We start from the raw sequence: 54,066 nt of genomic DNA, 5'->3' as shown, positions 1-54,066 counted from the left end.
TACCCGATCGGAGCATAGTTCCGTTAGCGCAGTTGGTGAAAGTACGTTAGCGGGGTCGGCGAAAGCGCGTTAGCGCATTCGGCGAGATGCGTTTGCGAAAGTGGTCAATTTTAGATTAGCGCTAACAACGTCGGTCAAGCGCGTGAAGGCGGTGTTCTGGTGGTGCCACGCGCACTCGGGGGACGCGAGGACGGCGCGCGAGAAGCTCGCCACGATGCCGACCGACGCGGACATCGACTTCCTGTTCAGCGTCTACTCCGCCTCGCCGTCGCGCGAGGACGGAGGGCCGGAATGGGGCGACAGGGCCGTGTGGGAGGACCTCCACCACAGGGACCCGTACCCGTTCTGGCTGGATTAATGGATGGAAACGGATGTTCTATCGGGACACACATTTTGTCCTATAGGCCAAAATCGCTCATGTTTGTTCTAGAATGTTCGTATAGTCACATTTACGAACAGGAGTGAACATGCATATCTACTCTGTCAACGATCTCGAGTTCAAGTCCTATGGCCGCGTGTGGGACGACGTCCCGTCCGGCCTGACCGCTCCACTCGTCGAGGCACTCTCCGCTACGCCCATCCCCGAGGGCAGTAAGTACGTAGCGAGCGCGCCGGAGCTCGAGGGTGTCATGGATGCCGATAAACTGGGCTTTCTCATGTTTGGTGGCCGTCCCTTCCAGCTCGGCTGGTGCAACGGGCACAACACGCGTCTCAACTGCCTGGAGTACCACCGTGCCAGCGAGTTCAACCTGGGTGCACGCGACTTTATCCTGCTCGTGGCGCATCGCTGGGAGATCGAGGGCGGCAAGCTCGATACCGCGTGCGTCAAGGCGTTCCGCGTGCCGGCGGGCAAGGTTGTCGAGGTTTTCAACACCACGCTCCACTACACGCCGTGCATGGTCGACGACGGTGGCTTCCAGGTGATGGTGGCGCTGCCCGCCGGCACCAACGGTCCGCGTCCCGAGGCTGCGGCCGATATGCCTGCTGCCGGCGACAGCTACTGCTACTGGAAGGCCGACAAGTGGGTTCTCTGCCATGCTGACAGCCCCAAGGCAGCCGAAGGCGGCTACGTAGGTCTCATCGGCAAAAACCTCGACATCGCCTGCGACTAGAATCTTCTGTCTCGATCTGTAACATCTAGCGGGCTAAATCGTCTCTACCTGTTACAGATCGAGACATACCGCCCCCCAGCCACCACAAAGGTGCCTGTCCCCATTGTGGTGGCTGTCTAGAGCTGGCTGCGCAGATAGTCAGCCATATATGGAACAGCGAAACGCACGTAACCGCGGCGTGCCTGTTCGATAACGCCGGCGTCGATGAGGCGTCGGCGATACTTTTGCGCATAGTCGGGTGTGACTGACATGCGCTCGGCCACATTGGAGATGCGCGACACGCCGTCTTTGTCATCAGTCATTGCGTCGAGAAACGCGACGTCTTGGTCCGACAGCGCGGCGAGTGTCGTTTCACAAACATCGTTTTCGAAATCGGCCTTTGACGCTTCGATAGCTCCGTCGACTTGCTCTGGCGTTACGTATTCTCCTGCCTGGCAGCGATTGGCGATGTTGTAGCCGATGAGCTGCAGCATATAGGGCGATCCTTGGGTTGCACGAGCGGCACGGAGGCGAAGATCGCCTGGAATATCAAGGTCGAGCTCTTCGAAAGCCCGCTGATAATAGGCGTCGACATCTCCGACTGAAAGCGGTTCGAGCGTGACTTTGCGTGCGCGGTTGAGAAATGTCAGTACGCGGTCGTTGAGTGTCGCGGAGACTGCTCCCGGGAGGCCCGCCATGACGAGCGCGACGTTGAGTCCCTCGCCGACCAGCTCTTGATAGGCGGTGACGAGCTGTCTGATCTCGGGTGAATTTGCCTGGAGCTCGTCGATGAGGATGAGGATGCCGTGTCCCTGCTCGGTTAACTTGCGTGCCAACTGCGTGAGTTTGAACTGGAAACTCTTAGTTTCCTGTACGTCGCGCGTAAACTCGAGGCCGGCTGAGAAACCGAAGACGCTCAAACTGCCACCTGTAAGTTTGGGGAGACGATGCTTGTTGGCGTAAGGCTCGCCCGCTTCCTGGATTTTCTCAACAATGCGCTCGAGCATATCCTCGGAGGCTACGGTGGGCGTGGCGACAACAAAGCCGAGCTTGCGGGCGCGATCGGCAAGTTCCCACAACAGAACCGTTTTGCCGCTGCCTCGCTGGCCGAGTATGAGCATGGCTCGGTCTCGATTGCCCGGCTCCCGCTCAAGGCCGGAGATGAATGTCGAAATCACGCTCCCGCGTCCCACCAGATAGGACGGGCGATTTCCAAATGAGGGGGAGAAGATGGTTTCAGTCATAAGTCTCCTTTCCTATTTTTCCTATTTTTTCCTTTTTTCCTATTCAGTCAAATGAGTTGCTGAGCGAAGGCGGCTACGTAGGTCTCATCGGCAAAAACCTCGACATCGCCTGCGACTAGAATCTTCTGTCTCGATCTGTAACATCTAGCGGGCTAAATCGTCTCTACCTGTTACAGATTTAGACAAACTGCAAGGGACTGGCCGAACAATCTCAATCTGTAACACCTGGCCCGGTTTTGGCGGCCTACTTGTTACAGATCGAGACAAATCGCCCCAAACCGCCACAAAGGTGCCTGTCCCCTTTGTGGCGGCTTGGGCAGGTGGGTATCAAAAAGTGTCAGGTGGGGTGACTGCCGGGCGCCTGCACGCGAAAAGAAGTATCGGCCTGTGCCGTTGCCGTTGAGCGGTACCCCGTTTGCAGGGATACTGAGCCTATGACAACAGCGTGCGAAAGGATTGATACATGGCTTTCCGTAATGACTTCCTGTGGGGCGGCGCAACGGCTGCCAACCAGTGCGAGGGTGCCTACGACGTGGACGGCCGCGGCCTGGCCAAGCTGCATGCTCGCCGCGGGTAGCTACTACCCCTGCCGTCCGGGCGACGTGCGCCAGGCGCAGCTCGATAACCAGGACAACTACTTCTTCGTCGACGTCCAGAGCCGCGGCTACTACCCGGCATATGCCGTCAAGAAGCTCGAGCGTCTAGGCATCGATGTGGGCATGACGGAGGAGGACCGCGAGATCCTGGCCGCTAACACCGTCGACTTCATCAGCTTTAGCTATTACAGCACCCGCTGCTCTGCCGGTGCCGATAACCCCGATGTCGAGCGCACCCAGGGTAACGCCTTCGCCGGCGCCAAGAACCCCTATCTGCAGGAGAGCCAGTGGGGCTGGGCCATCGATCCGCTGGGCTTCCGCATCACCCTCAACGACCTGTACGACCGTTATCAGAAGCCGCTGTTTGTGGTCGAGAACGGTCTGGGCGCCAAGGATGTTGTCGAGGAGGATGGCTCCATCAACGACGACTACCGTATCGACTACCTGCGCCAGCATATCGCCGCGATGCGCGATGCGGTGACCGAGGACGGCGTTGACCTGCTGGGCTACACCACCTGGGGCCCGATCGACCTGGTGTCTGCCGGCACGGGTGAGATGTCCAAGCGCTACGGCTTTATCTATGTGGACCGCGACGATGCAGGCAACGGTACCCTCAAGCGTTCCAAAAAGAAGAGCTTCGACTGGTACAAGAAGGTCATTGCTTCTAATGGCGAGGACCTGTCCTAAGGAAGCTGAGACACTCAATTTCATAGCCTTCTAACCAAGGCGCCCGGCGAGTAGTTATTGCTCGCCGGGCGTCTTGCCGTCTGCGGATTTTGGGACATGCGGCCCGCTTTTGGGCCCGCCTGTCGGTACACTAAAGGGACTATGAGTACCCGCGAGCGACATATCGGCCACGTGGCCGCCCGGACCGCTCCGGTTGCGGATCCCAGGGGCGGCAGGCTCTTCGCCATGCCGCGATTTCTTGTTGGCATAACACATCAGGTGTACCGTCACCGCGTCTTTGCTATCGCCGGCGCCATCACCGTGCTGTTCCTCATGCTTTTTGCAATCTTGCCGGTGCTGTTCGCCTTCGACCCCAAACTTTCTAACGCCGTGCCCGCCTATAGCGAGGTGTCCGAAGAGGTCGTGGATGGGCTCACCCATTCGAGCCCTCTCCCGCTGCTTGTCGCCGCAATTGTATTTTCGATTTGGGGCGTGTTGGTCTATCTGCGTTGTTTGGACTATGTGTTGCGCCGCCGCCTTGTTGCCATCGCCACCATCTGTGCCCTGTGGATGATCGAGGTCATTCTCAAGTACAAGTCGTTCACGCCGTTCTATGCCACCGTGCTGTGGTACCTGTACTACGTGCCCATGACGCTCATTCCGCTGCTCTACCAGCTCTGCGGCCTGCGCCTTGCGGGCCTGGAGCAACGCCGCCTGGGTCGCCGCTACCGTGCTGCGCTGTGGATTGTGGCCATCCTGCTTATCGGATTTGTGCTCACCAACGATTTTCACCAGCAGGTCTTCCGCTTTGACCGTACAAGCGACACCTGGAGCAACGATTACACGTACGGCCGGGGTTATTTCGCCGTCCCCGTGTGGACGGTCTTTAACTTCGTGGCCTTTTTTATCCTGATTGGTCGGTCCTCGTCCTTTCGCATCCAACGTTTCTCGGGCATGGCGGCGCTCGTGCTGCTTGGCGGCGCATTCTTTGCCATCTCATATGTTCTGCGCGTGCCCTGGGCATGGAGGCTCAACTTTTCGCTCGTCTATTGCATCCTGTGCGTGGTGGCGATGGAAATCTGTCTCGATTGCGGTGTCATTCCGTCGTACCACGATATCGCCGGCATCTTCGACACCTTGCCGCTTGACCTCAAAGTTCTAACGCGCGACCTGCAGGAGGTCTATGCCACGCCGGTGTCAAAGCCAATGCCGGTAGGCGTGCGCGAGGAGTTGCGGAACCAGGAGCACGGCCGCGCCCATGCCTTTACCGTGGCGTCCGATCCCGATGTGATGTATCGTGCTTTTCCGCTGCTGGGGGGATCGGCCCTGCTTGCCCAAGACGTATCGGAGCTCAACGAGCTCAATCGCGAACTGGCACATCGTCGCATGGAGCTGCAACGCCAAAACGAGCTGCTTGCCGCCGACTACGACCTTAAGACACATTTGGCAGATCAAGAGGCCGAGACCTTGCTAGTCCAAGACGTGGACCAGGCGCTTGCCCGCGCGCTCGAAGAGATGTACGACTTGTTGAGCTCGCTGCCGCCGTTGACTGACGAGGAATCTTCGCGCGAGCGTTACCGCATGCTGCAGCGCGCCAAGATGCTCGTTGCCTATTGCAAACGGAAGGGGTCGCTCACGTTGGCACAGCACGGGGAGAGCGGTTTTGACCGCGATCGCATTCAGCTCATTGCCAACGAGCTCGCAAGCGACCTGCGCACGATCGATGTCGATTGTGCCTCGATTATTGCCATACGGCGCCCGATGCACGCCAGTACGGTAAGCGCGCTGTACGACTGCGTGTATGACTTTGCGTTTTTTGCCTACACCACCGATCATCCGGCACTTATGTATCACTTGGGCGACCATGACCGATGCAGCGTCGAGCTGCGCGCCACACTTTTTTCCAACGATGATGAAGATCTTTCGCAGACGCCCGCTGCGCAAGGGCTCGAAAGCGCTTTGCAAGGGCGCAACGTGGCATACCGCCTTGAGGGCGAGCCCGGTCAGCTGCGCATGATCGTCTTGATGCCGAGGGCGGGTGAGTGACGATGCAGATTTCGCTCATACTTCCCCAAATCGTTGCGCTCGATGTTGTCTTTGCCCTGGCTGCGTGTCTGCAGACGATTCACGTCCCGCTCATCGCATCGCGCCGCTCGTCCTATAACCGTAAGGTGATTTGCGCCTACGAGGCGAGTCTTGTGCTTCACCTGATGATTTCGGCGCTCATCTTGTTCACGTCGTCTGGCTCGTATCTGGTGGCGCCGCTTGACGTTTGCGCCAGGGCAATGGGCGGAGCGTTGTGGCTCAATGCCGCAATCTTTGCCTATGGCGTGGTACTTATGGTGCACTATCGTCGTCCCGTCATGCTGGTCGAGCTGTTGCTTGTTGTCGCCGTTACACCACCGGTGGTTTTTGCCATGGGCTCGGCGTGGACCGTTGTCCTTATCGCAGAGGGAGCGTTCTTCCTGTTCCGTTCCATCGCGGCGCTCTTGATGGACGTCCGTAACCGCCAAGAGGATATCACCATGTTCTCGACGATCGAGACCATCAACGTGATTCCCGTGGGCATCCTGTATCTAGACCCGAGGGGCCGTCCGCTGCTCATGAACCACTGCATGCGCAAAAACCTCGTAGAGCTCCATATGCCCACCGACCTGGGCGACATGAGCAGCACATGGAACGACCTGCGCAAACTGAGCATGCAAATGCCCGAAAGCAGCGCCAATCGCGCCCATATCGACCTTGATCGCTTTGGTAGGGATCGCGCCGTGGTCGAGATCTCTCCTTCCGAGATTCGTCTGTTCGTGCGTGACGCCGTTACGGTCTCGAGCCGTCCGTTCGAGCGCGTCGTCGGCCTGGACGTGACGGAATACGCACACGCCTACGACCGTCTGGCGCAAGCCAACCACCTGCTTGAGCGTGCTGGCCAAGAGCTCCAGGCCCAGATCGAAGAAGTCAAAAAGGTTGCCGAAAATGCGGCCTACCTACGTATGCGTGCCCGCGTGCACGATGTGATCGGCCAGCGCCTGTCCATTCTTCATCGCTATTTGGAGGAGGGACGTCTGGATGATGAGTCGCTCGAGCAGATTGACCCGTTGCTGCGCTCAATCGCCGCCGATTTGCGCAGTGGCGGTGCCAGCGAGCCTGCAGAGCAGCTGAGCGATATCGTCCACGCCTTTGGCTTGGTGAGTGTGCAGATCGATGTTGAGGGTGCGCTGCCTGAGGACGCGCGTGTCGCCGCCGCATTTTTGCAGATTATCCGCGAGGCCTCGACCAATGCCACCAGGCATGCGCAGGCGCATCGGGTCCACGTGCTCCTGTGGCAGGAGGGGACGAATGCTAGCGCCGTCGCGCACATGACGATTTCTAACGACGGGTCCCCGGCCCCCGTATCGTATCGCGAGGGAACGGGTATCCCAGGTATGAGGCATGTCGCGCAAGATTTGGGCGGCGGCCTGGAAGTCCACGCCGCCCAGCCCTTTACGCTTGCGGTGTCCATCCCGCTGAGCCCCAACGCCACGGTCCAAAGGAGAAGTTCATGATCCGCGTGTTAATTGTCGAAGATCAGGCCATTCTGCGCGAAAGCCTGGCGCGCTCCGTTGGCGACCAGCCCGATATGACCGTCGTCGCCGCGATCGCCGATGCCTCCGAGGCCTTGGGTATCGCGCTCAGGGAGCGCCCGGACATGATACTGATGGACGTGTGCACCGAACACGATTCAAACGGCATCGTGGCGGCGGCGCGCATCAAGGAGCAGCTGCCCGAGTGCCGCGTCATCATCATGACAGGCATGCCCGAGATCACCTTTGTCGACCAGGCTCGCGAGGCGGGCGTCGATAGCTTTGTGTACAAGAACGTCGGTATCGACGAGCTGTTCGCCGTGATGCGCTCCACGCTGGCTGGCTACTGCACGTTTCCCAAGCCGCCCGAGAGCATTTTTTCGGGTACGGCGGCACTCGACGATGTCGAGCTGTCGATTTTGCGCCTTGCCTGCGAGGGCAAAAGCCGCCGCGAGATCGCGGCCGAGCTGTTTATGAGTGAGGGTACCATCAAGCGCCGCATCTCGGAGATTCTGAGCAAGACCGGCTACGACAACATCATGCGCCTGGCCGTGCGCGCGGTAACGGAGGGCAGCATCGTTCCCAACATGGAGCGCCCGTAATCGACGCGCCCGCCGTGTTCCGGCGCCGTAAAGATAGGCCGCCCGCCGTTTTGCATCAGAAAACGTCGGGCGGCCTGCTTGTGCGGCTGTGCTGTCGGCATAAAAACGACGGGGCCGCAGGATCAACTCCTGCGGCCCCGCCTGGCAAGTGCGCGGATGTGTCCGCCAATCCGCGGCTGATGTTACGTGCCGCTACGCGATGGTTGCGGTGTAGGAGGCGACGTCCTCGTAGGAATCGGTCAGGTAGGCGTCGATGCCGATGGTCGTGTTGACCAAGTCGTCAAGGCTGTCAAGCTCGCCGCTCGAGAACGTGAATTCCTCGGTGGCGTTGGTGCCGGGCATCAGGTTAGCCGAGAACCAGGGTTCCTTCATGGTGCCGTTGACGTTGGTCTTGCCGGAGGGAGCGTAGAAGGTCAGGTCCTTGTCGCTCTTGTTGGTGATGTTGACGACAAAGCCGATGTCGCCCCATTCGTCCTTGAACTTCTCGGTGATGGTGATGGTGCACAGATCGTCATCGGCGACGGTGACCGCGGGGGAGATTTCGACGCTCTGGACATCGTCGTCTTCGACGGCCTCATCGATCTCCTCTTCCTTCTCGGCCGCCTCGCGATCCTTTTTTACCGTACCGGACAGATCCTTGTCGGACTTCGTAAAGATAAGCTTGTCGCCTTCCACCTCGAGGACGAGCTTGCCGTCCTTGAGTTTCATGTCCTGCGAATCGCCGTCGGCGGTGATGGTTGCAGTGGTGGCGTCCTTGGCCTCCCATTTCAGGTCGGCGACCTCAAGGAACATGTCGAGGACGCCCGTGCCGTCTTCGTCGAGGATCAGGATACAGTTGAGGCCCCACTCCTTGAGCATATCCATGTACTCATCGGTGAGCTCTTCGCCCTCCAGGGTTCCACCCGAGAGTTCCCAGGTGCCGACGAAGTTGGCCTTGGGGTCCTTGCCGCCGCTGCTGCAGCCCGTCAGGGCAAAGGCGAGCGCCAGGACGCATGTCAGGAATGCGAGTACGGACTTTTTGAACGTTGTCTTCATGGTGTCCTCCTTTATCGAACGAAACCCATAGAAGCAAATGCGGGGGTGGCGGACCCCCCGCCAATTACCAGATAGAGGGGTTAGGGCCTAGGCGTTCCGCAGTTGCTGCAGAACTTGCCGCCATTTTCGCTACCGCAGTTGGGGCAGAACCACTTGGCCGGTGCCGGGGCGGGTGCGGGACTGCCGCACTCGGGGCAGAACTTGCCGGTGTTGGTGGCACCGCAACTGCAGGTCCATGTGCCGGCCGCGGGGGTAGCGGCAGGAGCCGGCGCGGGGGCGGGTGTCGGAGCCGGCTGTGGGGCAGCCTGCTGCTGTGCCTGGCCGGCGGCGAACAGCTGGCTGGCGTTCATGCCGCCCATGCCGCCCGCCATACCCATGCCCATAAAGCCGGCCATCGCGCCGTTGGGGTTGGCGGCTGCCGCGCGCATCGCATCGCTCTGGGCGCTGGCGATGTTGGCGGCTGCCATGGTGGGATCGCGCATGACCGCGGCCTTCTGCAGGTCCTTGATCATCTGCTCGTCTTCTTGCGAGGCGGCGATGGAGTTGACGCCAAAGCTCACGATCTCGACGCCGCGCAGGTCACGCCAGTCGGCGGAGAGAACCTCGTTGAGCGCACGGGCGAGCTCGGTGGTGTGGCCGGGGATAGCGCTGTAGCGGATGCCCATCTCCGAGATCTTGGCAAAGGCGGGTTGCAGAGCGGTGAGCAGCTCGGACTTAAGCTGGCTATCGATCTTATCGCGCGTGTAGCTATCGGTCACGTTGCCGCACACGTTGGTGTAGAACAGCAGCGGGTTGGTGATGCGGTACGAATACTCGCCGTTGCAGCGAACGGAGATGTCGACATCCAGGCCAATGTTGTTATCGACCACGCGGAAGGGCACAGGCGAGGCGGTGCCGTACTTGTTGCCGATGATCTCCTTGGTGTTGATGAAGTAGACGCGCTGGTCTTTGCCCGCGTCGCCGCCAAAGGTAAAACGGCTGCCGATATTGGCGAACGTCTCCTTGATGGAGTCGCCCAGGTTGCCGCTAAAGACGCTCGGCTCGCTGCCGGTGTCAAAGACAAACTCGCCGGGCTCCAGCGCGACCTCGATGATCTTGCCGTTTTGCACCACGAGCATGCCCTGGCCGTCGTTGACGGCGATGACGGAGCCGTTGGAGATGACGTTGTCCTCGCCGCGCGTGTTGGAGCTGCGGCCGCCGGTGCGCTTGCTGCCCTTGCAGGCCAAGACGTCGGCGGGCATCGATTCGCAATAGATATATTCCTTCCACTGGTCGGCCATGACGCCGCCGGCAGCACCCAATCCAGCTTTCAAGAGTCCCATGGTGATCTTCCTTTCTCGTCAAAGGCCGGGTGGTATTGGTCAGAATGGCTAATCGTCCTTGTTGTCCTTCATGACAACGGTGGTCTCGGTGTGGCTGAAGGTGTCGTGCTTCTCGGTCAAGTCGAGCTCGCCGCAGTAGCAATCGGCGTGGGTGGCCTCGTTGGCCGTCTTGAGCTGGCCTATCAGCAGCACGTCTGCGATGATTACGATAATCAGCGGTGCGACGATGTTGATGAGGATGCCCTCGATATCAAAGGTGAGGTAGTCCGGATTGAAGGCGTTCTCGCCCATAAAGAGAATCTGGGAGAGGACAAACCCGATCACAAAGAACAGCACCGAGGCGATGGCGAGCTTGGGCTTGGAGCAGGGAAGCTCGCCGACCATGCGGCCGGTTTGGCCGTTCATGGCAAACAGGTAGCTCTTGCCGTTCCACGAGGTGGAAAGCATCCACACGGGGAACAGAGCGTAGTTGCTGTCTTCCCAGGTGTAGTCGAGCTGCTTGCTTTCGACCGTGGCATCGTCATATTCGTCGACGACGGTCTCGCGCAGGGCCGAAATCGTACTTTCTTCCATACGACGCTCGGCGCGCGCCTTGCAGGTCTCGCAATCCTCATCGTAGCGGTTGGCGATGTAGCCGGGCATATACGCGACCGAGAACGGGCGCAGCGCGTCGTAGTCAAACGGCTCGATGGCATCCATATGGCCGTCGGGCATCTTGGACGATCCGTCGACGGGCACGCGCTCAAACGAGATTTTGCCCTTACGGTAGGCGTCGTAGTGGTCGGTGGTCGTGACGGTGCGGTCGGATTCCTCGGTCACGGTCTCGTTGGTCGCATCAAAGTACACTTCGCCATCCACGCGGGCGCCGTAGAGCCAAAACGGCACGTAAACGCCTTGGACCTCGTCGATGTGGTTGCCGGTGACAAAGCTCTTGGGCAGCAGGATTTTGCCCTTGTAGTGCTCTTTGAGTGCTGCCATAACATCATCGCGCCCGAGCTTAAACGGAATCACCAGGTCGGGTGAGAAGTCGCCCGAGAGCTGGCCAGGCGCCACGGCGGAGTTGCCGCAGTATGGGCAGGTGGTAACGGCGACGGTGCCGTCCGAGACCAGCTCGGCGCCGCACGACGAGCAGATGTAGCCGGCGTTTTGGGCCAGCTCCTGCACGGCATCGTCGACAGCAGGTTTGGGGGCCGCGGCTGCGGCATCGGCTTTGGCATCTGCCTTGTCCTGGCGCTCGCGATAGAGGGCCTCGACTTCTTCGACTTCAAAACGCGAATCGCAGTAGTCGCAGACAAGCTTTTGTTCGGCACTGGCAAAGTGAAGGGGGCCGCCACACGCAGGGCACTGATAGTTGACGCTCTCGAAGGCCATGATCGGTCCTTTCCGTGCCGGAGGCTATGCGCCGATGGCGCCGCCGCAGTATTCGCAGCGCCCGCTGGCATCGGGAATGGTGGTTGCACCGCAGAAGGGGCAGGTGACCGCGGTCTTGGGGGCCTTGGCGGCTACGACGCTGTCGCGCGTTTCCTGACGAAGCTGCACCAGTGCATCGCGGACCTCGGTTGCCTGGCGCTTGGCCTCGCGGTACTCGATGGACCCGCGCTGATCGATGGTGGAGTCGTTCACGCGCAGGTTGATCTCGGTAAAGTACGGCGTGTTGACGTGAATGGTCAGGTTAAAGTCGTAATCCAGGTCGTAGCGCGGCGGGTTGTAGCTCTCGCGCTCGCCGTCCTTGGTCTCGCGATAGATCTCGGTGCGATGCTCGTCGATATCCATATCGCAGCCGAGTACCTGTGAGAACTCGATGATGTCGGGATTGGCGTCGCGCCAGCGGCTCTGCGAAGTGATGATCAGCAGGCCCGCGTCCTCATCGAGCATGATGTTGGTGCGCCCGGCAGAGAGCGTGCGCGTGGGGTTGAACGAGGCCAGGCGCTCGGCGTTGGCCTCGCGGTAGGCGAGTTGCTCGCGGATATCGTCCGCGGTGCTGGAGCGCCAACCACTAAAGAAGGGGGAGAGCTTGCCTGCGCACTCTTTGCACAGGTAGCCTTCGTTGATTTTGGTCTTTCCCAAAATCCCCAGTTCGGTACCGCAAATCGCGCACTCTTTCTTCTCGAACATCTTGTCAAAGAAGCCCATGGCTGCCTCCCATCAACAGGTAGCGTGTGTCACTTTTGATGATGGGTGAGCGCGCGATCTTTCACGATACCCAGACGGCTCAACGAGTCTCCACAACTGGGACACATGGCCCATTTTCGGCCACTCATTGGGGACGTACTTAAATGAGTACAGTTGAGCGTTCAGGACATTGCCGCAACGCTTTTCCTTTCGCGCTCTACGCTCTACCGCCACATTTCCTCGATCAACAGAAAGACCGGTACCGCCTCGCGTGTGGCCCTTATCAACTTCTTCTGGTCCTGGGCACCCAAGGACTAGCGTATGAGCCGCCGCCCAGTTCCTTACTCTAACGGGGGGGATGTGGCTCCAAAGCGCACCCGCATCGACGCTTCGCCTGCGCTAAACTGGAGGGCACGTACGCGATTACGAGAGGAGCCCGCATGGAGGCTTACAAGCAAGAGTTCATCAAGTTTATGGTTGAGTCCGACGTTCTTAAGTTCGGCAGCTTTACGCTCAAGAGCGGCCGTCAGTCTCCGTTTTTTATGAACGCCGGCGCTTACGTGACGGGCTATCAGCTCAAGAAGCTGGGCGAGTATTACGCTCAGGCCATCCACGATAACTTTGGCGACGACTTTGATGTGCTGTTTGGACCGGCCTACAAGGGTATTCCGCTGGCCGTCGTGACCGCAATTGCCTACCACGAGCTGTACGGCAAGGAGGTCAAGTACTGCTGCGACCGCAAGGAGGCCAAGGACCACGGTGCCGATAAGGGCAACCTGCTGGGTTATGAGCCCCAGGACGGCGACCGCGTGGTCATGGTCGAGGACGTTACCACCAGCGGCAAGTCCATCGACGAGACCTATCCTAAGGTCAAGGCCGCCGCCGACGTCGAAATCAAGGGCCTGATCGTGTCTCTCAACCGCATGGAGGTCGGCAAGGGTGGCGTGACCACCGCTCAGAAGGAGATCGAGGCAAAGTACGGTTTCCCCGTCGCGAGCATCGTCTCCATGGCCGAGGTCGTCGAGACCCTCTACAACCACGAGATCGATGGCAAGGTCGTCATCGATGACGAACTTAAGACCGCCATCGACGCCTACTACGAGCAGTACGGAGCACAGGAGTAGGTAGTTACGTGGGTTTACCAACCCTATCGGTTCCGCCGTTCTGCCGAACGACGGACCCGCCGACGCTGCGCGCTGCCAAGGGCGACAATTTGTCATTCAAAAGGCGAGGCATGACCAGAAGGTCAATGCCTCGCCTTTTTCATGCCAACTTGTTCGCCCTGGACGTCGCTCGCTGTCCGTCCTCTACTTGCGGCGTTGTCTTGCTCCGAATGCGGCCCGCTCGCTGCCGTTGCCAGATTAGTCATTGGGGACGTTCTTAAACGACTAGTCGTTGGGGACATTCTTGTTTGACTAGTCGTTTAAGAACGTCCCCACCGACTGGGGCTGGCAGATCGATCCGCTGGGCCTGCGCATCGCCCTCAACGAGATTTACGCCCGCTACGAGATTCCGCTGATGGTGGTCGAGAACGGCATGGGCGCCTACGACGAGGTCGAGGAGGACGGCTCCATCCATGACCCGTATCGCATCGCCTACCTGCAGAGCCACATCAAGGCCATGGGCGAGGCCATTGCCGATGGCGTTGACCTGATAGCCTACACCTGGTGGGGTCCCATCGACCTGGTTTCCGCCGGCACTGGCGAGATGCGCAAGCGCTACGGCTTCATCCACGTCGATAAGTACGACGACGGGACCGGTACCTATGAGCGCCGCCGCAAGGACAGCTTCTTCGCATACCAGAAGATCATCAAGTCCAACGGCACCGAGGGCTTGGAATAATTGAGCCCCGGCGTTCCTCCGAACGCCGGATCGGCCGCCGACTACGTGACCACCGACGTCGACGACGACGGCATCTGGAACGCTTTTGTTCACCTGGGGCTTATCGAGGCTTAATCGACAATATGAGTGCCCATGGGAAAAGGTTTTGGAAGGGCTTGGAAGGGCTTGTGATTCGGGCCCTCGCCTTAGCATTTTGGCCATTTGGCACTATAATCACCATAGGTATGCGCATAACGTTGCGCTTAATCAAGAGGAGAAAACGTATGGGTCTGTTTGATATGTTCAAGAAGAAGGCTGAGCCCGTGACTGCCGCTGCTCCGGCCTCCATTTCTGCTTCTGCCGGCGCCGACGTGCTGTGTTCGCCCGTCAAGGGCAAGGTCATCAAGATGGCCGACGTGCCCGATCCCGTCTTTGCTGGCGAGGTTTTGGGCAAGGGCTGCGCCGTGTGGCCCGAGGACGACCTGGTCTACGCTCCCTGCGACGGCAAGGTGACCGTCACCATGGGTCACGCCGTGGGCCTGCAGTCCGATAGCGGCATCGAGGTTCTGGTGCACGTTGGTGTCGATACCGTCAACATGAATGGCGACGGCTTCGAGGGCTTCGTCAAGGCCGACGACGTCGTGAAGGCCGGCCAGCCCTTGCTCAAGATCGACCGCGTCAAGATCGCTGCCGCCGGTTACAAGGACTGCGTCGTCGTGGCCGTGTCCAACACCGCCGAGTTTGCCGATGTCGAGCTCGCCGTCGAGGCCGAGTCTGCCGTCGCCGCCGGTGACGCCATCGTTAAGGTCGTCCGCAAGTAGTCTGCGGCATCCAGAAGATGCACAAGGGTGGTCGGGTTATCCGGTCACCCTTTTTTAATAGGCCGAGTAGGCGCATTTTATTGCAGGGGGCTTGCTTTATGGGCCATTCACTCGTCAAATTGAGCCGCCTACGCTTTTGCGACGTAGGGGGTTGAACGGAGCCGCTAATATGGACCTACTGTTACGACGTGCGCTGCGCGGGAAACGCAGCGCCGCTTGTTTGGAGGAATGTCATGAAAAAGAAGCTGCTGCTTGCGCCCCTGATGGCTGCCCTGGTCGCGTGCGTGGTTTTGCTTTCCGGCTGCGGAGGGCCTTCGGTGGAGGAGCTCATCACCAACGACCTTACGAGTCAGTTTGACGAGATCAAGAATGGCGGCGATGATTTCCTCTCCGGCCTGGAAGAGGCTTCGGGCGACGAGTTTGAGCAGCTGGGCATCGATCCCAAGGAGTATGCCAAGAGCTATCTCGAGGGTTTTGATTACAAGATCGGTGATGTGACGGTCGATGAGGACAAGGGCACCGCGACCGCCGAGGTCACCATCACCTGCAAGTCCATGAACAAGATCGTCGAAGATTTCGCCACCCAGTATCAGGAGAAGATCGCCGCACTCGATACGATGCCTTCCGAGGACGAGCTGTACAAGATGGCCGGCCAGGTGATGGTCGACGTGACCAAGGCCGCTCAGACCAAGGACACCAAGGTCACCTTTAAGTATTCCGCCAACGAGGATAACGAGTGGTCTGCCGACGATTCCGCAACCACCGAGATGATGAATGCGATGATGAACTAGTTCGTTGCGGCGTTTTACCAAACGCCGCAACTGCTCGACGCTGCGTGGGCGCCAGAGCGACAACTTGTCATTCAAAGAGGACGGCATGACCAGAAGGTCTATGCCGTCCTCTTTTCATGCCAATTTGTTCGCTCTGGTGCCCGCTCGCTGACATTGCCGAAACATCGACGTTGCCATGGTAGTCATTGGGGACGTTCTTAAATGACTAGTCAAAAGGGACACTCTTGCGGCACTTGGGGACGTTCCTTTTCTGCCGGCAGCTGGGGACACTCCTTGCACCGGCGTTACATCGAGTGCTTGGGAAAATGCGGCCCAGTTTTTGGCCGAATAGTGGGTTGCGGTTTCCGGATGGGGTGGGTTGCGGAAAGTTCGACCCGGAATATTGCTCCAAAACGGGATGCCGTTTCCCCGACGCACCTCAAACGGAAAGCGCACCCCATTCCGGAGCTCCAAAACGGGATGCCGTTTCCGCGTGGAAGAATTGTCGCAGCTACGTTAAGCGGCGGCTCCGCTACTCGCCCAGCACCAGCGCCGCGAGCTCTGCCTGGCTGTCCACCACGTAGTCGGCGCCGGCGGCTTCCAGCTCTGCGCGGCCGCGGAAGCCCCAGCTGACGCCTGCGCTCTTAAGACCGGCGTTGTGACCGGTCAGGATATCGACATTGGAATCGCCTACGTAGAGCGTGGTCGCCGGGTCGGCGCCCAGCTCTTCCATCACATGCAGCGTGACGGGTGCCTCGGGCTTGGGCGGAAACGCATCGACACGGCCCTGTACCAGCGCAAAGCGCTCGGAACCAAAATACTTCTCGATAAGCGGGGCCGCCGAGACGTGGTCCTTGTTAGTGAGCACGGCAAGCTGCACGCCCGCGGCACGCAAGCGGTCGAGCATCTCGATCGTGCCGGCATAGGGGGCGGTGTGGTCCTCCTTGTGTTCGCCGTAATAAGCCCTAAACTCGGCAAGCGTCTGCTCAAACATACGGCCGTCGCCCGCGTACTCGGCGGGCATAAAGCGCTCAACCAGCTTGAGCATGCCGTTTCCCACCTTGTAGCGGTACTCGTCAACGGCAAACGTGGGCCAGCCGTGCGCCTCGCAGGTATGGTTGCCGGCGGCTGCCAGGTCCTCGAGCGTGTTGAGGATGGTGCCGTCCAGATCGAAGATCACATGGGAAAAAGCTGCTGCCATGAAAGCTCCCGTCATTGGGTTTCAAAACGCACCCCATAATACTGGGCTTACGCGTTGGGTGTGCTTGGAATCTGAACATCTCCAGGGATATCAGGTGACATCGCGCCGACCGTGCGATTCCGCCCTAGCAAATTCTCGGCAGCTGCTCTCCCACGAGCATGTCGAGAATGCGGGTCGAGCCCTCTACCCGATATCATGCGTAAGCGCAGCCAGAAACTCCTCGAACGTGTCGGTCTGCATGAGCCTCATCGTTGTCTCTACCGAGGAGAACACCTCGATAATCAGGTCGAGCACATCTCTAAAGAGCCCCATGTCTTCCTGCGCGATGCCTATAAGCAGCACAAACCGCACGTCGTGGCGTCCCCAGGGAATCGAGGCGTCATTGTGGGCCACGGCGATAAACGAGCGCTCGGGATATACCGAGATCGCGTGAGGCATGGCAAGGCTGTCGGTAAACGCCGTCGACGAGACACTCTCGCGCAGATGCACGTCAGCGATATACTCGGGCGTTGCGAGCCCCTGAGCGGCCAAAAGCTCTCCCATTCGGTCGATGCAGCTTGTGGCGTCGTTTGCGTCTACGTTGCGCATAAACAGCCCCGGCTGTAGCAGGCGCCCCAAAAGGCCCTGGGCATAGAGGCGCCGCCGTTGCTCTTGGATAGCGCAAAGCCGGTCGCGGATCTTTCGCACGTTTTGCTTAGTGAGGATTGGCCCAATCAAGATCTTGGTGCTGCCGCCGCAAACCGGCACGTCGATCGTTGCAATCACCACATCGCTCTCGGGAGGATCGGCCAGGTAGCCATCACAGCTCATCACGGCAACAACACTTATGTCGTCGCCAAACTCGGACTTGAGGTCGTCGACGAGCCTGCGTGCAAAATCGTGATACTCCTCGATAATCACCGTGCAGGTGATGGCACCGTCGGGCGCAGAGAACTTCTCAAAGTAGGCGCCGATGTGAAAGGCGATAAACGCGATTTCGTTCTCGCCTACCTCAACATTCATGGCGGTCGAGAAACGGTGGGCGATATAGACCGCCATGTCGTAGACCGGTGCGTGTTCGCTTTTGATTTGCGCGGCGAGCGGGTTGGGGTAGCTTACGTGGTAGACGGCGCGCTGGTAGGCGTTAAACATATGCAGGACGAGCTGCAAGCGCATAGGCTCGTCGATAAAGCGCGGCAGGTTGTAGCGCTCGCCACACTCGTCGAGAATCCCCAGGACCATGTCCATAAAATCGCGGTCGATGATGCTTGCGAGCTTCTCGCGGTTGAGGTCGCCAAAATCGCAGCGCTCGACGGAAAGCGCCAGAAGCAGCAGGATCTGCTGAAAATCGGCACGCGGGACGGCGCAGCCAAACTCCTTCTCAAAGTAGGCGGCGATGCACTGGGCGCAGCGCACAATCTGCTCACGCTGCCCAAGCTGCGCCACCAGGCCGTCTCCGTCGATGGGGCCGTCCACCTCGCTGAGCTCGTTGTTCGAGGTGAGCCTGATAATGATCACCAGCAGGTGCATGAGCAGGTTGGAGAACGCGTAGTTGTTGATAAACAGGTCCGAGCGCTGACAAATCTCGACCAGGCTCGAGAGGATTCCTTGCACATCAAAGCCGGGAAACATGTTCTCGAGCGTCTTGGTCGAGGTGAAGTAGCCATAGGAGTTGTGCGTGGCTATGTGGCCGAGAAGTTTGCGCTTGTCGGCCTCACGCCCCGTGAGCGTCATGCGGTAGTCATGTGTCTCGATATTGAGGTCAAACTGTCGCACGAGCGCCCGCGCCTGCGGCATCACGGAACTCTGAAACGTGCTTTCGCTGATAAAGAGCTCGTCGGACACATCGAAGACGGAGAGTCCGTCGCGCGCGTTCACAAGGCGCGAGATGGTGAAGTCGCGCCGCGAATCGCTGCCAGCGGGGACGATATCGGCGTTGCCGAGGAGGGAGGCCGGGGCATTGCCGGCGGCCGACGTTGTTGCAGCAAGACGATACCCCTCTTTAGATGATTCGATATGTCGTGTACCGGCCTCGTTGACCTCGGCAACATAGTTGCGGATGCTGCGCTCGCTTGCGCCCAACAAGCTGGCGAGCATAGAGGAAGATATCCAGGAGCTGCTGTTTTCGAGCACATTGATCATGCGGTTGATGCGGTTCTGCTTGGCGCTCGACATGGTTTTCTCCCAGAGATGATCGGCAGATAGGGTGTACCGCCCCATGGTATCTCAGGGAAAGACGGGGCGTCTTTTTCAATTTGCCGCCCAAGCGGAAAACCGCCCGGCTTGCCGCGCAAGCGGAAAATCTGCCGCCTTGCCGCCATGCGGCAAAAAGACGGTTGGCGGCAAGAACCCTCTGCCGCGTATAGTGCGGTCACGGTCAAGGGCGGCCGGGTCGACACGGACGCTCAAGAACATGGCGGGGACTGCGGCGGCATCGGAGCTGCCTTGGGCCCGCTTATTGGGAAAGGAGTACCCCATGGCAGACGAGAACGGCACCGTCCGTATTCTCCTCGCTTGCGGCATCGGTGCCTCGACCGGCTTTATGGCGGCGGGCATGCGCAGGGTCGCAAAGTCCAAGGGCCTTGACTGCACCATCAATGCGGTCAGCAAATCTGAAATTATGGACTATGCCGATAAGATCGATGCCCTCCTCTTGGGGCCGCATTTTGCCGCCGAGGTTCCGGCGACGCAAAAAATGCTTGAGCCTTACGGTGTAAAGGTAATGTCAATCGACCCTGATTATTATGCGTCGCTTGATGGCGAGGGGATTCTCGAAGATGCCTACGATCTTCTCGATATAGATTTTGATGGCGAATAGGGTGTGCTTGATATGTCTAATGTGATGGAAAAAGTCCAAGGGAGCATCGAAAAGAACGTTGTCCCCGTTGTCAATAAGCTTACGTCGAGCTATTGGTTTGGAATCGTTGCCAATGCCGTTTTGTATATCGTTCCGTTTACAATGGTCTCGGCAATTCCGAGCCTTTTTAATGTGGTTCGTAATTTTGTGCCCGCTCTGCCTGACCTGTCAGCGCTTAATACCTACTCGTTTGGTCTCGTAGGAATGTTCATCGCTTTTATCATTCCTCACAGCGTCTGTGTCAAGGAGGACGATAAAGGTAGGGCCCTGATCGCTGGCTTTACCGGCGTCGGCGCTTTTATGCTGTGCATGAATCCCCAGACGGTCGATGAGGGCATGGCCTTCGAGATGTGGAAGTTCGGCTCGAGCGGCATGTTTGCGGCTATGGCAGTGGGTATCACGGTCGGTGCAATCTACAAGTTCGCAGCGCATCATAGCTTCTTCGGTGAAGAATCGGTTATCCCTGATTTTGTTAAAAGCTGGTTCGACAGCATTATCCCAATTTTGCTGAGCCTTACAATTGCGTTTCTGCTGACGTTTCTTGTTCGAATTGATGTCTTTACCGTAATTGCGCTGATTCTTTCACCCGTTACCAGTTTTGGCCAGTCTCTCCCCGGCGTTGTGTTTATGGCTTTGGTGATGGACGTGTTCTACTTCTTTGGTGTTTCGGGCTGGGCGTTTATTTCGGTGACGCTTCCGATCACCCAGGGTGGTATGGCTGAGAATATGGCTGCAGTTGCCGCGGGGGCTACGCCGACCAACATCAATGCGTATGGCCTTTCGCGCTACTACATGATTGGCGGAGAGCTCAACACTTTGCCTCTGGCGTTTATGATGCTGTTCTCGAAATCCAAAAAGAACCGCACGCTCGGTAAGGCGACGTTCGTGCCGTCCCTCTTTAATATCAATGAGCCTCTGGTTTTTTCCACTATCGTTAATAATCCCTATCTGTTCATCCCGGTTATTCTTCAAGCTATCATTCTGCCCGCAAATGCCTATCTGTGGCTGCAGTTCGACTGGGCAAGTCTCCATACCCAGATGTTTGCGATGAACTTCCTTCCCAACGCGGTTTCGGCTTACTTCCTTTCCAACGGAGATTTTCGCAACGTGGTGCTTGTCGTGGTGAACCTGATTCTTGCGGCAATCATTTGGTATCCCTTCTTTAAGGTTTACGACAAACATGCCGCAGAGGACGAGCAGAAAAGCGAGGCTGAGCGCGCTGCGAAGAAGGCGGCAAAACGTGTCGCTCGTGAGGCAAGGAAGGCTGCAAACATTTCCGAGACTGCTTCTGAGAATGGTCCATCCGAAAAAGTTGTGCTGGCAGCTGCAGATTCTACAACGACGGGAGCGAACGATGAGTGACGCAATTGACATCAGCGCTGTGGCTATGGAAGTCATTTTAAATACTGGTGACGGTAGGACTTGTATTGACCAGGCGTTGGATAGCTTGGCGGAGTTTGATTTTGATGCGGCAGAGGAGCACCTTGCCCAAGCGGATGCAAAGATTCTGACCGCGCATAAAGTGCAGACTGCCACGATTCAAGCCCAAGCGGCAGGTGAGGAAGTCGAGTACTCGTTGCTTTTTACGCATGCTCAGGACACTCTCATGACCATTAGTGCTGAACTTCATATGGTTAAAAAGATGATGCCGATTGTGCGCGCACTGGCTATCCGCGCCGGTCAGTAATTCGAATCTTCCAATTGGTTGACGCGAGGGAGATTGCGACAAAGGTCTCCCTCTATTTTTAAGAACTCCATCTTTAAGGAACTAGATTTATGGATACTGTTAAGAAGCAGAGCGCATTTCCTGATGGCTTCCTCTGGGGAGGAGCAACGGCTGCAAATCAGATTGAGGGTGCGTTTGATGAGGGGGGTCGCGGGCTTGCAACCTCTGATTTCGCTCCGTTTATTTCTCGCGAGGCGAATCGTGGATATGAAGGTCAGCCTCTCCCGCATAATTCCGTTACCGCCGAGATGTTGGAGCAAATGAAGCTACATCCCGAGCAATACAATCTTCCCAAGCGTCGGGGAATCGATTTTTATCATCGCTATAAGGAGCAACTGGCCGAGATTGCGGGTATGGGATTTAAGGTTTTCCGCATGTCGATCAGCTGGAGCCGCATTTTCCCCAACGGTGACGATGCTCAGCCAAACGAGGTCGGTTTGGCTTTTTATGACCGCGTGTTTGATGAATGCCACAAGCTCGGTATGGAGCCAATGGTGACGCTGTGCCACTTCGATACCCCGCTTCATCTTGCCGAAGCATACGGTGGTTTCAAAAGCCGCCACACTGTCGAAGCATTTGAGCGTTATGCGGAGACTTGCTTTAGGCGTTACAAGGGGAAAGTTAAATACTGGCTTACGTTCAACGAAATCAACAATGTTCTTACCAATCCTTTCACCTGCAGTGGCGTCATTATGAGCGAAGAGGATTCTAAGACTCCGGAGAATCCGTATCGCGACAATTGGGAGCTTAAGTATCAGGTTTCCCATAATCAATTTGTTGCGAGCGCCAAGGCCGTTATGAAGTGCCACGAAATTGATCCGGATGCAAAGATCGGAAACATGCTCTGCCGACTCGAGAACTATGCTGAGACCCCCAAGCCCGAAGATCAGCTCCAGGTTCTGTTCGAAGACCACTTCAACTGGTTCTACAGTGACGTCCAGGCTAAAGGCGAATACCCGTATTACATGGATCGTTTCTTTGATGAGAACGATATTCATATTGATATGCAGCCGGGTGATGCTGAGGTGCTCAAGTCGGGTACTGTCGATTTCGTAACGATCAGTTACTACATGACCTACATCATGCGCTATAAGGGTGAGCCGGTCCCCAAGCCCTCGGGCTCTTTGGTTACGGCAATTAAAAATCCCTATCTTGAGGCGTCGGAATGGGGATGGCCTATCGACCCCATTGGTTTCCGTATCACTCTTAATCATATTTACGATCGTTACCATTTGCCTATTTTTATCTCTGAGAACGGTCTTGGAGCCATAGATGAGCTCGACGAGAATGGATATGTCGAGGACGACTATCGTATCGACTATATGAAGCGCCATGTCGAGCAGCTCGCTGAAGCAATTAAGGATGGTGTGGATGTATTTGGTTATGCGTGGTGGGGTCCGATTGATCTGGTAAGTTCCGGAACTTCCGAGGTAAGCAAACGATACGGCTTTGTTTCGGTCGATGTTGACGATTTTGGCAATGGAAGCATGGCGTTGGGGCGAAAGAAGTCCTATTTCTACTACAAGAAACTCATCGCCAGCAACGGCGCCGACACCGCAACCGATAACATCGTGGTGGAGTAAGGAGTAGAGATGGTTTCCAAGACGACGGTCGTCAAGAATCCGAGCGGCATCCACGCGCGCCCTGCATCGCTGTTTGTGCAGGAGGCGAGCAAGTACGAGAGCTCGATCACCGTTGGTAAGGTGGGCGGAGACGCCAAAGACGCCAAGTCGATCCTGATGGTTATGAGCCTGGGAATGGCCTGTGGTTGCGAGATTGAGATTGCAGCCGACGGCGCCGACGAGGCGGCCGCCGTCGATGCCCTCGTGGCGCTAATCGAGAGCGGCTGCGGGGAGTAGGCGGGCAAAAGCCACGTCGATGCTCGTTACCTTGCTGCCTATCATGGCGCTTGGAGGCGTCGGCGACGTTCGCCAGATTCTCATACAGCTGGGCGTGAGCGTCTCGCTCGTACTGCTGACGTATCCAAAGTTCCGAGTGTAGATAACGGCAAAGCTCGCAAATGCAAGGACCCCCGCGACCGATTCAACTCGGTCGTGGGGGTCTCTTGTGCTGAGCGATCAAAAGCGCATTGTTCAAAGCGCGGTGGCGCACGGATGCCGTCGTTAGCAAATTCTCGGCAGCTGCTCTCCCACGAGCATGTCGAGGATGCGGGTCGAGCCCCAGCCGGTGCGCACGCGCACGGCGGGACGGGCATCCTCGGCAAGTGGCAGCACGCGACCGATGATGGCGGCATTCTCGCCGTAGCGGGCGGCGCGCATTGCGGCTAGCGCGGCATCGGCTTGCTCGGCCGGCACCACGGCGACCATCTTGCCCTCGTTTGCCACCTGCAGCACATCGTAGCCGAGCATTTCACATGCCGCCTGCACGTCGGGACGCACGGGCACGGCATCTTCGTCGACCTCCATGGCAACACCGCTGGCCTGGGCAAACTCGTTGAGTGTGGATGCCAGGCCACCGCGCGTGGGGTCGCGAAAGCAACGCGTGCCGGGCGCTGCGGCCAGAACGTCGGCAATCAGGTGGTTGAGCGGCGCGGCGTCGCTTTCGATCGTGCTCGAAAACGCCAAGCCCTCGCGCTGGCTCATGATGGCGATGCCGTGGTCGCCCAGCGTACCCGATACCAGAATGACATCGCCGGGCTGGCAGTTGGCGCCGCTGAGCGCCACGCCCGTGGGAACCTCGCCCACGCCGGCGGTATTGATGTAAACGCCGTCGGCCCCGCCACGCTCGACCACCTTGGTGTCGCCCGTGATTATGGACACGCCCGCCTCGCGCACCGTCTCGGCCATCGTCTGCACAATCTGGCGGAGCTTATCCATGGGATAGCCCTCTTCGAGGATAAAGCCGCACGATAGGTAGCGCACGTTGGCGCCCGAGGTCGCGACATCGTTGACGGTTCCGCACACGGCGAGACGGCCGATGTTGCCACCGGGGAAGAACTGCGGCGAGACCACAAAGCTGTCGGTCGACATGGCGATGCGCCCGCTCGCGGGCAGCGCGGCGACGCCGGCGTCGTTGCCTTCGAGCAACTCGGGCGTCCCAAAGGCATCCAAAAAGACCTCATCGATGATGCGTTTCATCATCTGACCGCCGGAGCCATGGCCCAAAAGGATGGTGCTATCGGTGATGCTATGGGACATATCCAAAACTCCAATCGTGGGTGGAATTATATGGGTGAGGCGCAGCGTCGACCAGTCCGCCGCTCGTTAGAACGGCGGAACCTAATAGTCGCGGTAGCGGTAGTACGCCGCGCAGCTGCCTTCGGAGCTCACCATGCACGGGCCGACGGGGTGCTCGGGCGTGCAGGTGCGGCCAAAGAGCGGGCAGCCGCTCGGCGTAATGGCCCCGCGCAGCACGTCGCCGCAGCGGCACCCACGCGGCTCGACCGTCGCCTCAACGGGCACGTCAAAGCGGGTACGGGCATCAAAGCGCGAGAACTCAGGGCGGATGGAAAGGCCCGAGTTGGCAATCGGCCCCAGCCCGCGCCATGTGGTGTCGCATGGCTCAAACACCTGCTCGACCAACTGTCGCGCCACGGGGTTGCCGTCTGCGTTGACGCCGCGACGGTAGGCGTTGTCGATCGCGGGCCTGTCCTCGGCAACCATCTGGACCAGCATGCAGATGCCCTGTAGGATATCGACCGGTTCAAATCCCGTGACCACGCCCGGGGTATCGAACTCGTCGACCAAAAAGCTAAAGGGCGCCAAGCCCGTGATGGTGGCGACGTGGCCCGGCAAGATAAAGCCGTCGATGGCGGTCTCGGGATCGTTGGCGATGGCGCGCAACGCCGGCGGCGTGGTCTTGTGGGCGCAATAGACCGAAAAGTTCAAAAGCCCGCGCGCCTCGGCCTCCAAGATGGCAGCGGCGATGGTGGGCGTCGTAGTCTCAAAGCCCACGCCCATAAAAATGACCGGACGATTGGGGTTTTGCTCGGCAATGTCGAGCGCATCGAGCGGAGAGTAGACGATGCGGATATCGCGCCCTGCCGCCTTTTGCGCAGCGAGCGAGGTGGACGATCCGGGCACGCGCATCATGTCGCCAAAGGTGGTGATGATGGCGCCGTCTATGTTGGCGAGCGCGATCGCGTGGTCGATGTCACGGTTGGCGGTAACGCAGACGGGGCAGCCCGGGCCGCTCAGCAGCTTGAGCCCGGCCGGCATAATGGAGCGAAAGCCATAGCGGCCGATGCTCACGGTGTGTGTGCCGCAGACTTCCATAAGGTTGATGGTACGGTCGCCGACAAGACCGCGAATGCGTTCGATGAGCTCGCGAGCCAGCTTGGGGTCGCGAAATGCCGAAAAGTCGATACCGGAGCGCACCGGCTGTTCGGCCGCCACTAGTATGCCTCGGCCGGGTTGCTGGCCAGTTGGTCTTCTTCGGCCAGTTCGGTCATGGCGTTAACGAGCTCGAGCGTTTCTTGTGCTTCCTGCTCGTCGACGATCTGGATGCCAAAGCCGGCGTGCACGAGAATATAGTCGCCAACCTGCGCCGTTGGCACGAGTCGCAGCGACACGGGGCGCTCGATGCCCATCATGTCGACGGTAGCCTTGAGGCCGTCGTCGCGTTTGACTACTTTACCGGGGACGGCAAGGCACATATTGTTCCCCTTTTAGACGCTTTGCGCTGGATGGGCGCTCAATAATCCATCAGTTGATGGTAACGCTCGCGGGGTTCGCGGGCAAACGCGTTACGCCTGTGAGACGGCTGGGCACAGCGGTGTGCGAGAGCGAGCTACTGCGATGCGATCTGCGCAAGACGAGCGCTTGCGACCGCCGCCTGACCGTAGGCGATGCAGCCGTCATTGACGGGCACGGTATGGGGGATAAGGACAGTAAGACCTGCGCTTTTGAGCTCGCGGGTGAGGAGCTGGAGCAGAAGTCGGTTCATGAACACGCCGCCCGAGAGCGCGACGGTGTCGATGCCCTCGCGCGCGCAGATCTCGCTGGCGATGCGTGCCGAGGAGCGCGCGACGGCGACATGGAAGTCGAGTGCGAGCCTGTCGGCGGGCACACTGGCTCTGGTTCCCTCCAAAAGCGCCGCAAAAAGTGAGCTGGGGCTCAGGACGAGAGACCTGCTCGAGGTTGCTTGGACAGTTAGTTCAGATTTGTACTTTTTAGAGTGGTAATGGGTGGTATAGATCGTCTGCGAGGGCCCCGAATGGGTTGATTTGGGGTATCCGGCGGGCGAATTAACCGCAAATGAGGTGCCTGGAGAGCCCTCTTCGGGGTAATCTGAGCCAAAACCGTTGGTTAGAGGGTCTGTTTTTAATACAAATCTGAACAAACTGTCCAGTCGCAATGGGTCAGATGCGGAACAGCCGTCTTTATCGCCGGGAACATGGGTAATTTTGCTACCGAGCGCGCGCCAGGCGGCGGCTTCGAGTTCGATGGCGGGCTCGCCTTCGTAGGTTGCCTGCCCGCAAATGCCCAAAACTGCAGCGGCGGCGTCAAAGAGACGCCCCATACTGCTCGTGCGTGGGCTGTTGATGTTCCGCTCGATCATCGTTGCCGTCACGCTGCGTGTTTGCTCGTCTAGGCCGTCCAAGAGCCGCTCGGCCCCCGGATGTTCAAGCAGGCCGAGCTCACTGAGCAGAGCAAAGGCGTTGCGGCGGGCGTCGTGCACGGAGGCCGCCCCGCCGGGGAGCGTCCAGGTGCGCAAATGCGCGGCGCGCTCAAAGCCGCCAAGGCTGGCAACAAGAAACTCGCCGCCCCAAATGGTCCCATCGGTGCCGGCGCCGGTGCCGTCAAAGGCGATGCCAAGGACGCGCGCGTCGGTTGTAAGCTGGCCCGCGGCAATCGCCTCTGCCATTACGCTCGCGATGTGCGCATGATGGTGCTGCACCTCGACGAGCGGCAGATTGCATTTTCGCGCCTGCTCGCGCGCCCACTGGCTCGATAGATAGCTGGGGTGTAGATCGCAGGCCAAGGCGGCGGGCGCCAAGTCAAAGAGATCTTCCAAGCGCGTGCGCGCGGCGTTCCAGGCATCGAAGGTCTCGCCGTTTTCAACATCGCCGATATACTGCGACACAAAACAGGTTGCCTCGCCGTTCGTCCCTTCACGCGTGAGCGCAATCGTGGCCTTTTGTTGTGGCCCGCAGGCGAGCACGCAGGACGGAGCGCCGTCGAGCGCTGGCAACGGCAGCGGCTGGGGTGCATATCCGCGAGCGCGGCGAACGGGCATGGCGACCCCACCGACCACGCGCACCACGGAATCATCGTAGCGCGAGAGAATCGCACGGTCGTTGCCAAGTAGCGCGTCGGCGATGCCGGCGGCAACAAGGTGCTCCCATGCAAGGGTATCATCGGTCTCGATAGGTTCCTCGCTCAGGTTTCCGCTGGTCATGACGAGTGCGTGCATGCCGCGGGCTTCTGCCGCGGCAAGCAACAGATGCTGAAGCGGTGTATAGGGGAGCATAACGCCAAGCTCAGGAAGGTTGTGCGCGACGGACGGTGCGAGCGCGTTGGGGGAGCCGCCGCTCTCGCAAACAGCACGTCGGCGCAGCAGCACAATGGGGCGAATGCTGCCGGCCAGCAGGCCGCGCTCAACGTCGTTGACATGGCACAGGCGTTCAACATCTGCAAGGTTGCGTACCATAACGGCAAGCGGTTTGTTGCTGCGGCGTTTGCGACGGCGCAGCTCGGCTACCGTCTTCTCGTTGGAGGCGTCGCATGCCAAGTGAAATCCGCCCAGACCCTTGATGGCGATGATACCGCCGTTGGCCAGCAGCTCAACACAGCGGTCGATAATGGCGTCGCTGGTCTTGCGCGTGGTGCCGACGGTCAGCGACGCGGCGGCTTCGCCGGCCTCGCGCCACGTAATGTGCGGCCCGCAATCAAAGCAGGCATCGGGCTGCGCGTGAAACCGCCGGTCAAGCGGGTTGCCATACTCTGCGGCACAGGTGGGGCACATGGGAAAGCAATCCATCGAGGTGGCCGCTCGGTCATAGGGCAGCGACCGGATGATGGTAAAGCGCGGTCCGCAGTTGGTGCAGTTGATAAAGGGATAGTGAAAGCGTCGGTCGGCGGAGTCGAACAGCTCGTGCAGGCAGTCGTCGCACGTGGCGATGTCGGGCGAGACGAGCGTCGTGTGGGCGGTTTGATCCTGCGATGCCACAATGCGAAAGCCCCGCTCGTTGGCGGCGTCCCAGTCGTCGGGCGCTAGGTCCATAACCTCGACATGCTCCACACGAGCCGCCGCAGGCGTATGCTCGGAAAGCGCGGCGACAAATTCGTCGAGCGCCTCGCTTAGAGCGTGCGCCTCGATATGCACGCCATCGCCCGCGTTAAGCACCCAGCCGCAAATGCCATGCGCCATGGCCTCGCGATACACAAATGGCCGCATGCCAACGCCCTGCACAATGCCCGTCACATGAATATGCACATGCCGCATGTGGCTCCCCCTCGTCAAAACCGACCAAAAAGGGACAGGTTTATTTTGGTAGGTAAAACGTTAAACCTGCCAAAACAAACCTGTCCCTTTTTGGCAGGTGCGCTGCGAGAAATCCCGCTACAGCCCCAGGCTCTGCTCGGTGGCGGCGCAGGTGAGCTCGCCGTGCTTAACGCCGCGCAGGCCCAGCAGACGGTCAGCCAGCTCGTAGACACGCTCGCCGCGACCCTTGAGCGCCAGAATTTCCAGGCAGTTGTGGTGGTCCAGATGCACGTGCATGGTCGAGACAATCTCGTCGGTGTAGTCGTGCTGCACCTCGTCCAGACGGCGCGTCAGATCGCCGGTATGGTGGTCATAGATCATGGTGAGCGACCCGATGACCTGCTCGTCGGGCGTGCGCATCTGCTCCTTGGCAATGGAGGCGCGAATCAGGTCGCGCACGGCCTCGGAGCGGTTGGCAACGTCGCCGCGGCGCGCGATTTGCTCGTCAAAGCGGCGCAACAGGTCGTCGGGAGCGGTGACCGAAAAACGGACCAGCTCGGAGGCGGAGCCGCTGAGGCGGCAGCCCACGTCGCCGGTCGGCCCGTGCGGATGCTCGTGCTCGCAGGCGTGCTCGTGCTCGGCCACGCTACACCAGCTTTACGGAGCCGACGGAGTTATGGTCGGCCTCGATGGCCTCCTCGTAGCCCTCGAGTGCGTCGTGCGCCTCGTGGAGCGCCGCCATGGCGGCCTCGAGCTTGGCGCCAATGCGCTCCATGTCAAAGTTCTCGGTCGCATGCAGCAGCTGATGGCTCCACTCGTGAGCGAGCTCAATGGTGTCGTCGACCTGCTTGACGCTCATGGCAAGCTGGCTCATGTTCATTCCGACGTCATGCATGGGAAATCTCCTTTTGTACGGGTCTAATCAGTGGTTCAGATTCTACTACGCCCGCTTTACGCATCGCCGCATAAGAAAACGGGTGCGAGTCCGTCTGACCCGCACCCGTTCACTGGGGGCTGTTTGTGATTACCATACTATCCGTGGTCGCGGGCGCAACGCCCGGCTCTCCGGCGAGCGGCACAAAACCACTCATGGACGGCAACACATGACCGGCGTATTACAGGTGCTTCTCAAGCAGCGCCTGCAGCCTGGCCTTGGGCAGCGCACCGACGGAGCGGTCGATTTCCTCGCCGTTCTTAAAGACAACCAGCGTGGGGATGCTCATAACGCCAAACTTCATGGCCAGGTCCTGATTGTCGTCGACGTTGCATTTGGCGACGGTAATCTTGCCGGCCAGCTCGTCGGCCACTTCGTCAACAATGGGCGAGAGCGAACGGCAGGGACCGCACCACGGTGCCCAAAAATCAACCAGCACGGGAAGGCTGCCGTTAACGACGGAATCGAAATTCTCGGGGGTAATCTGCTTAATGTCAGCCATAGTGACCTCCATAATGTGACGCGGCTCTGCCGCGTAAAACTCAGTACGACCGTGCTTATACCCAACGGCCCGCAATGCAACCACTCGCAGGCGGCCTTTTATATAATGGTGGGCACGCAAACGATTGGAGAGTGCATGCCCACGTCACAAAGCCAGAAAAAAGAAGCCATCGCCCAGGCGACCGAGCAGGAGCTCGCATCGCTCGCGGGCCGCGGCGTGCGTATCGCGGGCAACGCGTGCTCGCCGATTGTGCTGGTAAAAGGAGATTTAGACGATGCCGAGCGTGCGGGTGGCGAGCTGGCTGCCGGTCCAGACGGCGCCGCGTTGCGTAAGGCGCTCGGCGCCATCGGTTACGCGCCCGAGGATTTCTGCGTGCTGGCAAGTGTTGCCGGCGCGGGCGACGGAGCGGTTGCGATAGGCGAGGACCTGCCGTGCGAGCTGTTCCGCGAGGCGCTCGAGGCCTTGGACCCCGAGGCGGTCCTGCTGCTGGACGATCGCGCGGCCGATACCATGCGCGAGACCTACGCAGACATGCTCGTGGCGATCGACGACTTTGATACCGCCATGCTCAAGCCCGGCTTGGTCGCCCACGTGCAGGGTCGTCGCGTACTCGCGCTCGACGGCTTTGAGGCCGCGCTGACCGACAAGGCCGCCAAGCAGCGCATGTGGGCCTACATCAAGCAGCTGACCCCGGCCGCCGCGCCGCTGTAGCGGACTGGCGCCGGCAAGGCGGTCCTGATGGGTCGAGCGCGGCGCCGACTTGTCGCGCCCTTACATCACTGCGCGAAACTCAAACCGATCGCCGTGAATGCGAAACTGGCAGTTGCCGTTCATGCGCTCGACGGCAAGCTTAATGCTCCTGGTTCCAAAGCCGTGTCCGGTGTGATCGGCCACGGGCATGCCGTCGACCATGCGCGGCGGGCGCCCAAACGTGTTGGAGACCAAAAGTAGCAGTTGTCCGTCCTCGCAACGCAGGTTCAGATCGACAAATCGCTTGCCCTGGGGAGCGGCGCTTGCGGCGACGATGGCGTTGTCCAGGGCGTTTGAGAGTACGCTAAACAGATCGACGTCGGCTACATGGACGCTCTCGGGCACGGCGGCGCGCAAATCGGCGCTGATGCCGTTTCGGTTGATATCGGAGCTAAATGACGAAAGCACGATATTGACCGTGTCGTTGGCGCAGTAGCGGCGCACAGCGGTGCGGTCGTTTGTCTCGCAGAGCTCGTCGATGCGCTCGAGCGCCTCGTCGATGCGGCCCTCCTCGATCAAAGCCGCAAGGCCGCGCAGGAAGTGCCGCATGTCGTGGCGGAGAACCGAAAGCTCACGTCCAGATTGGCGCCAGGCCTCGAGCTCCTTGATGGCTGCGCTGTCGCGGGTCGCGAGCATCCAGCGCTCGCGCTCGGCGATTTCCTTTGCCTCGTATTCGCGCAGATACACAGTAAGAAACATGAGGTAGAACGCGCAAAGCGCAAACGCCAAAAACTCAACCGTCACCACGGAGCCCGAGTGGAAGAGCGTGGTGTAGACGTTGGTGGCGTAGTCAAAGATGTAATAGACGAGCGGCAGGATGAGCAGAATCTCGAGCTCGGTGGGGGTTTTAACCGCCAGGCGCGGACCGATGTCGCTGGCCCAATGCAGCAGGATTGCAAAGACGACGGCCGTGGTGATAATGCGTGCCGCGTAGTACGCGATTTGCGAGTCGGTGGCGGCGAGCGCGGCGATGCCCATCCAGTTGCTGAACTGGCAGCTCAGATAAGCGCTGGTGACGCCCAGCATAACGAGCAGCGGGTTCAGGCGATAGCGCGCGCACAGGTAGATGACGAGCGGCAGATGCACGACGAGCGGATATACCTGACGGGCGAAAAGCTCGCCGCCGACGGCATTGGCGAGGCCGAATGCGCATCCGGTTACGGCGCCGACCATCACCAGCTCAAGCGCATGACGCCGGTTGATCTCGATACCGCAGAGCGCCGCCGAGGCAAAAACGCCAAAAAGCAGGGTCGTTGCGTGGTGGATTGCCCAAAGTACCATCTCGGCCGCGGGGAGCATTAGCACCTCCCGCTCTCGAACCGTGCCGCAAAGTAGGCATCCTGGAAACCCTGCTTGCAGCTGCGCGCCAGCGGGATGCAAGCGCCCGAGCGCATGACGATATCCGTACGGTTAAAGTGGTCGATATTGCGCAGGTTGACCTGGTAGCTACGGTGACATTTAAAGAAGTTCGCGTTTTTGGCCAGCTGGTCCTCGATGTTGCGGAACGGCTCGAGCGCTTCGATGTCGCGCCCGTCGCGCAGGTGGAATACCACGTGCTTGTTGCGGGCCTCGGCGTATTCGATATCGGACAGGCGCAGAGCATGGTACCCAAAGGACGTTTTGGTCACGAGCTCATCGGTCGCGTCAGGTCGCATGCTCGAAAGCTCGTCGAGCAGTTGCGCCAGGCGTTCGTACGTTACGGGCTTGAGCAGGTAGTCGAAGGCACGGACCTCATAGGACTCCAGCGCGAACTCGGGCGATGAGGTGAGGAACACCAGACGCACGGCTGTATCGGATTGGCGCAACTCCCGCGCGGTGTCCATGCCGTTGACGAGCGGCATGATCATGTCGAGCAGAATGATGTCGGCGCGCGATGCGGCATGGCGGGCCAGCAGGTCCTCGCCGCGCGTGACGAGTGCAACGGCGACTGCCGTGCCCGTCTCGGTCGACCAGCGGTCGATCATCCGGTGCAGTCTATCTAGAAAAGCGACGTCGTCGTCGCAGGCGATGATCTTGAGCATTCGGGCCCCCTTAGTAGTTCGATTTTGCCACATTGGGTGCGCGCCGCCCGCGGAGGAACACCCCGTTTGCGCCCCACGGTGCGCAACTCGCGCTAAGTGGCAGGGCGTCAGTTTTGACGGCCGCACAATACTCCATGGATACACATGTCAATCGATGCCGGCGGTCGGACGGGGAGTCAGGCCGCCCGCCGGCGCCAAGCGATAACGAACATTGCGAAAGCATAGGGGTAAGGGGAGCCGTGATGAGGGAGAAGAAGATGGGGATGCGCAGACTTGCTACTTGCGTGCTGGCTGCAGCGCTGGCGCTTGGGGGCGCGGTGACGACGCTCGCCACGCCTACGGTAGCCGAGGCGTATCCGTCCGCCGCGATCAAACCGAAACACCTGAAAAGCGAGCTTTCGTATGGCGAAAGTGATGTAATCCAACTTTCCGGCGGCAAAGACTATCGGTTTGCCGGCACGGTTGATATCGACCACTATGAGGTCGAGGGCGGCACCAGGGAGAATCCGACCCGCCTATATTTCACCGACAGCTCGTCTCTGGGCGGTCCGCTGACCGTCGAGCGTGACCTTACATATTCGCAACACCCGCTCTTTGTGCTCAAGGGCGGTTATGTCGAGTTTATCGGTGATTCGGGTGTCTCGACCGAGGTACGCTGCGATGGAAAAACGTTTTTGAGCGATAGCAATGATTACGAAGCGCGTGGAGGTGTCGATAAACCGAATACGGGCAAGAGCCTCAACCTTTCCGTGGAAAACCTCAAGCTTGTTTCAAGGACCGAGAACAAAGATACCGATCGGGCAATCACGCTCTATGGAACCATGGGTGCGGGGGAGACGGCCAGCTTCACGAACGTGAGTGTCAGCGGTTGGAAATGCTGCAAGAACAGCGCATTCAAGGTTGACCAGGGTAATGAAATTTACGAAGCCTCGCCGGCGCCTGTAACTATCAGAGGCAGCCAGGTCGCGGTGGATGCAACGTTTGTCAACTGCACGTTTGAGAATAATAGTGATGACTGCGTCGGCGCCTTGAGCGTGGTCGGGCGGTCGAAGACTCCAAAAGTTACGTTGAACGGCTGCACGTTCGAAAACAACAGTCAGGGAATGATTGCATGCGACGAGATGAAGGTTGAGAGCGGTCATGTGCATGCGGGCAATATTGGCGTCAAAAATGCCATAGTCGCCCTGAATAACTGCAGTATCCGTTCAACAAATAACACGTCATGGAATGGACCCTGCTCTTATATGTTCAAGGTGTGGGGTATTCAATATCAGATGCACATGACGAGTGCCATTGCGGTGGCAAAGGATGCGTCGTGCACCATAAACGGTACGGTTATCGACGATTCGTTCGTGTTCCCCTCTGATTATTTCAACGGTCGCGACATAAGAGGTCAGGACGAGAAGCGCTGCGCGGTTTACGCCCTTGGTTCTGTGACGCTCGCTGGCAACACGAAGGTCACTACGGCCAAGGCGAAGGGCGTCGATGCGTCCGATGTCGGTAGCTACGGCAAGGTTCACGTCGATAAGTCTTTTACGGGCGAAGCCGTCCTGTCTATCGACGATACCAAGTTCGATCCCGAGTTCAATAAGCAGTATTACTACTATGAGTATGTGGACCTTGTCACGAGCGATCTTTCGCAGGAGGATCTTGCGAGCAGGCTCAAGTTTGCTAATGCCGACCTTGCATACGACGTTACCGATGGCAAGGTCAAGGTTATCCATCGCAAGCACGAGCACGAGTGGGCCTATTCCGCCAACAGGGATGGGTACAGCATCGCGGCTACGTGCAACGGACAGTATGAGGCCTCGCACTGTGTCTACTCCAGGGACGGCGAGACGATCTCGCTGATGTCGTCCAAGAGCGGCGACCTGAGCTTTACCTACAACGGCAAACAGCGCGACGCCGTGCTTGCTACGACCAAGCCGTCTCAAAAGGACAACGCTGTAGCCCAGGGCAAGGTAAAGATTGTGAGCGCACGCTTTTACCGTTTCGTGGATGAGAATGACACCGTGGGCATCGAGATGGAAGGGTCGCAGCCGTGCGATGCGGGTACCTATCGCGTGGTGGCGACGGTTGCCATCGAGGGACAGAGCGATGTTACGCTCGAGCGCGTGTTCAAGATTAACCCCGCCTCGCTTGCGGAGAAGGACTCCAGCCGCAAGGATCTTTGCAAGGTCGAAATCATTGGCTACGACAAGTTGAAGGATAACGTCAGGTTCAGTAACGGTGACGTGCTCAACGACGTTCCGTCTTATGAGTGGACGGGTGAGGAGATAACGCCTCGCATTAAGGTGACGTATAAGCTTGGCGACGAATGGATTGAGCTTAAAGAGGGCGTCGATTTCGAACGCCTCGCTTGGGGCGAATCGGTTTCGGAGAAAGATCCAGGTGCGTACCGGAGCCAGCTCTGGGGCCTGGGAAACTTCTCATCCTACGAGTCAATTTACTCCTGCAAGTTTTTCTACTGGAGCATCTACGGCACGCAGTTCGAGAATGTTCAGGCCAAGGGCTTTGACGGCACCTATGATGGCAAGGCTCACTCGCCGTCGGTGACGGTCGACAACGCCCCCGAGGGCATGCAGATCGAATATAGCGTCGATGGTGGCTTGCTGTACGAAGACCGAATCCCCTCCTATACCGATGTCACGCGCGATGTCTACGGCAACGTGTGCGCCGAGACGATTAAATATCGTATTACCGCACCCGACTACGTGCCGGTGGAGGGCGAGCTCGAGATAAAAATCACCCCCGCCGAACAGGCTGCTCCCAAGGACGTTAAGACGACGGCCGCGACCGGACATGCCTTGGCGGATGGCAGCATCGACGGGATTGATAACACCTACGAGTGGAAAGCCGAGGCCGCCGGCGACTATCAGTGGATTGCCGAAGGCGAGACGTCGGTTAAGGGCCTCGCCGCTGGCAAATACAGCGTTCGTCTTAAGGCCGACCGTAACCATAACGCCTCTGAGGCCCTGACGGTTGAGGTCAAGGACGGCCCCAAGAAGGCCGACGGTAGCGGTTGGAAGCACGACGACGCCGAGCACTGGAACACCTGCACCTGCGGCAAGGAGGACGTTGACCGCGCCCAGCACGACTTTGAGTGGGTCGTCGACCAGGACGCCACGGCCGATAAGCCCGGTTCCAAGCACGAGCGCTGCAAGACGTGCGGCTACGAGTGCGAGTCTGTCGAGATTCCCGCCTTCGGCATCAAGGGCTACTCCGACGAGTACGACGGTGCGTATCACACGGTTGATGCGACGAGTCTGCCCGAGGGCGCGACGGCCCAGTACAGCACCGACGGCAAGAACTGGTCCCCCGAGGCCCCCAAGATTAAGGACGTCGGCACGCTGACCGTTGCTTACCAGGTGACGATTGACGGTGCGACCGCCGAGGGCGAGGTCACGCTCGAGGTCAAGCCGCGCGCGATTACGGTCACCGCCCAGGCCGCTTCTAAGACCTACGGCGAGGCCGACCCCGTGTTTACGTGGGCGATCACATCCGGCGAACTCGTTGAGGGCGAGAGCCTTCAGGGTATTGAGATTGAGCGCGATGATGACGACAGCGTGCACGACGGTGGCTATGCTCTGCACCTGACGCAGCCTGAGGGCGCCAACTCCAACTACAAGATCACGTTCAAGGACGGCACCTTTACGATCGGTAAGCGCGAGCTTGCCGTAACGTGGGACACCACTACTGGGTTCACCTACGACGGCGAGGAGCACTGCCCCCAGGCGAAGCTCCACAATGTCATCGAAGGTGACGATATCTCCGCGTACGTCGACGGCGCCAAGGTCAAGGCCGGCACCTACACGGCGAAAATCACCGAGCTGACGGGCGACGACGCGGGTAACTACAAGCTTCCCGCCGAAGGCCTGACGTGCGAGTTCTCCATCAAGAAGGCGCCCCAGGGTGCGCCGAAAGTCCAGGCCACGGCCGAGACCGTGAGCGGCAAGCGTGACGGCAAGATCACGGGCGTCGACGCGACGATGGAGTGGCGTGCCAAGGGTGCTGACGAGTATCAGGCGGTGGGCGAGGGCGTGACCGAGCTTACGGGTCTTGCCGCCGGCACGTATGAGGTGCGCTACCAGGCCAAGGCCAACTACGATGCATCTTCTGTTACCGAGGTTACCGTGGCGGCCGGTCCCAAGCTGGTCGTGACGCTGCCGAGCAATCAGGTGGGCTACGCGCTCACCTCGACGGCAACCGAGCTCGATTGGCACGGGACTGCAACACTCACCATGGGCATCGACAGCGCGTACTTTGCGGGCAAGGACTACGCCGTCAAGGTCAACGGCACGTCCGTTAAGCTTTCCGCCAAGGGAACCTATGAGCTCAAGGATGTCGAGGGCGACGTGAATGTGACGGTCGAGGGCGTGCTTAAGCACGAGCCCGACGGCTCCGGCTGGGCACACGACGCCAAGAACCACTGGCATATCTGCCGCTGCGACGACATCATCGACAAGGCCGAGCATACCTTTAGGTGGGTTGTCGACAAACCGGCGACTACCGAGGCCAAGGGCAAGAAACACCAGGAGTGCACCGTCTGCGGCGATCAGGGCGCAACCGAGGAAATTGCGATTCTGGCACCCGAGATCATCGACGGCAAGGGCCAGACGATGGTGGTTGACGCCGTCAAGGACCTGAGCTTCCGTTCGAGCGCACCGCTCGCGTTCTTCCAGAAGGTACTGGTCGACGATAAGGAGGTCGCGGCCGAGAACTACGTGCTCACCGAGGGCTCTACGATCGTGACGCTCAAGGCGAGCTTCCTGAATACGCTCGGCGTGGGCGAACACAGGCTGAGCGTGGTTTCGACCACGGGCACGGCCGAGACGACCTTTACCGTTGCCGAGGCTGCCAAGCCCGCTCCTGGCCAGACCACTACGACTACTACGACCACGACTACGACTTCCAAGCCTAAGAAGAGGGCTAGCAAGGAGGCGTTGCCTGAGTCCGGCGACAGCACTTATGTCGTCGCGGGCGCCGTACTCGCTGCCGGTGTGGCAGTCCTGCTGCTGGCGTGGACCATCATGAAGCGCCGCGCTTAACCGCGCACCAGCTCCCAGCGGGTCCGGATCGAGCGATCCGGACCCGCTTTTATGCCCACCGCCTCTCGGACCAAGATAAAACGGGCCGCTCGAACCGTGTGGCGGATCCATTTTCGACTGTCCTCAGCTTGCCAGTTCGAAAATGGACCCGCCCCAAGATTGAATCCTTATTCCAACTTTACACCTGGCTTTACAGCTGTCTTGTCAGCTGTAAAGCCAGGTGTCATACTAAAGCCCCAAGATTCGCCAAAAGAGAGGGGCCTTGATGGCACAGAGCGCGAACATGGATGCATCGGAGCTTGCACGCGATATCGCGGCCGGCCTGGCATCGGCAACGACGGCAACGGAGCGCGCGGCACTGGTGCCCGCAGAGCTCGTCGAGGCCATTCATCAGCTAAAAACCCAACGTGACGCAGTGATCCTGGCGCACTATTATGTGGCGCCCGAGGTTCAGGCTGTGGCCGATTTCGTCGGCGACAGCTTCTACCTGGCAAAGCTTGCCAAGAGCCTGCCGCAGCAGACTATCGTGCTGTGCGGCGTGGAGTTTATGGGCGAGAGCGCCAAGCTGCTCAACCCCACCAAGACCGTGCTGCTGCCCGAGCCGGGCGCGGACTGTCCCATGGCGCACATGGTCAAGCACGAGACGGTCGACGCGGCGCGCGCCGAATATGGCGACGACCTGGCCGTGGTGTGTTACGTCAACTCGACGGTCGAGATCAAGAGCTGGAGTGACGTGTGCGTTACCAGCTCTAACGCCGTCAAGATCGTCTCCGAGCTGCCGCAGCAGCACATCTTGTTCATTCCCGACCAGAACCTGGGCCGCTTTGTGGCCGAGCAGGTGCCCCAAAAGCACGTCATCCTCAACAACGGCTACTGCCCGCGCCATCACATCATCACCGTCGAGCAGATCGTCGACGCGCAGGAGGCGCACCCCGACGCGCTCGTGCTGGCGCACCCCGAGTGCAAGGCCGACGTCCTGGCCGAGGCCGACTACATCGGCTCCACTGCCGGCATCATCAAGTATGCCGAGGAGTCGGACGCGAGCGAGTTTATCATCGTGACGGTCCGCGGCGTGCTCTACGAGCTCGAGCGCCGCTGCCAGGGCACCGGCAAAAAGTTCTACTTCCCCGCGGTACAGCCCACCTGCGTCAACATGGATCTCATCACGCTCGAAAAGCTCGTGCGCTGCCTGGAGACGGGCGAGGGCGAGGTGCAGATTGGCGTGTCGGATGAGGCCGCCGACCAGGCCAAGCTCACGCTCGACCGCATGCTCGAATACGCGGCGCGCTAGAACGATGTGACATGAGGGACCATCCCTTATGCCACATTACAAGGGAGAGGATTCCTGTGGAAACCAAACAATGCCCCGACATGGAGTGCGACGTCGTCATTGCCGGTTGCGGCGTGGCGGGCCTGTACGCGGCCCTTAATCTGCCGACGAGCACGCGCGTGATCATGCTCTCCAAGGGCGCTGTCGACGAGTGCGATTCGATGCTCGCGCAGGGCGGTATCTGCGTGCTTCCCGAAGGCTCTGACTACGACGCCTTCTTTGAGGACACCATGCACGCCGGCCACTACGATAACCGCCGCGAGAGCGTCGACATCATGATCCGCTCGAGCCGCTCGGTCATCAACGACCTGCTGGCCATGGGCGTGGACTTTGAGCGCAAGGCCGACGGTAGCCTCGACTTTACCCGCGAGGGTGCGCACAGCCGTCCGCGTATTGCCTTCCATGCCGACATTACGGGCAAGGAGATCACGACCAAGCTCCTCCAGGCCGTTCGCAAGCTGGATAACGTGCAGATTTTGGAGCACGTGGCCATGACCGACATTCTGACGGGCGAGCGTGATGGCGCTACGGCGTGCCTCGGCGTCGTCGCCGTTCCCGTGGACGAGGATAACTCGGTTCGCCCCGCCGACGAGCTGGCAAATGCCGCCGAGGGCGTGCATGCCGGCGAGCCGTTTAAGATCCATGCCCGCCACACGCTGTGGGCGACAGGCGGCATCGGCGGTGTATACGACCACTCGACCAACTATCCGCAGCTCACGGGCGATGCCTGCTACATCGCCCAGGAGCATGGCATTAAGATGGAGCACCTGGACTACGTGCAGATTCACCCCACGGGACTGTTCTCGCCGCAGCCGGGCCGCACCTTCCTGATCAGCGAGAGCTGCCGCGGCGAGGGCGCGATTTTGCTCAACGCCGCCGGCGAGCGTTTTACCGACGAGTTGCAGCCGCGCGACGTTGTCGCTGCCGCTATTCGCGAGCAGATGAAGCAGGATGGTACCGAGCACGAGTGGCTGAGCTTTGCCCCCGTTGAGCGCGACGTGGTAACCGGACACTTTGCCAACATTCGCGCACGCTGCCTGGAGGACGGCCGCGACATCTTGGACGAGCCCATTCCCGTCACACCCACGCAGCACTACTTTATGGGCGGCGTGTGGGTCGACAAGGACGGCCGCACCTCGATGCCCGAGCTCTACGCCGCCGGCGAGACGGCCTGCAACGGCGTTCACGGCAAGAACCGCCTTGCATCAAACAGCCTGCTCGAGGCGCTGGTCTGGGGTCGTCGCGCCGCGTGGCACATGCGTACCGGCCAGTCGCTCGCCGTGGAGCAGGCGGGCGAGCCCGCGCTCGACGGCCGTCATCGCGCCCTGAGCGCCGACACCCTGGCAATCGATGATTTGGCCCGTGCCGCCGGCACGCAGGCCGTGGAGGAGTAGACCATGAACCCCATTACCATGAAGCTCGTCGTCGATGATCTGATTCTGCAGGCTCTGCGCGAGGACATTACGTTTGAGGACGTGAGCACGGCAAGCGTGTGCCCCACGGCGCGTCCCGCCACGGTGGAGCTCATCGCCAAGGCCGATGGCATCATCGCGGGCCTGGATGTGTTCGCTCGTACCTTTGAGCTGCTGGATTCGCAGAGCTCGGTGCTGTTTGATGTTGCCGATGGCGACGAGGTGCACGCCGGCGACCATGTGGGCCAGGTACGCGGCGATGCGCGCGTGCTGCTTTCGGGCGAGCGCGTGGCGCTCAACTACCTGCAGCGCATGAGCGGTATCGCTACCTATACGCACCAGATGGCTGCGGCGCTCGAGGGCACCAAGACCGTGCTCGTCGACACGCGCAAGACCACGCCGGGTATGCGCGCCTTCGAGAAGGCCGCGGTCGAGATCGGCGGCGGCAGCAACCACCGCTACAATCTGTCGACGGCCGTCATGCTCAAGGACAACCACATCGACGCCGCCGGCGGCGTGACGCGTGCGATCGAGATGGCGCGCGCCCATGCATCGTTTACCGCGACGGTCGAGATCGAGTGCGAGAACCTGGACATGGTACGCGAGGCCGTGGAGGCCGGCGCCGACATCATCATGCTCGACAACATGACCCACGATGACATGGCTGCCGCGATTGAGTTTATTGCCGGTCGCGCCAAGACCGAGTGTTCGGGCAACGTGGATGCCAGCAATATCCGTGCGCTTGCCGACCTGGGCGTTGACTTTATTAGCTCGGGAGCGTTGACGCACTCTGCGCCGATTCTCGACCTCTCGCTTAAGCACCTGCGTCTGCTGGACGGTAAATAATGGACGCCCGCGAGCGTCGCCGTGCCATCATGGGCGTGCTCGAGCGAGCCAAAGACCCCGTCTCCGGCAGTACGCTTGCTCGCGAGGTGGGTGTGAGCCGCCAGGTTGTCGTGCAAGACATCGCCCTGCTGCGCGCCGATGGGCACGATATCGTGGCGACCAATCGCGGCTACGTGCTGCAGGAGGCCCCCAGCAGCCCCGCCGTGCCCACGCGCCTGGTCAAGGTTCGCCATAGCATGGAGCAGGCAGGCGATGAGCTCACGAGTATCGTCGACGCCGGAGGCGCCGTGCTCAACGTGATCGTCAATCACCGCGTGTACGGTAAGATCACGGCCGACCTGGACATCCGCAATCGTCGCGATGTTGAGCGTTACCTGCACGATATCGAGAGCGGCAAAAGCTTTCCACTACTAACGGTGACGAGCGGCTATCACTTCCATCGCATCGCGGCAGAGGATGAGCAAACCCTCGACGAGATCGAGGCTATGCTCAAGGAGATGGGCTATCTGGCAGACCTGATGCCCTACGAAGACGATCTATCGTAGCCGACGCTGCAAACGCCCCTAAGCGGCAATCTGACGTTCAATCGTCGGTCGCGTACAAAAGTACGCTTCCCTCCTCTTTCGCGTCACCTTGCTCGCTTGGGGGCGTTTTCGCTGACTTATGCTCAACCTGCGACGGTGCCAAATTAGCTATCCGCACAAAAAGGAGGCCTTCGCGGCGATGCGGAGGCCTCCTTTTTTGTGCACGGTGTACTTGTGAGTGTGCAAGTGGGGGAGTTGTTACTCCTCGACGATCTCGGTGATCGCGCCGGCGGGGCAAGCGTCCTGGCAAGCGCCACAGGCGACGCAGGAGTCCTCGTCAGCAACGGTAGCGACGTCCTGGAGCTCCAGAACGCCAGCGGGGCAGGAGTCGACGCAAACGCCACAAGCGATGCACTCGTCGGCATCAATTACGGGATGAGCCATGGTAGTTTCCTCTCTGTTGACCGACGCTACAGGCGATGCGCGCCGGTTTGATTCGGGCAAAAACATACCACGTGAGCGACCGTTTGCAATACCCTCTGGCCGGCATCTTCATACCATTCGCCGAGTATGCCACGGCTTACTAAGAAACGCACTGGTGAGGCTGGTGAGCTGTGCAGATGTTAGCTAAAGGTGACTCGAATTATTGAGCAATTGAGTGGGCTTTCGGAAAGCGCATCCCGTTACCTGGTCGAAAAACGGGTCGCAGTTTCCGGTTGGGCCCGCTAGCGGAAACTGCGACCCGGTATCAGCTCTCAAAACGGGATATGGTTTCCGGTTGAGCCTTCAGACGGAAACTACGACCCGGAATCCACACTCAAACCGGGACGAGCTTTCCGTAAAGCAGCCCCAGGCACCCCCGTCCCAAACCTCAGCCATCTCTACATAGATTTCGATAGATTTGCCGAGAACTCAATCAGCGCATCTACCTGCGCATTCGAGAACCTAAACTCTAAGTGATAAGAAATCTTATATGAATTGACTTAGATTTTGTATATTCCGGTCCATAAGGGGATACACTACATCCTGAAAGACAAACCGAAAGACCGCTTGGCAGACCGCCGAGTCGGTGCAAACGCACAAGAGAGAGGGAATTTCTAATGGGCAAGATTCTTGGTATCGACCTTGGTACTACTAACTCCGCAATGGCCGTTCTCGAGGGCGGTTCTCCGACCATCATCGTGAACGCCGAGGGCGACCGCACCACCCCGTCTGTCGTGGGCTTCCGTGCCGACGGCGACCGCGTCGTGGGCAAGGCCGCTAAGAACCAGGCGGTCACCAACCCCAAGAACACCGTGTTCTCCATCAAGCGCTTCATGGGCCGCAAGTACTCCGAGTGCACCTCCGAGCTCAAGACCGTGCCGTATGAGGTCAAGGAGGGCCAGGGTGGCCGTGCCGTCGTCGACATCGAGGGCAAGGAATACACCGCCGAGCAGGTGAGCGCCATGACGCTCGCAAAGATGAAGGCCGACGCCGAGAAGTATCTGGGCGAGACCGTCACCGACGCCGTCATCACCGTCCCGGCCTACTTCAACGACGCCCAGCGCCAGGCCACCAAGGACGCCGGTAAGATCGCCGGCCTCAACGTTAAGCGTATCGTCAACGAGCCGACCGCTGCCGCTTTGGCCTATGGCCTGGACAAGCAGGGCTCCGACCAGCGCATCCTGGTCTTCGACCTGGGCGGCGGTACCTTCGACGTCTCCATCCTCGACCTCGCCGACGGCGTGTTTGAGGTTCTGTCCACCTCGGGCGACAACCACCTGGGCGGCGACGACTGGGATCAGCGCGTCATCGACTGGATGGCCGATAAGTTCCAGCAGGAGAACGGTGTCGACTTGCGTCAGGACCCCATGGCCCTGCAGCGTCTGAAGGAGGCCGCCGAGAACGCCAAGAAGGAGCTCTCCGCCGCCCAGCAGTCCACTATCAACCTGCCGTTCATCACCATGAACCAGTCCGGCCCGCTGCACCTCAACTACACGCTGACCCGCGCCGAGTTCGAGAAGATCACCCGCGACCTGCTCGAGCGCTGCAAGCAGCCTGTCACCAACGCCCTGCGCGACGCTAACCTTAAGCTCTCCGATCTGACCGAGGTCATCCTCGTCGGCGGCTCCACCCGTATGCCCGCCGTCCAGGAGCTCGTCAAGACCATGACCGGCAAGCAGCCCAACATGTCCGTGAACCCCGACGAGGTCGTTGCCGACGGCGCTGCCGTCCAGGGCGGCGTGCTCACCGGCGACGTCGAGGGCATCCTGCTGCTCGACGTTACCCCGCTGTCGCTGGGCGTCGAGACCATGGGCGGCATCATGACCAAGATGATCGACCGCAACACCACGATTCCGACCTCCAAGACCGAGGTCTACTCCACCGCTGCCGACAACCAGACCAGCGTCGAGATCAACGTGCTCCAGGGCGAGCGCGAACTTGCCCGCGACAACAAGTCGCTCGGTAAGTTCCAGCTGACCGGTATCCCGGCTGCCCGCCGCGGCGTGCCGCAGATCGAGGTCACCTTCGACATCGACGCCAACGGCATCGTCAAGGTCTCCGCTAAGGACAAGGGCACCGGCAAGGAGCAGCAGATCACCATCTCCGGCTCCACCGCTCTGTCCGACGAAGAAGTCGATCGTATGGTCAAGGACGCCGAGGCTCATGCCGAGGAGGACAAGAAGCAGAAGGAAGAGGTCGAGGTCCGCAACCAGACCGACAGCCTGTGCTACTCCACCGAGCAGACCCTCAACGAGCTGGGCGACAAGGTTTCCGCCGACGTGAAGTCCAAGGCCGAGGCCGCTATCGCCGATGCCAAGAAGGCGCTCGAGGGCTCTGACGTCGAGGCCATCAAGGCAGCTGGCGAGTCCCTGCAGTCCGTGGCCTACGAGCTGGCTCAGGTTGTCTACGCCGACGCTCAGCAGCAGACCGACGGTGCCGCCGGCGCCCAGCCTGCCGACGATGACGTCGTCGACGCCGACTACGAGGTTGTGGACGACGAGGACAAGTAATCATGTCCGCCCGTAAAGCTCGCACGGAGGCGGCTGCCGTTGGAGCCGCCCCCGTTGACTCTGAGGAGAAGGACGTGAAGATTCCCGTAGAGGCCGTCGACGATACCGAGGCCAGCGAGGCCGAGGCCGCCGAGGCTGTCGAGAACCAGGTAGAGGATTCCAACAAGGAGGCGACGATGACCGAGGACGAGATGGTGGAAGCCGCTATCCGCGCCGGTGAGGAAGCCGCCGACAACGACTTTAAGCTCAAGTTCGAGCAGGCCCAGAAGGAGCTTGCCGACGTGCGCAATGAGCTCGATGCTGCGGCAGAGGCTCAGAAGGCTGCCGAGGACAAGGCGAAGGACGCCACCGAGCGCACCGCCCGTCTGCAGGCCGACTGGGAGAACTTCCGTCGCCGCACCGCCAGCGAGCGTATCGCCGAGCGTGAGCGCGCGACAGAGAAGCTTGTCACTGCGCTGCTGCCGGTGGTCGACGATATCGAGCGCGCGATCGACCATGCCCGCAGCCAAGAGCTTGCCGACGACTTTAAGCAGTTCGTCGACGGCGTCGACGCGGTGCATGCCAAGCTACTCGATGTGTTTGCGCACGAGGGCGTTGAGCCCATCGACCCCAAGGGCGAGGCGTTCGATCCGCTCGAGCACCAGGCTGTGGGTCGCGTCGAGGACTCGTCGCAGTACGACGAGACCGTCAACGACGTGTACCAGAAGGGCTACCGCATGGCGGACCGCATCCTGCGTTCCGCGATGGTGACGGTGACCTACGGTGGCGAAAAGCGCCCCGCACCGGAGCCCGAAGCGGCGCCCGAGGATGCTGCGGCCGATACGGCCGAGAGCACCGAGGAGTAATTGAGAAGGGCCCCGGGGCAACACCCGGGGCCCTTTCTGGCCTAGTGCCATATGAAAGCATGAACCGCCGCCCGCTGGGCGACGGATAAAACAGGAGAGGAGCTACGATGGCTGCAGGCAAAACCTTCTATGACATCCTGGGCGTATCCAAGAGCGCCTCCGACAAAGAGATCAAGAGCGCGTTTCGCAAGCTCGCGCAAAAATATCACCCCGACGCCGGCGGCGACGAGGCCAAGTTCAAGGAGATCAGCGAGGCCTACGAGACGCTTTCGGACGAGAAGAAGCGCAAAGAGTACGACCAGATGCTCATGTTTGGCGGCATGCCGGGCGCAGGCGGCGCGTATGGCGGCGGCTACGGTGCCGGCGCGGGTGCCAGCGGCTGGGGCGACATCTTCGACAGCATCTTTAGCGGCAACGGCGCCTGGGGCAGCGATTGGGGCTCGGGCTTTGCCGGGGCTGCGGGCGCTGCCGGTGCCGGCGCGGGTCGCAGCCGCGCTCGCAAGGGCGGCGACCTGTCGCTGACCGTCGATGTGACGGCCGAGGACGCGTTTCGCGGCGTGACGCACAAGGTCACCTATCGCATTCCCTCGACAGGCGAGCAGCAGACCATTACGGTCTCGGTGCCCGCGGGCGCGGTCGACGGCGGCAAGCTACGCTACAAGCGTCGCGGCGAGTATGGCGTCGCCGGCGGCGAGCGCGGCGACCTGGTCGTGACCACGCATGTGGAGGAGCACCCGCTGTTTAAGCGCAAAGGCGCCGACGTGACCATGGAGGTACCGGTCTCGGTCTACGAGGCGGCGCTCGGCTGCACGGTGGACGTGCCCACGCCCGGCGGTGCGACGGTCCGTTTGAAAGTGCCTGCGGGTACCCAGACGGGCAAGAAGTTCCGCTTTAAGGAGATGGGGGCGCCCGACGTTAAGCACCGTGGCCGTACGGGTGCGCTGCTCGTCGAGATCAAGGTACAGGTTCCCACGAACCTATCCGATGACGAGCGCGATGCCATGACCAAGCTGCGCGAGGCCGACACGCGCGACTACCGCGAGAAAGTTAACCGTTACAAGGCGACGTTCTAGGGCGGTCGCGGTGCACGCCCACGCCTGCGGGCTTATGATGGACGATAACGAGACGGAAAGGGGTCAGGTAGCATGGACGAGGACAATAGGAACAAACCGCTGTACATGATCAGCGTGGCGGCCGAGCTGACCGGCATGCATCCGCAGACTCTGCGCGTCTACGAGTCCAAGGGTCTGGTGAACCCCCAGCGCTCGGGCGGCAACACGCGCCTGTATTCGCGTGCCGATATCGAGCGCCTGGAGCTCATCAACCAGCTGACCGACGAGGGCATCAACCTTGCCGGCGTGGTGCGCATCCTCGATATGAAGGAGCGTGCCGAGGAGCGCGAGCGCGAGAACGAAAAGCTCCGCGCCCGCATGCGCCAGCTCGAGGACGAGCTGCACGAGTACAAGATGCAGAAGAAGATCACCTCCCTGGCCCCGCGCGATGGCTCGGTTAATCCCGAACAGGTCATGCGCAAGCTGCTGGGCGCCGGCGGGGATCTCTAGGTTCCGCCGTTCTAACGAACGGCGGACCGGTCGACGCTGCGCGCCGCCCAGAGCGACAATTTGTCATTCAAAAGGCAAGGCATGACCAGAAGGTCTATGCCTTGCCTTTTTCATGCCAACTTGTTCGCTCTGGACGTCGCTCGCTGTCCGTCCTCTACCTGCGGCGTTGCCAAGGTCCGGATGCGGCACTTGGGGACGTTCCTCACTTTGGAAATGCGGTCCGCTCGCTGTCCGTCCTCTACCTGCGGCGTTGCCTTGCTCCGAATGCGGCCCGCTCGCTGCCGTTGCCAGAGTAGTCATTGGGGACGTTCTTAAATGACTAGTCGAAAGGGACGCTCTTGCACCAAATCTGCTGACCCACATCGGGCTCGTCCTGTGCTTTACCGAGATAAAGTGAACGTGCAGATTCGTAACCCACTCGCAACCGTTCTATGGCACGATATTGAACGAATGCATGCTATGCGCCCAAATCTTTTGGGCAGAGTGGGAGACAGTATGGTCAAGCTGTACGAAGACGGCATCTACCTGCGCGGCGGCAGCGAGGTTGTGCCTGCGGCCGAGGCTGCCGAGCGCGGTATTACGCAGACGCCCGAGGATGCCAAGCGCGGCACCATCGCGTATTCGATTCTCCAGGCACACAATACGTCCGGCGACCCCGAGGCGCTCAAGATTCGCTTCGATGCCATGGCGAGCCACGACATCACCTTCGTCGGCATCATCCAGACGGCGCGCGCCTCGGGCATGGAGCAGTTCCCGCTGCCCTACGTGCTCACTAACTGCCATAACTCGCTGTGCGCCGTGGGCGGCACCATCAACGAGGACGACCACGTCTTTGGCCTTTCCGCGGCTAAGAAGTACGGCGGCATCTTCGTTCCGCCGCACATCGCCGTCATCCACTCCTTTATGCGCGAGAACTTCGCCGGTTGCGGCAAGATGATCCTGGGCTCCGACTCGCACACCCGCTATGGCGCCCTGGGCACCATGGCCGTGGGCGAGGGCGGCGGCGAGCTGGCAAAGCAGTTGCTGCGCGACACCTACGACGTTGCCTATCCCGGCGTCGTCGCTATCTACCTCACGGGCGCCCCGCGTCCCGGCGTCGGCCCGCACGACGTGGCGCTCGCCATCATCCGTGCCGTCTTTGCCAAGGGCTATGTCAAGAACAAGGTCATGGAGTTTGTGGGCCCCGGCATCGCGAGCATGACGACCGATTACCGCAACGGCGTCGACGTCATGACCACCGAGACCACCTGCCTGTCGAGCATCTGGGCCACCGACGAGGACACGCACGCGTTTTTGGCCACGCACGGTCGCGGCGACGACTACCGCGAGCTCAAGCCCGCCGATGTCGCCTACTACGACGGTTGCGTCGAGGTCGATCTGTCGAGCATCAAGCCCATGATCGCGCTGCCATTCCATCCTTCCAACGGCTTTGAGATCGAGGAGCTCAACGAGAACCTCGAGGACATCCTGCATGAGGTGGAGCTCGAGGCCGCTAAGATCGGCGAGGGCAAGACGCACTTTAGCCTGCTCGACAAGATCGTCGACGGCAAGCTTCACGTGCAACAGGGCGTTATCGCCGGCTGCTCGGGCGGCAACTACGACTCCGTGGTCCAGGCTGCCCGCGTGCTCAAGGGCGCCAACACCGGCTGCGGCGAGTTCTCTCTGTCGGTCTATCCCACGAGCCAGCCCGTGGCGCTCGAACTTACGCGCCGTGGCTATATCTACGACCTTATGGAGGCCGGCGCGATCGTGCGCACGGCGTTCTGCGGTCCGTGCTTTGGCGCCGGCGACACGCCTGCCAACAACGGCCTGTCCATCCGCCACACCACGCGCAACTTCCCCAACCGCGAGGGTTCCAAGCCGGGCAATGGTCAGCTGAGCGCCGTGGCCCTAATGGACGCTCGCTCCATTGCGGCGACGGCCGCCAACGGAGGCGTCCTGACGCCGGCGACCGACCTGCCCGAGGAGACTTGGGACGAGGCCTGCGAGTACACCTTTGACGACGCGCCGTATAAAAAGCGCGTGTACTGGGGCTTTGGCAAGGCCGAGCCTGCTGACGAGCTGGTCGAAGGCCCCAACATCAAGCCGTGGCCCGCGATGGAGCCTCTCGGCGACGATATCCTGCTCAAGGTGTGCTCCAAGATCATGGACCCGGTCACCACGACCGACGAGCTCATTCCCTCGGGTGAGACGAGCTCCTTCCGCTCCAACCCGCTGGGCCTGGCAGAGTTTACGCTCAGCCGCCGCGATCCGGCCTACGTGGGTCGTTCCAAGGAGGTCGACGCCGTGGAGAAGCGCCGCGTTGCCGGCGAGGCGGCGGGCGATCTGGCGGCACTCGATGCCGAGCTTGCCGGCGTGTTTGAGGCGCTGGCCGGCGCCGGCGTCGTGGCCGATGCCAAGGCGACCGAGTACGGCTCCATGCTCTATGCCAAGAAGCCCGGTGACGGTTCTGCCCGCGAGCAGGCCGCGAGCTGCCAGCGCGTGATTGGCGGTCTGGCCAACATCGTCCACGAGTACGCCACCAAGCGCTATCGCTCCAATGTGATGAACTGGGGCATGGTGCCCTTCCAGATGGAGGCCGAGCCCAACTTTGAGGTGGGCGACTACGTCTTCGTGCCGGGTATCCGTGCCGCGCTCGATGGTGACCTGAAGGACATCGCCGCCTACGTGGTGCGCGCCGATGGTGCGGTCGAGCAGATTGAGCTCTACATTGCCGATATGACGGCTGAGGAGCGTGCCATCGTCAAGGCCGGCTGCCTGATCAACTACAACAAGTTCAAGGCCGCTGCCGAGTAACGTTGCTGTACGCCCCGGACACACCTTTCCCTCGTGCTCACGCGCTTCGCGAGGGTCGCGTTCGGGAAAGGATAAGCCCCGGGCTACATTTCTGCGTTCTCGTTGGGTCTTGAGGGACGCTAATAAATAGACTTGCTTGATGCCGCCTCTTTTTATTGGGGCGGTTTCTTTTTGTCGAGAACCGCCACAAAGGGGGCAGGCACCTTTGTGGTGGTTCTCGGTTTGTCTCGACCTGTAACATCTTGGCCGCTAAAAGTGGGCCTGGTGTTACAGATTTAGATTTTCGATTCGGGTGTCTTCTGCTCGTCTCGATTTGTAACAGATAGAGCTCTATTTGCCGAGTAGATGTTACAGATTGAGACAAACGGTTGCCGCTGGCCATTTCATCTTGATTTGTAACATCTAGGATCAAAAATGGCTGCTAGATGTTACAGATCGAGACGGTAGTGCACCTGGGCAGTGGTGGGCTGACATCTCAGTACCCTATCCATCAATCACTCAGAAAATCTTATATATAGAGACTTAGATTTGTGTATAAGATCGTACAAAGCTGGCAACAATACTTCTCGGACAACGTGAAGCCGCCCCGTAGGGCGGCCGCCCCAAGAGAGGTGATTCCATGAGAATCGATAAGCTAGCAATGACGTCGCGCGAGGCGTTGCAGACCGCCATGAGCACGGCTGCCGACGCACAGGCCGGCGCGGTGGAGCCGATTCACCTGCTGTCCGCCCTGCTCGGTGCCGGCGAGCGCAATATCTCCGTGATTATCGAGCGCATCGGCGCCGACCCAGCCCAGCTTGCACACTCCACGCAAGATGCCATCGACCGCGCACCCAAGGTTTCGGGCGAGGGCCAGCAGATGGGCCTGTCCAACGAGCTCGTCCGCGTCATCGAGAAGGCCGAGAAAAAGGCCACCAAGATGGGCGACAGCTTTGTAGTGACCGAGCATCTGCTGATGGCACTTGCCGAGGACAAGGGCGAGGCCGGCCGCGTTCTGCGCGACGCAGGCGTCACCAAGGAGCGCATCGAGCAAGTCTACGAGGAGCTGCGCGGCGATGACCGCGTGACGTCCGCCGAGGACAAGACTCAGTTTGAGGCGCTGGAGCAGTACGGCCGCAACATCTGCGACCTGGCCCGCGCCGGCAAGCTCGATCCGGTTATCGGCCGTACCGACGAGATCCGTCGTACCATTCAGGTCCTGTCCCGTCGTACCAAGAACAACCCTGTGCTCATCGGTGAGCCGGGTGTCGGTAAAACGGCCATCGTCGAGGGCATCGCCCAGCGTATCGTGGCCGGCGACGTGCCGAGCACGCTGCGCGACCGCGACCTCATCGAGCTCGACATGAGCGCGCTGGTCGCCGGTGCCAAGTACCGCGGCGAGTTCGAGGACCGCTTGAAGGCCGTGCTCAAGGAAGTGCAGAAGTCCGAAGGCAAGGTCATCCTGTTCATCGATGAGCTCCACACCATTGTGGGCGCGGGTGCCACCGAGGGCTCCATGGACGCCGGCAACATCCTCAAGCCTGCGCTCGCCCGCGGCGACCTGCACGCGATCGGCGCGACCACGCTCGACGAATACCGCAAGTACATCGAGAAGGACGCGGCGCTCGCCCGTCGTTTCCAGACCGTTATGGTCTCCGAGCCTACCGTCGAGGACACCATCTCGATTCTGCGTGGCCTCAAGGAGAAGTACGAGATCTTCCACGGCGTGCACATTACCGATAGCGCGCTCGTGGCCGCCGCCGACCTCTCCGATCGTTATATCGCCGACCGCTTCCTGCCCGACAAGGCCATCGACCTGGTCGACGAGGCCGCAAGCCGCCTGCGCATGGAGCTCGACAGCATGCCGGTCGAGATCGACGCCACCACGCGTCAGCTCACCCAGCTGCAGATTGAGGAGCAGGCGCTCATGAAGGAGACCGACGACGCCTCCAAGGAGCGTCTGGAGACCCTGCGCCAGGAAATCGCCGAGGTCCAGGAAAAGCTCAACGTGCAAAAGGCCGGTTGGCTCAACCAAAAGAACGCTATCGACCATGTGCAGGAGCTCAAGGGCCAGCTCGATGAGGCCAAGAGCGAAGAGGAGCGTGCGACGCGCAACGGAGACTTGGGCCGTGCGTCCGAGCTGCGTTACTCCGTGATTCCGGGTCTGCAGCAGCAGATTCAGGATTCCGAGGCCGCGCTCGAGGCACAAAAGCAGCAGGACGGTGAAGGCCTCAACGAGCAGGTGACCTCCGACGAGATCGCCGAGGTCGTGAGCGCCTGGACCGGTGTGCCCGTCTCCAAGATGATGCAGGGTGAGCTCGACAAGCTGAAGGGCTTGGAAGGCGAGCTGCATAAGCGCGTCATCGGCCAGGATGAGGCCGTCTCCGCCGTCGCCGCGGCCGTGCGCCGTAGCCGTGCGGGCCTCTCCGATCCGGACAAGCCCATCGGCAGCTTCTTCTTCCTGGGCCCCACCGGTGTGGGCAAGACCGAACTCGCCAAGGCGCTGGCTGAGTGCCTGTTCGATGACGAGCGCGCGCTCGTGCGTATCGACATGTCCGAGTACATGGAGAAGTTCAGCGTTCAGCGTCTGATCGGTGCGCCCCCGGGATACGTGGGCTACGACGAGGGTGGACAGCTCACCGAGGCCGTGCGCCGTCGCCCGTACTCCGTGATCTTGCTCGACGAGATGGAGAAGGCTCACCCGGATGTCTTCAACGTGCTGCTGCAGGTGCTCGACGACGGCCGTCTGACCGACGGTCAGGGTCGTCAGGTGTCCTTCAAGAACACGATCATCATCATGACGTCCAACGTGGGCTCCAAGGCTATCGCCGATCTTTCGGGCAAGGACGAGGAGGAGATGCGCCATCAGGTCGATGCGGCCATGGCTCAGACTTTCCGCCCCGAGTTCCTCAACCGTATCGACGATATCGTGGTGTTCCATCCGCTCGGCATGGCGCAGATCGAAAAGATCGTCGATATTCAGCTCGCCGACGTCCGCGCACGTCTGGCCAAGGAGCGCATGACGCTTGCCATCACCCCGGCGGCCAAGCAGATGCTCGCCGTGGGCGGTCTGGACCCGGTCTTTGGTGCCCGTCCGCTCAAGCGTCTGGTGCAGCGCGAGGTCGTGGACGCCATCGCCGCCGCTATCATCGACGGTACGGTGCGCGAGGGCGATCAGGTGACGGTTGACGTCGACAAGGACGGTGCCTTTACCGTCGTGTGCGATAACACGCCGTCTGCCACCTACGAGGTGCCCGATGCCGAGTAGATTGTTGGGCCATGCCTTAAAATCTACCTTTTGAGCCAAACGCCAAGGGCGGCGGATCCAATTGGGTCCGCCGCCCTTTTTCGTGCGACAATCGATGATGTTGAACGTGAGTACATGGCAAGGAGCTATGCAGATGAAAGACGAGAACGAGACGAACGCACCGGCGCCTGAGTCAGCGCCCGCCGCACCCAAGCCTGCGCCTAAGCCGGCACCCAAGCCGCGCGACCCCTACATCCGTGCCGAGAACGAGGACGACGACGGCTACGATCCCTACAGCGATCGCCGCCCCGAGCGCGAGCCGATGTTCGAAGCCGACCCGTGGCGCTAACTCCTGCAGGGTAGCTAATTTGGGACGTGTCTCTATAGTTTTGTCAACCGCGTGCTTCGTGCCATTTCGGCATGACGCATCCGGGCGCCTGGCGCCCCCGCTCGGTTTCCTCTTCGGTTGATCCCGCCGCCCGCTAGGC

At 60.2% G+C, this 54,066-nt stretch carries 45 protein-coding genes and 2 pseudogenes; 30 read left to right on the top strand and 17 right to left on the bottom strand.

Annotation, left to right across the window (positions count from 1 at the left end; genetic code table 11):
- The first annotated feature begins 142 nt into the window (after nucleotides 1-142).
- Nucleotides 143-358 carry a hypothetical protein gene (locus FYJ40_RS07835; protein ID WP_154518224.1) on the top strand — a complete coding sequence of 72 codons (216 nt, stop codon included), beginning with the start codon at nucleotides 143-145 and terminating at the stop codon, nucleotides 356-358.
- A gap of 109 nt (nucleotides 359-467) precedes the next feature.
- Complete coding sequence (locus FYJ40_RS07830; protein ID WP_154518221.1) at nucleotides 468-1,112, top strand: DUF4867 family protein; 645 nt, start codon at nucleotides 468-470, stop codon at nucleotides 1,110-1,112.
- Nucleotides 1,113-1,228: 116 nt separating this feature from the next.
- Here FYJ40_RS07830 and FYJ40_RS07825 read toward each other — a convergent pair whose 3' ends face one another.
- Nucleotides 1,229-2,335, bottom strand: coding sequence for an ATP-binding protein (locus FYJ40_RS07825; protein WP_154518218.1), 1,107 nt, complete (start codon nucleotides 2,333-2,335; stop codon nucleotides 1,229-1,231).
- Between the two features lie 463 nt (nucleotides 2,336-2,798).
- Between FYJ40_RS07825 and FYJ40_RS07820 the strand changes: the two genes are divergently transcribed.
- The 5 genes and pseudogenes from FYJ40_RS07820 (at nucleotide 2,799) to FYJ40_RS07800 (ending at nucleotide 7,759) form a co-directional block, all read left to right on the top strand.
- Entirely contained in the window at nucleotides 2,799-2,912 is a 114-nt protein-coding gene (locus tag FYJ40_RS07820) for a family 1 glycosylhydrolase (RefSeq protein ID WP_154518215.1), read from the top strand.
- Nucleotides 2,893-3,618, top strand: a pseudogene (locus tag FYJ40_RS07815) (family 1 glycosylhydrolase); the annotation flags it as partial. The gene FYJ40_RS07820 and the pseudogene FYJ40_RS07815, both read left to right, overlap by 20 nt.
- Nucleotides 3,619-3,759: 141 nt before the next feature.
- Nucleotides 3,760-5,643 (top strand): histidine kinase N-terminal 7TM domain-containing protein, encoded by a 1,884-nt coding sequence (locus FYJ40_RS07810; protein ID WP_195838619.1) that lies wholly within the window; start codon nucleotides 3,760-3,762, stop codon nucleotides 5,641-5,643.
- A complete protein-coding gene (locus FYJ40_RS07805) occupies nucleotides 5,640-7,139 on the top strand; it encodes a sensor histidine kinase (protein WP_154518209.1) in 1,500 nt (499 codons plus the stop codon). Before FYJ40_RS07810 ends, FYJ40_RS07805 begins: the two co-directional genes overlap by 4 nt.
- A complete protein-coding gene (locus FYJ40_RS07800) occupies nucleotides 7,136-7,759 on the top strand; it encodes a response regulator transcription factor (RefSeq protein WP_154518206.1) in 624 nt (207 codons plus the stop codon). Before FYJ40_RS07805 ends, FYJ40_RS07800 begins: the two co-directional genes overlap by 4 nt.
- Nucleotides 7,760-7,951: 192 nt before the next feature.
- Here the strand turns inward: FYJ40_RS07800 and FYJ40_RS07795 are convergent, their stop codons facing one another.
- The 4 genes from FYJ40_RS07795 to FYJ40_RS07780 form a co-directional block, all read right to left on the bottom strand.
- On the bottom strand, nucleotides 7,952-8,794 hold the full coding sequence (locus tag FYJ40_RS07795; RefSeq protein WP_154518203.1) for a hypothetical protein: 843 nt from the start codon (nucleotides 8,792-8,794) through the stop codon (nucleotides 7,952-7,954).
- Nucleotides 8,795-8,874: 80 nt separating this feature from the next.
- Nucleotides 8,875-10,116: an SPFH domain-containing protein gene (locus tag FYJ40_RS07790; RefSeq protein ID WP_154518200.1), complete on the bottom strand. Its 1,242-nt coding sequence runs from the start codon at nucleotides 10,114-10,116 to the stop codon at nucleotides 8,875-8,877.
- A 48-nt stretch (nucleotides 10,117-10,164) separates the two neighbouring features.
- The gene (locus tag FYJ40_RS07785; RefSeq protein WP_154518197.1) at nucleotides 10,165-11,487 is read right to left on the bottom strand and encodes a hypothetical protein; all 1,323 of its coding nucleotides are present in this window, start codon (nucleotides 11,485-11,487) and stop codon (nucleotides 10,165-10,167) included.
- A 24-nt stretch (nucleotides 11,488-11,511) separates the two neighbouring features.
- Nucleotides 11,512-12,249: a DUF4428 domain-containing protein gene (locus tag FYJ40_RS07780; RefSeq protein WP_154518194.1), complete on the bottom strand. Its 738-nt coding sequence runs from the start codon at nucleotides 12,247-12,249 to the stop codon at nucleotides 11,512-11,514.
- A 153-nt stretch (nucleotides 12,250-12,402) separates the two neighbouring features.
- Here FYJ40_RS07780 and FYJ40_RS07775 point away from each other — a divergent pair, with 153 nt between their 5' ends.
- From FYJ40_RS07775 to FYJ40_RS07750, 5 genes and pseudogenes are all read left to right on the top strand, one after another.
- Nucleotides 12,403-12,546, top strand: coding sequence for a LuxR C-terminal-related transcriptional regulator (locus FYJ40_RS07775; RefSeq protein ID WP_154518191.1), 144 nt, complete (start codon nucleotides 12,403-12,405; stop codon nucleotides 12,544-12,546).
- A gap of 122 nt (nucleotides 12,547-12,668) precedes the next feature.
- Nucleotides 12,669-13,352, top strand: a complete 684-nt coding sequence (gene pyrE, locus FYJ40_RS07770) for an orotate phosphoribosyltransferase (protein WP_154518188.1) — start codon at nucleotides 12,669-12,671, stop codon at nucleotides 13,350-13,352.
- A gap of 313 nt (nucleotides 13,353-13,665) precedes the next feature.
- Nucleotides 13,666-14,070: pseudogene (locus FYJ40_RS07765) on the top strand (family 1 glycosylhydrolase); the annotation flags it as partial.
- A 263-nt stretch (nucleotides 14,071-14,333) separates the two neighbouring features.
- Nucleotides 14,334-14,870, top strand: a complete 537-nt coding sequence (locus FYJ40_RS07755; protein WP_154518185.1) for a PTS glucose transporter subunit IIA — start codon at nucleotides 14,334-14,336, stop codon at nucleotides 14,868-14,870.
- A 233-nt stretch (nucleotides 14,871-15,103) separates the two neighbouring features.
- A complete protein-coding gene (locus FYJ40_RS07750) occupies nucleotides 15,104-15,661 on the top strand; it encodes a hypothetical protein (RefSeq protein ID WP_154518182.1) in 558 nt (185 codons plus the stop codon).
- Between the two features lie 511 nt (nucleotides 15,662-16,172).
- Here the strand turns inward: FYJ40_RS07750 and FYJ40_RS07745 are convergent.
- Nucleotides 16,173-16,841, bottom strand: coding sequence for an HAD family hydrolase (locus FYJ40_RS07745; protein WP_229770728.1), 669 nt, complete (start codon nucleotides 16,839-16,841; stop codon nucleotides 16,173-16,175).
- Between the two features lie 183 nt (nucleotides 16,842-17,024).
- Nucleotides 17,025-18,995 (bottom strand): PTS sugar transporter subunit IIA, encoded by a 1,971-nt coding sequence (locus FYJ40_RS07740; protein ID WP_158556923.1) that lies wholly within the window; start codon nucleotides 18,993-18,995, stop codon nucleotides 17,025-17,027.
- 301 nt (nucleotides 18,996-19,296) lie between these two features.
- Here FYJ40_RS07740 and FYJ40_RS07735 point away from each other — a divergent pair, with 301 nt between their 5' ends.
- The 5 genes from FYJ40_RS07735 to FYJ40_RS07715 all read left to right on the top strand — a co-directional run bounded on the left by FYJ40_RS07735 (nucleotide 19,297) and on the right by FYJ40_RS07715 (nucleotide 23,262).
- The gene (locus tag FYJ40_RS07735) at nucleotides 19,297-19,638 is read left to right on the top strand and encodes a PTS sugar transporter subunit IIB (RefSeq protein ID WP_117583652.1); all 342 of its coding nucleotides are present in this window, start codon (nucleotides 19,297-19,299) and stop codon (nucleotides 19,636-19,638) included.
- A gap of 12 nt (nucleotides 19,639-19,650) precedes the next feature.
- Complete coding sequence (locus FYJ40_RS07730; protein ID WP_154518176.1) at nucleotides 19,651-21,039, top strand: PTS sugar transporter subunit IIC; 1,389 nt, start codon at nucleotides 19,651-19,653, stop codon at nucleotides 21,037-21,039.
- Nucleotides 21,032-21,364: a PTS lactose/cellobiose transporter subunit IIA gene (locus FYJ40_RS07725; protein WP_117583650.1), complete on the top strand. Its 333-nt coding sequence runs from the start codon at nucleotides 21,032-21,034 to the stop codon at nucleotides 21,362-21,364. Before FYJ40_RS07730 ends, FYJ40_RS07725 begins: the two co-directional genes overlap by 8 nt.
- 89 nt (nucleotides 21,365-21,453) lie before the next feature.
- Nucleotides 21,454-22,986: a glycoside hydrolase family 1 protein gene (locus tag FYJ40_RS07720; protein WP_154518173.1), complete on the top strand. Its 1,533-nt coding sequence runs from the start codon at nucleotides 21,454-21,456 to the stop codon at nucleotides 22,984-22,986.
- A 9-nt stretch (nucleotides 22,987-22,995) separates the two neighbouring features.
- Complete coding sequence (locus FYJ40_RS07715; protein WP_117583648.1) at nucleotides 22,996-23,262, top strand: HPr family phosphocarrier protein; 267 nt, start codon at nucleotides 22,996-22,998, stop codon at nucleotides 23,260-23,262.
- 264 nt (nucleotides 23,263-23,526) lie between these two features.
- On the opposite strand, the gene hypE is transcribed toward FYJ40_RS07715, so the two are convergent.
- The 7 genes from hypE to trxA all read right to left on the bottom strand — a co-directional run bounded on the left by hypE (nucleotide 23,527) and on the right by trxA (nucleotide 30,225).
- Nucleotides 23,527-24,561, bottom strand: coding sequence for a hydrogenase expression/formation protein HypE (gene hypE, locus FYJ40_RS07710; protein WP_154518170.1), 1,035 nt, complete (start codon nucleotides 24,559-24,561; stop codon nucleotides 23,527-23,529).
- Between the two features lie 81 nt (nucleotides 24,562-24,642).
- Nucleotides 24,643-25,758: a hydrogenase formation protein HypD gene (gene hypD / locus FYJ40_RS07705; RefSeq protein ID WP_370450672.1), complete on the bottom strand. Its 1,116-nt coding sequence runs from the start codon at nucleotides 25,756-25,758 to the stop codon at nucleotides 24,643-24,645.
- Complete coding sequence (locus FYJ40_RS07700) at nucleotides 25,758-26,018, bottom strand: HypC/HybG/HupF family hydrogenase formation chaperone (protein ID WP_154518167.1); 261 nt, start codon at nucleotides 26,016-26,018, stop codon at nucleotides 25,758-25,760. Before FYJ40_RS07700 ends, hypD begins: the two co-directional genes overlap by 1 nt.
- Before the next feature lie 134 nt (nucleotides 26,019-26,152).
- On the bottom strand, nucleotides 26,153-28,810 hold the full coding sequence (gene hypF / locus FYJ40_RS07695) for a carbamoyltransferase HypF (RefSeq protein ID WP_154518164.1): 2,658 nt from the start codon (nucleotides 28,808-28,810) through the stop codon (nucleotides 26,153-26,155).
- 117 nt (nucleotides 28,811-28,927) lie between these two features.
- Nucleotides 28,928-29,434 (bottom strand): nickel-responsive transcriptional regulator NikR, encoded by a 507-nt coding sequence (gene nikR, locus FYJ40_RS07690; RefSeq protein ID WP_370450671.1) that lies wholly within the window; start codon nucleotides 29,432-29,434, stop codon nucleotides 28,928-28,930.
- 1 nt (nucleotide 29,435) lies between these two features.
- Entirely contained in the window at nucleotides 29,436-29,684 is a 249-nt protein-coding gene (locus FYJ40_RS07685; RefSeq protein ID WP_006235225.1) for a hypothetical protein, read from the bottom strand.
- Between the two features lie 220 nt (nucleotides 29,685-29,904).
- Complete coding sequence (gene trxA / locus FYJ40_RS07680) at nucleotides 29,905-30,225, bottom strand: thioredoxin (RefSeq protein ID WP_154518161.1); 321 nt, start codon at nucleotides 30,223-30,225, stop codon at nucleotides 29,905-29,907.
- 135 nt (nucleotides 30,226-30,360) lie between these two features.
- On the opposite strand from trxA, the gene FYJ40_RS07675 reads away from it, so the two are divergent.
- Nucleotides 30,361-30,936, top strand: coding sequence for a hypothetical protein (locus FYJ40_RS07675; RefSeq protein WP_154518158.1), 576 nt, complete (start codon nucleotides 30,361-30,363; stop codon nucleotides 30,934-30,936).
- A 60-nt stretch (nucleotides 30,937-30,996) separates the two neighbouring features.
- Here FYJ40_RS07675 and FYJ40_RS07670 read toward each other — a convergent pair whose 3' ends face one another.
- Both FYJ40_RS07670 and FYJ40_RS07665 read right to left on the bottom strand, forming a co-directional pair.
- On the bottom strand, nucleotides 30,997-32,274 hold the full coding sequence (locus tag FYJ40_RS07670; protein ID WP_154518155.1) for a GHKL domain-containing protein: 1,278 nt from the start codon (nucleotides 32,272-32,274) through the stop codon (nucleotides 30,997-30,999).
- Nucleotides 32,274-32,996, bottom strand: a complete 723-nt coding sequence (locus FYJ40_RS07665) for a LytTR family DNA-binding domain-containing protein (protein WP_195838618.1) — start codon at nucleotides 32,994-32,996, stop codon at nucleotides 32,274-32,276. The genes FYJ40_RS07670 and FYJ40_RS07665 overlap by 1 nt, the downstream gene beginning before the upstream one ends.
- A 242-nt stretch (nucleotides 32,997-33,238) precedes the next feature.
- Here FYJ40_RS07665 and FYJ40_RS07660 point away from each other — a divergent pair, with 242 nt between their 5' ends.
- From FYJ40_RS07660 to FYJ40_RS07640, 5 genes are all read left to right on the top strand, one after another.
- The gene (locus FYJ40_RS07660; RefSeq protein WP_154518149.1) at nucleotides 33,239-38,044 is read left to right on the top strand and encodes an MBG domain-containing protein; all 4,806 of its coding nucleotides are present in this window, start codon (nucleotides 33,239-33,241) and stop codon (nucleotides 38,042-38,044) included.
- Nucleotides 38,045-38,309: 265 nt separating this feature from the next.
- Entirely contained in the window at nucleotides 38,310-39,335 is a 1,026-nt protein-coding gene (nadA, locus tag FYJ40_RS07655) for a quinolinate synthase NadA (protein WP_154518146.1), read from the top strand.
- A gap of 56 nt (nucleotides 39,336-39,391) precedes the next feature.
- Nucleotides 39,392-40,768 (top strand): L-aspartate oxidase, encoded by a 1,377-nt coding sequence (locus tag FYJ40_RS07650; protein ID WP_370450670.1) that lies wholly within the window; start codon nucleotides 39,392-39,394, stop codon nucleotides 40,766-40,768.
- Nucleotides 40,769-40,771: 3 nt separating this feature from the next.
- Nucleotides 40,772-41,632 (top strand): carboxylating nicotinate-nucleotide diphosphorylase, encoded by an 861-nt coding sequence (gene nadC / locus FYJ40_RS07645; RefSeq protein WP_154518143.1) that lies wholly within the window; start codon nucleotides 40,772-40,774, stop codon nucleotides 41,630-41,632.
- A complete protein-coding gene (locus FYJ40_RS07640) occupies nucleotides 41,632-42,177 on the top strand; it encodes a transcription repressor NadR (RefSeq protein ID WP_154518140.1) in 546 nt (181 codons plus the stop codon). The genes nadC and FYJ40_RS07640 overlap by 1 nt, the downstream gene beginning before the upstream one ends.
- Nucleotides 42,178-42,414: 237 nt before the next feature.
- Here FYJ40_RS07640 and FYJ40_RS07635 read toward each other — a convergent pair whose 3' ends face one another.
- On the bottom strand, nucleotides 42,415-42,600 hold the full coding sequence (locus FYJ40_RS07635) for a DUF362 domain-containing protein (protein ID WP_006235216.1): 186 nt from the start codon (nucleotides 42,598-42,600) through the stop codon (nucleotides 42,415-42,417).
- 656 nt (nucleotides 42,601-43,256) lie between these two features.
- Here FYJ40_RS07635 and dnaK point away from each other — a divergent pair.
- From dnaK to FYJ40_RS07600, 7 genes are all read left to right on the top strand, one after another.
- Nucleotides 43,257-45,149 (top strand): molecular chaperone DnaK, encoded by a 1,893-nt coding sequence (gene dnaK / locus FYJ40_RS07630; RefSeq protein WP_154518137.1) that lies wholly within the window; start codon nucleotides 43,257-43,259, stop codon nucleotides 45,147-45,149.
- Between the two features lie 2 nt (nucleotides 45,150-45,151).
- Nucleotides 45,152-45,994 carry a nucleotide exchange factor GrpE gene (locus FYJ40_RS07625; protein ID WP_154518134.1) on the top strand — a complete coding sequence of 281 codons (843 nt, stop codon included), beginning with the start codon at nucleotides 45,152-45,154 and terminating at the stop codon, nucleotides 45,992-45,994.
- 107 nt (nucleotides 45,995-46,101) lie between these two features.
- Nucleotides 46,102-47,067 carry a DnaJ C-terminal domain-containing protein gene (locus tag FYJ40_RS07620; RefSeq protein WP_154518131.1) on the top strand — a complete coding sequence of 322 codons (966 nt, stop codon included), beginning with the start codon at nucleotides 46,102-46,104 and terminating at the stop codon, nucleotides 47,065-47,067.
- 72 nt (nucleotides 47,068-47,139) lie between these two features.
- Nucleotides 47,140-47,556 (top strand): heat shock protein transcriptional repressor HspR, encoded by a 417-nt coding sequence (locus FYJ40_RS07615; RefSeq protein ID WP_154518128.1) that lies wholly within the window; start codon nucleotides 47,140-47,142, stop codon nucleotides 47,554-47,556.
- Between the two features lie 495 nt (nucleotides 47,557-48,051).
- The gene (locus FYJ40_RS07610) at nucleotides 48,052-50,352 is read left to right on the top strand and encodes a hydratase (protein WP_154518125.1); all 2,301 of its coding nucleotides are present in this window, start codon (nucleotides 48,052-48,054) and stop codon (nucleotides 50,350-50,352) included.
- A 619-nt stretch (nucleotides 50,353-50,971) separates the two neighbouring features.
- Entirely contained in the window at nucleotides 50,972-53,599 is a 2,628-nt protein-coding gene (gene clpB / locus FYJ40_RS07605) for an ATP-dependent chaperone ClpB (RefSeq protein WP_154518122.1), read from the top strand.
- Between the two features lie 133 nt (nucleotides 53,600-53,732).
- Nucleotides 53,733-53,927: a hypothetical protein gene (locus FYJ40_RS07600; protein WP_229770727.1), complete on the top strand. Its 195-nt coding sequence runs from the start codon at nucleotides 53,733-53,735 to the stop codon at nucleotides 53,925-53,927.
- Nucleotides 53,928-54,066 lie beyond the last annotated feature (139 nt).

This window comes from Collinsella sp. WCA1-178-WT-3 (M1) (assembly GCF_009696325.1).
Lineage (GTDB): Bacteria > Actinomycetota > Coriobacteriia > Coriobacteriales > Coriobacteriaceae > Collinsella.
The sequence above is the reverse complement of the archived record's forward strand: the minus strand, read 5'-3'. Positions and strand labels throughout refer to the sequence as shown.

What these genes read in the sequence shown, in the direction of transcription:
- FYJ40_RS07730 (WP_154518176.1), top strand. Translation starts at nt 19,651, where the DNA reads ATGTCTAATGTGATGGAAAAAGTCCAAGGGAGCATCGAAAAGAACGTT.
- FYJ40_RS07790 (WP_154518200.1), bottom strand. Translation starts at nt 10,116, where the DNA reads ATGGGACTCTTGAAAGCTGGATTGGGTGCTGCCGGCGGCGTCATGGCC.
- FYJ40_RS07625 (WP_154518134.1), top strand. Translation starts at nt 45,152, where the DNA reads ATGTCCGCCCGTAAAGCTCGCACGGAGGCGGCTGCCGTTGGAGCCGCC.
- FYJ40_RS07725 (WP_117583650.1), top strand. Translation starts at nt 21,032, where the DNA reads ATGAGTGACGCAATTGACATCAGCGCTGTGGCTATGGAAGTCATTTTA.
- dnaK (WP_154518137.1), top strand. Translation starts at nt 43,257, where the DNA reads ATGGGCAAGATTCTTGGTATCGACCTTGGTACTACTAACTCCGCAATG.
- FYJ40_RS07600 (WP_229770727.1), top strand. Translation starts at nt 53,733, where the DNA reads ATGAAAGACGAGAACGAGACGAACGCACCGGCGCCTGAGTCAGCGCCC.
- FYJ40_RS07620 (WP_154518131.1), top strand. Translation starts at nt 46,102, where the DNA reads ATGGCTGCAGGCAAAACCTTCTATGACATCCTGGGCGTATCCAAGAGC.
- FYJ40_RS07685 (WP_006235225.1), bottom strand. Translation starts at nt 29,684, where the DNA reads ATGCATGACGTCGGAATGAACATGAGCCAGCTTGCCATGAGCGTCAAG.
- FYJ40_RS07670 (WP_154518155.1), bottom strand. Translation starts at nt 32,274, where the DNA reads ATGCTCCCCGCGGCCGAGATGGTACTTTGGGCAATCCACCACGCAACG.
- nadA (WP_154518146.1), top strand. Translation starts at nt 38,310, where the DNA reads ATGGCACAGAGCGCGAACATGGATGCATCGGAGCTTGCACGCGATATC.
- FYJ40_RS07665 (WP_195838618.1), bottom strand. Translation starts at nt 32,996, where the DNA reads ATGCTCAAGATCATCGCCTGCGACGACGACGTCGCTTTTCTAGATAGA.
- pyrE (WP_154518188.1), top strand. Translation starts at nt 12,669, where the DNA reads ATGGAGGCTTACAAGCAAGAGTTCATCAAGTTTATGGTTGAGTCCGAC.
- hypE (WP_154518170.1), bottom strand. Translation starts at nt 24,561, where the DNA reads ATGTCCCATAGCATCACCGATAGCACCATCCTTTTGGGCCATGGCTCC.
- FYJ40_RS07810 (WP_195838619.1), top strand. Translation starts at nt 3,760, where the DNA reads ATGAGTACCCGCGAGCGACATATCGGCCACGTGGCCGCCCGGACCGCT.
- FYJ40_RS07785 (WP_154518197.1), bottom strand. Translation starts at nt 11,487, where the DNA reads ATGGCCTTCGAGAGCGTCAACTATCAGTGCCCTGCGTGTGGCGGCCCC.
- FYJ40_RS07640 (WP_154518140.1), top strand. Translation starts at nt 41,632, where the DNA reads ATGGACGCCCGCGAGCGTCGCCGTGCCATCATGGGCGTGCTCGAGCGA.
- FYJ40_RS07720 (WP_154518173.1), top strand. Translation starts at nt 21,454, where the DNA reads ATGGATACTGTTAAGAAGCAGAGCGCATTTCCTGATGGCTTCCTCTGG.
- FYJ40_RS07825 (WP_154518218.1), bottom strand. Translation starts at nt 2,335, where the DNA reads ATGACTGAAACCATCTTCTCCCCCTCATTTGGAAATCGCCCGTCCTAT.
- FYJ40_RS07750 (WP_154518182.1), top strand. Translation starts at nt 15,104, where the DNA reads ATGAAAAAGAAGCTGCTGCTTGCGCCCCTGATGGCTGCCCTGGTCGCG.
- FYJ40_RS07715 (WP_117583648.1), top strand. Translation starts at nt 22,996, where the DNA reads ATGGTTTCCAAGACGACGGTCGTCAAGAATCCGAGCGGCATCCACGCG.
- FYJ40_RS07660 (WP_154518149.1), top strand. Translation starts at nt 33,239, where the DNA reads ATGAGGGAGAAGAAGATGGGGATGCGCAGACTTGCTACTTGCGTGCTG.
- FYJ40_RS07755 (WP_154518185.1), top strand. Translation starts at nt 14,334, where the DNA reads ATGGGTCTGTTTGATATGTTCAAGAAGAAGGCTGAGCCCGTGACTGCC.
- trxA (WP_154518161.1), bottom strand. Translation starts at nt 30,225, where the DNA reads ATGGCTGACATTAAGCAGATTACCCCCGAGAATTTCGATTCCGTCGTT.
- nadC (WP_154518143.1), top strand. Translation starts at nt 40,772, where the DNA reads ATGAACCCCATTACCATGAAGCTCGTCGTCGATGATCTGATTCTGCAG.
- hypF (WP_154518164.1), bottom strand. Translation starts at nt 28,810, where the DNA reads ATGCGGCATGTGCATATTCATGTGACGGGCATTGTGCAGGGCGTTGGC.
- FYJ40_RS07740 (WP_158556923.1), bottom strand. Translation starts at nt 18,995, where the DNA reads ATGTCGAGCGCCAAGCAGAACCGCATCAACCGCATGATCAATGTGCTC.
- FYJ40_RS07610 (WP_154518125.1), top strand. Translation starts at nt 48,052, where the DNA reads ATGGTCAAGCTGTACGAAGACGGCATCTACCTGCGCGGCGGCAGCGAG.
- FYJ40_RS07820 (WP_154518215.1), top strand. Translation starts at nt 2,799, where the DNA reads ATGGCTTTCCGTAATGACTTCCTGTGGGGCGGCGCAACGGCTGCCAAC.
- clpB (WP_154518122.1), top strand. Translation starts at nt 50,972, where the DNA reads ATGAGAATCGATAAGCTAGCAATGACGTCGCGCGAGGCGTTGCAGACC.
- FYJ40_RS07830 (WP_154518221.1), top strand. Translation starts at nt 468, where the DNA reads ATGCATATCTACTCTGTCAACGATCTCGAGTTCAAGTCCTATGGCCGC.
- FYJ40_RS07735 (WP_117583652.1), top strand. Translation starts at nt 19,297, where the DNA reads ATGGCAGACGAGAACGGCACCGTCCGTATTCTCCTCGCTTGCGGCATC.
- FYJ40_RS07635 (WP_006235216.1), bottom strand. Translation starts at nt 42,600, where the DNA reads ATGGCTCATCCCGTAATTGATGCCGACGAGTGCATCGCTTGTGGCGTT.
- FYJ40_RS07745 (WP_229770728.1), bottom strand. Translation starts at nt 16,841, where the DNA reads ATGGCAGCAGCTTTTTCCCATGTGATCTTCGATCTGGACGGCACCATC.
- FYJ40_RS07795 (WP_154518203.1), bottom strand. Translation starts at nt 8,794, where the DNA reads ATGAAGACAACGTTCAAAAAGTCCGTACTCGCATTCCTGACATGCGTC.
- FYJ40_RS07675 (WP_154518158.1), top strand. Translation starts at nt 30,361, where the DNA reads ATGCCCACGTCACAAAGCCAGAAAAAAGAAGCCATCGCCCAGGCGACC.
- FYJ40_RS07700 (WP_154518167.1), bottom strand. Translation starts at nt 26,018, where the DNA reads ATGTGCCTTGCCGTCCCCGGTAAAGTAGTCAAACGCGACGACGGCCTC.
- FYJ40_RS07780 (WP_154518194.1), bottom strand. Translation starts at nt 12,249, where the DNA reads ATGGGCTTCTTTGACAAGATGTTCGAGAAGAAAGAGTGCGCGATTTGC.
- FYJ40_RS07800 (WP_154518206.1), top strand. Translation starts at nt 7,136, where the DNA reads ATGATCCGCGTGTTAATTGTCGAAGATCAGGCCATTCTGCGCGAAAGC.
- FYJ40_RS07615 (WP_154518128.1), top strand. Translation starts at nt 47,140, where the DNA reads ATGGACGAGGACAATAGGAACAAACCGCTGTACATGATCAGCGTGGCG.